Origin of the sequence: Enterobacter cloacae complex sp. IR5459, assembly GCF_049238005.1 — a bacterium.
GTDB lineage: Bacteria > Pseudomonadota > Gammaproteobacteria > Enterobacterales > Enterobacteriaceae > Enterobacter > Enterobacter hormaechei_C.
On the sequence record NZ_JBMKIG010000005.1, the window covers coordinates 344,435 to 400,935 of the forward strand.

55 protein-coding genes (1 of these 55 cut by a window edge) are annotated in these 56,501 nt (G+C 56.1%); 14 read left to right on the top strand and 41 right to left on the bottom strand.

All coding sequences use genetic code 11. The features are described from left to right. Nucleotides 1-62: 62 nt before the first annotated feature. Nucleotides 63-1,382: a murein DD-endopeptidase MepM gene (mepM, locus tag ACOTX4_RS13390; protein WP_003859762.1), complete on the bottom strand. Its 1,320-nt coding sequence runs from the start codon at nt 1,380-1,382 to the stop codon at nt 63-65. A gap of 15 nt (nt 1,383-1,397) precedes the next feature. Beyond that, complete coding sequence (gene znuA, locus ACOTX4_RS13395; protein ID WP_003859760.1) at nt 1,398-2,342, bottom strand: zinc ABC transporter substrate-binding protein ZnuA; 945 nt, start codon at nt 2,340-2,342, stop codon at nt 1,398-1,400. 77 nt (nt 2,343-2,419) lie between these two features. On the opposite strand from znuA, the gene znuC reads away from it, so the two are divergent. Together znuC and znuB are read left to right on the top strand one after the other, a co-directional pair. Beyond that, nucleotides 2,420-3,175, top strand: coding sequence for a zinc ABC transporter ATP-binding protein ZnuC (gene znuC, locus ACOTX4_RS13400; protein ID WP_003859757.1), 756 nt, complete (start codon nt 2,420-2,422; stop codon nt 3,173-3,175). Continuing rightward, a complete protein-coding gene (gene znuB / locus ACOTX4_RS13405) occupies nt 3,172-3,957 on the top strand; it encodes a zinc ABC transporter permease subunit ZnuB (RefSeq protein WP_003859755.1) in 786 nt (261 codons plus the stop codon). Before znuC ends, znuB begins: the two co-directional genes overlap by 4 nt. A 52-nt stretch (nt 3,958-4,009) precedes the next feature. On the opposite strand, the gene ruvB is transcribed toward znuB, so the two are convergent. From ruvB to aspS, 6 genes are all read right to left on the bottom strand, one after another. Further along, entirely contained in the window at nt 4,010-5,020 is a 1,011-nt protein-coding gene (ruvB, locus tag ACOTX4_RS13410) for a Holliday junction branch migration DNA helicase RuvB (protein ID WP_003859753.1), read from the bottom strand. 8 nt (nt 5,021-5,028) lie between these two features. Then, nucleotides 5,029-5,643 carry a Holliday junction branch migration protein RuvA gene (gene ruvA / locus ACOTX4_RS13415; RefSeq protein WP_003859751.1) on the bottom strand — a complete coding sequence of 205 codons (615 nt, stop codon included), beginning with the start codon at nt 5,641-5,643 and terminating at the stop codon, nt 5,029-5,031. An 80-nt stretch (nt 5,644-5,723) separates the two neighbouring features. Next, a complete protein-coding gene (gene ruvC, locus ACOTX4_RS13420) occupies nt 5,724-6,245 on the bottom strand; it encodes a crossover junction endodeoxyribonuclease RuvC (protein WP_063937665.1) in 522 nt (173 codons plus the stop codon). Nucleotides 6,246-6,279: 34 nt separating this feature from the next. Further along, complete coding sequence (locus ACOTX4_RS13425; RefSeq protein ID WP_003859747.1) at nt 6,280-7,020, bottom strand: YebC/PmpR family DNA-binding transcriptional regulator; 741 nt, start codon at nt 7,018-7,020, stop codon at nt 6,280-6,282. A gap of 27 nt (nt 7,021-7,047) precedes the next feature. Further along, the gene (gene nudB / locus ACOTX4_RS13430; RefSeq protein ID WP_003859745.1) at nt 7,048-7,491 is read right to left on the bottom strand and encodes a dihydroneopterin triphosphate diphosphatase; all 444 of its coding nucleotides are present in this window, start codon (nt 7,489-7,491) and stop codon (nt 7,048-7,050) included. A 1-nt stretch (nt 7,492) separates the two neighbouring features. Beyond that, nucleotides 7,493-9,265, bottom strand: coding sequence for an aspartate--tRNA ligase (aspS, locus tag ACOTX4_RS13435; RefSeq protein ID WP_048210293.1), 1,773 nt, complete (start codon nt 9,263-9,265; stop codon nt 7,493-7,495). A 262-nt stretch (nt 9,266-9,527) separates the two neighbouring features. On the opposite strand from aspS, the gene ACOTX4_RS13440 reads away from it, so the two are divergent. From ACOTX4_RS13440 to cmoB, 5 genes are read left to right on the top strand one after another with little or no spacing between them, the layout of a single operon-like run. Further along, on the top strand, nt 9,528-10,094 hold the full coding sequence (locus ACOTX4_RS13440) for a hydrolase (protein ID WP_063937667.1): 567 nt from the start codon (nt 9,528-9,530) through the stop codon (nt 10,092-10,094). Further along, entirely contained in the window at nt 10,091-10,909 is an 819-nt protein-coding gene (locus ACOTX4_RS13445; protein WP_123060428.1) for a DUF72 domain-containing protein, read from the top strand. Before ACOTX4_RS13440 ends, ACOTX4_RS13445 begins: the two co-directional genes overlap by 4 nt. Before the next feature lie 51 nt (nt 10,910-10,960). Then, nucleotides 10,961-11,356 carry an MAPEG family protein gene (locus tag ACOTX4_RS13450; protein ID WP_003859737.1) on the top strand — a complete coding sequence of 132 codons (396 nt, stop codon included), beginning with the start codon at nt 10,961-10,963 and terminating at the stop codon, nt 11,354-11,356. 40 nt (nt 11,357-11,396) lie between these two features. Beyond that, complete coding sequence (gene cmoA / locus ACOTX4_RS13455; RefSeq protein WP_003859735.1) at nt 11,397-12,140, top strand: carboxy-S-adenosyl-L-methionine synthase CmoA; 744 nt, start codon at nt 11,397-11,399, stop codon at nt 12,138-12,140. Continuing rightward, nucleotides 12,137-13,108 (top strand): tRNA 5-methoxyuridine(34)/uridine 5-oxyacetic acid(34) synthase CmoB, encoded by a 972-nt coding sequence (gene cmoB / locus ACOTX4_RS13460; protein ID WP_003859733.1) that lies wholly within the window; start codon nt 12,137-12,139, stop codon nt 13,106-13,108. The genes cmoA and cmoB overlap by 4 nt, the downstream gene beginning before the upstream one ends. A gap of 260 nt (nt 13,109-13,368) precedes the next feature. Here cmoB and cutC read toward each other — a convergent pair whose 3' ends face one another. Further along, entirely contained in the window at nt 13,369-14,112 is a 744-nt protein-coding gene (gene cutC / locus ACOTX4_RS13465) for a copper homeostasis protein CutC (RefSeq protein ID WP_063937712.1), read from the bottom strand. 78 nt (nt 14,113-14,190) lie between these two features. Beyond that, nucleotides 14,191-14,751 carry a VOC family protein gene (locus ACOTX4_RS13470; protein ID WP_032609525.1) on the bottom strand — a complete coding sequence of 187 codons (561 nt, stop codon included), beginning with the start codon at nt 14,749-14,751 and terminating at the stop codon, nt 14,191-14,193. A gap of 238 nt (nt 14,752-14,989) precedes the next feature. On the opposite strand from ACOTX4_RS13470, the gene argS reads away from it, so the two are divergent. Then, nucleotides 14,990-16,723 (top strand): arginine--tRNA ligase, encoded by a 1,734-nt coding sequence (argS, locus tag ACOTX4_RS13475; RefSeq protein ID WP_023314352.1) that lies wholly within the window; start codon nt 14,990-14,992, stop codon nt 16,721-16,723. A 34-nt stretch (nt 16,724-16,757) separates the two neighbouring features. On the opposite strand, the gene ACOTX4_RS13480 is transcribed toward argS, so the two are convergent. The 16 genes from ACOTX4_RS13480 to ACOTX4_RS13555 form a co-directional block, all read right to left on the bottom strand. Beyond that, nucleotides 16,758-17,897 carry a glycoside hydrolase family 88/105 protein gene (locus ACOTX4_RS13480; protein WP_048241825.1) on the bottom strand — a complete coding sequence of 380 codons (1,140 nt, stop codon included), beginning with the start codon at nt 17,895-17,897 and terminating at the stop codon, nt 16,758-16,760. Nucleotides 17,898-17,901: 4 nt separating this feature from the next. Continuing rightward, nucleotides 17,902-19,485 carry an MFS transporter gene (locus ACOTX4_RS13485; RefSeq protein WP_003859727.1) on the bottom strand — a complete coding sequence of 528 codons (1,584 nt, stop codon included), beginning with the start codon at nt 19,483-19,485 and terminating at the stop codon, nt 17,902-17,904. A gap of 261 nt (nt 19,486-19,746) precedes the next feature. Beyond that, a complete protein-coding gene (gene flhE / locus ACOTX4_RS13490; RefSeq protein ID WP_048240552.1) occupies nt 19,747-20,139 on the bottom strand; it encodes a flagellar protein FlhE in 393 nt (130 codons plus the stop codon). Next, nucleotides 20,139-22,217, bottom strand: a complete 2,079-nt coding sequence (flhA, locus tag ACOTX4_RS13495) for a flagellar biosynthesis protein FlhA (protein WP_003859723.1) — start codon at nt 22,215-22,217, stop codon at nt 20,139-20,141. Before flhA ends, flhE begins: the two co-directional genes overlap by 1 nt. After that, nucleotides 22,210-23,358 carry a flagellar biosynthesis protein FlhB gene (gene flhB, locus ACOTX4_RS13500; RefSeq protein ID WP_003859720.1) on the bottom strand — a complete coding sequence of 383 codons (1,149 nt, stop codon included), beginning with the start codon at nt 23,356-23,358 and terminating at the stop codon, nt 22,210-22,212. The genes flhA and flhB overlap by 8 nt, the downstream gene beginning before the upstream one ends. 150 nt (nt 23,359-23,508) lie before the next feature. Next, a complete protein-coding gene (cheZ, locus tag ACOTX4_RS13505) occupies nt 23,509-24,153 on the bottom strand; it encodes a protein phosphatase CheZ (RefSeq protein ID WP_003859718.1) in 645 nt (214 codons plus the stop codon). Nucleotides 24,154-24,163: 10 nt separating this feature from the next. Then, nucleotides 24,164-24,553 (bottom strand): chemotaxis response regulator CheY, encoded by a 390-nt coding sequence (gene cheY, locus ACOTX4_RS13510; RefSeq protein ID WP_000763862.1) that lies wholly within the window; start codon nt 24,551-24,553, stop codon nt 24,164-24,166. A gap of 17 nt (nt 24,554-24,570) precedes the next feature. Beyond that, complete coding sequence (locus tag ACOTX4_RS13515; protein ID WP_014884341.1) at nt 24,571-25,620, bottom strand: protein-glutamate methylesterase/protein-glutamine glutaminase; 1,050 nt, start codon at nt 25,618-25,620, stop codon at nt 24,571-24,573. After that, entirely contained in the window at nt 25,617-26,483 is an 867-nt protein-coding gene (gene cheR / locus ACOTX4_RS13520) for a protein-glutamate O-methyltransferase CheR (protein ID WP_003859714.1), read from the bottom strand. The genes ACOTX4_RS13515 and cheR overlap by 4 nt, the downstream gene beginning before the upstream one ends. A gap of 19 nt (nt 26,484-26,502) precedes the next feature. Then, entirely contained in the window at nt 26,503-28,104 is a 1,602-nt protein-coding gene (tap, locus tag ACOTX4_RS13525; RefSeq protein ID WP_022651450.1) for a methyl-accepting chemotaxis protein IV, read from the bottom strand. Nucleotides 28,105-28,148: 44 nt separating this feature from the next. After that, on the bottom strand, nt 28,149-29,816 hold the full coding sequence (gene tar, locus ACOTX4_RS13530) for a methyl-accepting chemotaxis protein II (RefSeq protein WP_023314355.1): 1,668 nt from the start codon (nt 29,814-29,816) through the stop codon (nt 28,149-28,151). 85 nt (nt 29,817-29,901) lie between these two features. Next, nucleotides 29,902-30,864, bottom strand: coding sequence for a Csu type fimbrial protein (locus tag ACOTX4_RS13535; RefSeq protein WP_045329895.1), 963 nt, complete (start codon nt 30,862-30,864; stop codon nt 29,902-29,904). Continuing rightward, nucleotides 30,861-33,245, bottom strand: coding sequence for a fimbria/pilus outer membrane usher protein (locus ACOTX4_RS13540; RefSeq protein ID WP_063937714.1), 2,385 nt, complete (start codon nt 33,243-33,245; stop codon nt 30,861-30,863). The genes ACOTX4_RS13535 and ACOTX4_RS13540 overlap by 4 nt, the downstream gene beginning before the upstream one ends. Then, nucleotides 33,221-33,982 (bottom strand): fimbrial biogenesis chaperone, encoded by a 762-nt coding sequence (locus ACOTX4_RS13545; RefSeq protein ID WP_063937716.1) that lies wholly within the window; start codon nt 33,980-33,982, stop codon nt 33,221-33,223. The genes ACOTX4_RS13540 and ACOTX4_RS13545 overlap by 25 nt, the downstream gene beginning before the upstream one ends. A gap of 16 nt (nt 33,983-33,998) precedes the next feature. After that, nucleotides 33,999-34,547: a Csu type fimbrial protein gene (locus ACOTX4_RS13550; RefSeq protein ID WP_032609535.1), complete on the bottom strand. Its 549-nt coding sequence runs from the start codon at nt 34,545-34,547 to the stop codon at nt 33,999-34,001. Between the two features lie 7 nt (nt 34,548-34,554). Beyond that, a complete protein-coding gene (locus tag ACOTX4_RS13555) occupies nt 34,555-35,127 on the bottom strand; it encodes a spore coat U domain-containing protein (RefSeq protein ID WP_421635391.1) in 573 nt (190 codons plus the stop codon). A gap of 425 nt (nt 35,128-35,552) precedes the next feature. Here ACOTX4_RS13555 and ACOTX4_RS13560 point away from each other — a divergent pair, with 425 nt between their 5' ends. Beyond that, nucleotides 35,553-36,812 (top strand): dicarboxylate/amino acid:cation symporter, encoded by a 1,260-nt coding sequence (locus ACOTX4_RS13560; protein ID WP_003859700.1) that lies wholly within the window; start codon nt 35,553-35,555, stop codon nt 36,810-36,812. 45 nt (nt 36,813-36,857) lie between these two features. Here the strand turns inward: ACOTX4_RS13560 and cheW are convergent, their stop codons facing one another. From cheW to flhD, 6 genes are all read right to left on the bottom strand, one after another. Next, nucleotides 36,858-37,361 carry a chemotaxis protein CheW gene (gene cheW / locus ACOTX4_RS13565; RefSeq protein WP_003859699.1) on the bottom strand — a complete coding sequence of 168 codons (504 nt, stop codon included), beginning with the start codon at nt 37,359-37,361 and terminating at the stop codon, nt 36,858-36,860. A 19-nt stretch (nt 37,362-37,380) separates the two neighbouring features. Further along, the gene (gene cheA / locus ACOTX4_RS13570) at nt 37,381-39,390 is read right to left on the bottom strand and encodes a chemotaxis protein CheA (RefSeq protein WP_003859698.1); all 2,010 of its coding nucleotides are present in this window, start codon (nt 39,388-39,390) and stop codon (nt 37,381-37,383) included. Between the two features lie 4 nt (nt 39,391-39,394). Further along, nucleotides 39,395-40,324, bottom strand: coding sequence for a flagellar motor protein MotB (motB, locus tag ACOTX4_RS13575; RefSeq protein WP_045342316.1), 930 nt, complete (start codon nt 40,322-40,324; stop codon nt 39,395-39,397). Continuing rightward, nucleotides 40,321-41,208, bottom strand: coding sequence for a flagellar motor stator protein MotA (gene motA, locus ACOTX4_RS13580; protein WP_003859696.1), 888 nt, complete (start codon nt 41,206-41,208; stop codon nt 40,321-40,323). Before motA ends, motB begins: the two co-directional genes overlap by 4 nt. A 123-nt stretch (nt 41,209-41,331) precedes the next feature. Beyond that, nucleotides 41,332-41,910, bottom strand: a complete 579-nt coding sequence (gene flhC, locus ACOTX4_RS13585) for a flagellar transcriptional regulator FlhC (protein WP_003859695.1) — start codon at nt 41,908-41,910, stop codon at nt 41,332-41,334. A 2-nt stretch (nt 41,911-41,912) separates the two neighbouring features. Further along, nucleotides 41,913-42,263 (bottom strand): flagellar transcriptional regulator FlhD, encoded by a 351-nt coding sequence (gene flhD, locus ACOTX4_RS13590; RefSeq protein ID WP_003859693.1) that lies wholly within the window; start codon nt 42,261-42,263, stop codon nt 41,913-41,915. 795 nt (nt 42,264-43,058) lie between these two features. Between flhD and uspC the strand changes: the two genes are divergently transcribed. Next, nucleotides 43,059-43,487, top strand: coding sequence for a universal stress protein UspC (gene uspC, locus ACOTX4_RS13595; RefSeq protein WP_003859692.1), 429 nt, complete (start codon nt 43,059-43,061; stop codon nt 43,485-43,487). A 15-nt stretch (nt 43,488-43,502) separates the two neighbouring features. Here the strand turns inward: uspC and otsA are convergent, their stop codons facing one another. The 6 genes from otsA to ACOTX4_RS13625 form a co-directional block, all read right to left on the bottom strand. Continuing rightward, complete coding sequence (otsA, locus tag ACOTX4_RS13600) at nt 43,503-44,927, bottom strand: alpha,alpha-trehalose-phosphate synthase (RefSeq protein ID WP_003859691.1); 1,425 nt, start codon at nt 44,925-44,927, stop codon at nt 43,503-43,505. After that, nucleotides 44,902-45,705 carry a trehalose-phosphatase gene (otsB, locus tag ACOTX4_RS13605; protein ID WP_003859690.1) on the bottom strand — a complete coding sequence of 268 codons (804 nt, stop codon included), beginning with the start codon at nt 45,703-45,705 and terminating at the stop codon, nt 44,902-44,904. Before otsB ends, otsA begins: the two co-directional genes overlap by 26 nt. Nucleotides 45,706-45,858: 153 nt before the next feature. Then, nucleotides 45,859-46,839, bottom strand: coding sequence for an arabinose ABC transporter permease AraH (araH, locus tag ACOTX4_RS13610; RefSeq protein WP_003859689.1), 981 nt, complete (start codon nt 46,837-46,839; stop codon nt 45,859-45,861). A 14-nt stretch (nt 46,840-46,853) separates the two neighbouring features. After that, complete coding sequence (gene araG / locus ACOTX4_RS13615) at nt 46,854-48,368, bottom strand: L-arabinose ABC transporter ATP-binding protein AraG (RefSeq protein ID WP_063937721.1); 1,515 nt, start codon at nt 48,366-48,368, stop codon at nt 46,854-46,856. Nucleotides 48,369-48,439: 71 nt separating this feature from the next. Continuing rightward, complete coding sequence (araF, locus tag ACOTX4_RS13620; protein WP_003859687.1) at nt 48,440-49,429, bottom strand: arabinose ABC transporter substrate-binding protein AraF; 990 nt, start codon at nt 49,427-49,429, stop codon at nt 48,440-48,442. A gap of 316 nt (nt 49,430-49,745) precedes the next feature. Beyond that, nucleotides 49,746-50,303 carry a DJ-1/PfpI family protein gene (locus ACOTX4_RS13625; RefSeq protein ID WP_063937723.1) on the bottom strand — a complete coding sequence of 186 codons (558 nt, stop codon included), beginning with the start codon at nt 50,301-50,303 and terminating at the stop codon, nt 49,746-49,748. A gap of 502 nt (nt 50,304-50,805) precedes the next feature. On the opposite strand from ACOTX4_RS13625, the gene ACOTX4_RS13630 reads away from it, so the two are divergent. Further along, nucleotides 50,806-51,309: a non-heme ferritin-like protein gene (locus ACOTX4_RS13630; protein ID WP_003859685.1), complete on the top strand. Its 504-nt coding sequence runs from the start codon at nt 50,806-50,808 to the stop codon at nt 51,307-51,309. A gap of 576 nt (nt 51,310-51,885) precedes the next feature. Further along, complete coding sequence (locus ACOTX4_RS13635) at nt 51,886-53,229, top strand: anaerobic C4-dicarboxylate transporter (protein ID WP_045896088.1); 1,344 nt, start codon at nt 51,886-51,888, stop codon at nt 53,227-53,229. 80 nt (nt 53,230-53,309) lie between these two features. On the opposite strand, the gene ACOTX4_RS13640 is transcribed toward ACOTX4_RS13635, so the two are convergent. After that, nucleotides 53,310-53,561 carry a DUF2766 family protein gene (locus ACOTX4_RS13640; RefSeq protein WP_003859683.1) on the bottom strand — a complete coding sequence of 84 codons (252 nt, stop codon included), beginning with the start codon at nt 53,559-53,561 and terminating at the stop codon, nt 53,310-53,312. 106 nt (nt 53,562-53,667) lie between these two features. Then, nucleotides 53,668-53,751: a stress response protein AzuC gene (gene azuC / locus ACOTX4_RS13645; protein WP_003859682.1), complete on the bottom strand. Its 84-nt coding sequence runs from the start codon at nt 53,749-53,751 to the stop codon at nt 53,668-53,670. Between the two features lie 214 nt (nt 53,752-53,965). Here azuC and ACOTX4_RS13650 point away from each other — a divergent pair, with 214 nt between their 5' ends. Continuing rightward, complete coding sequence (locus tag ACOTX4_RS13650) at nt 53,966-55,384, top strand: MFS transporter (protein ID WP_003859681.1); 1,419 nt, start codon at nt 53,966-53,968, stop codon at nt 55,382-55,384. Nucleotides 55,385-55,427: 43 nt separating this feature from the next. Here ACOTX4_RS13650 and ACOTX4_RS13655 read toward each other — a convergent pair whose 3' ends face one another. Next, the gene (locus tag ACOTX4_RS13655) at nt 55,428-56,066 is read right to left on the bottom strand and encodes an RpiB/LacA/LacB family sugar-phosphate isomerase (RefSeq protein ID WP_003859680.1); all 639 of its coding nucleotides are present in this window, start codon (nt 56,064-56,066) and stop codon (nt 55,428-55,430) included. Nucleotides 56,067-56,311: 245 nt separating this feature from the next. Here ACOTX4_RS13655 and yecR point away from each other — a divergent pair, with 245 nt between their 5' ends. Next, nucleotides 56,312-56,501, top strand: partial view of a YecR family lipoprotein gene (yecR, locus tag ACOTX4_RS13660; RefSeq protein WP_045329919.1) — the 5' portion only. Its footprint extends 149 nt past the window's final position; the window shows 190 of its 339 coding nt (coding positions 1-190); the start codon lies at nt 56,312-56,314; its stop codon lies off the right edge, out of view.

Consider the following 56,501-nt stretch of genomic DNA (forward strand, 5'->3'; position numbering starts at 1 on the left):
CCGCCCGCGCACAAAAGAAAAAGCCGGCGCATACTGACGCCGGCTTTTTAAATCAGGAGAGCTTAGTCGAAGCGCAGCTGCGGCATCACCTCTTTCACCTGCGCCAGGTAATCTTTGCGATCTTTTCCGGTCAGCCCTTCGGTGCGCGGCAGTTTCGCCGTCAGCGGGTTAACCGCCTGCTGGTTGATCCACACTTCATAGTGCAGGTGCGGCCCCGTCGACCGGCCGGTGTTACCGGACAGCGCGATGCGATCGCCACGTTTCACCTTTTGGCCCGGTTTGACCAGCAGTTTACGCAGGTGCATGTAGCGGGTGGTGTACGTACGACCGTGACGAATAGCAACGTAATAGCCAGCAGCACCGCTGCGTTTCGCCATGACCACTTCACCATCTCCTACCGCCAGCACTGGCGTGCCCTGCGGCATAGCGAAGTCAACGCCACGGTGCGGCGCTACGCGGCCCGTTACCGGGTTCAGACGACGCGGGTTAAAGTTGGAGGAGACGCGGAACTGTTTCGCCGTTGGGAAACGCAGGAAGCCTTTTGCCAGACCCGTACCGCTGCGGTCATAGAACTTACCGTCTTCCGCGCGAATAGCGTAGTAGTCTTTGCCGTCTGAACGCAGACGAACGCCCACCAGCTGGCTCTGCTCGCGCTTACCGTCCAGCATTTCGCGGGACATCAGGACAGAGAACTGATCGCCTTTTTTCAGTTTGCGGAAATCCATCTGCCACTGCATGGCTTTGATCACCGAGCTGATTTCAGCGCTGGTCAGGCCGGCATCGCGTGCGCTGGAAACAAAGCTGCCGCCGACGGTCCCTTTCATGACGCTGTTAACCCAGTCGCCCTGCTGCAATTCACTGGTCATTTTGAAACCGTTTGCAGTGCGATCGTAGGTGCGGGTTTCGCGACGGGACATCTCCCAGGTCAAACGTTGCAGATCGCCGTCGGGCGTTAAGGTCCAGGAAAGTTGCTGACCAATTTTCAGGTTACGCAGCTCTTTATCGGATGCGGCGAGCTGGCTGATGTTGCCCATGTCGATACCGTACTGGTTCAGGACGCTGCTCAGCGTATCGCCAGTGGATACAACATATTCATGAATGCCAGCTTCATTCTGGATCTTGTCATCCAGCTCATCCTGGGGAATCGCTTCATCTTCCTGAGCGGCCTGATCGATAGGCTCGCTGGCCTCGGGCAGCAGAGAGCGGATCTCGCTCTTCTCCAGTTCGATGGTTTTGATGATTGGGGCGGAACTCGGGTGGTAAACATAGGGCCGCCAGACGGCGACCGCTAATGTGAGAACTGTAAGCGACCCCAGCATAACGCGGTGGGGTCGAGGCAGATTGTTAAATGCCAGGGCGACAGAGCGGGCTATCTGTTGCACGTATTCACTTCCTCGTTAATCTCCTTTCAGGCAGCTCGCATACTGATTCGCCAGTTGGCTGAGGAACTGCGAATAGCTCGCTTTGCTCAACTGGATGTTCGTACCTAGCGGGTCAAGGGTTCCCATGCGCACGGATGTTCCCCTGGCCACGGCTTCTACGACCGCTGGCCTGAACTGTGGCTCAGCAAAAACGCATGTCGCTTTTTGCTCAACCAACTGTGTTCTGATTTCATGTAAACGCTGCGCACCAGGCTGAATTTCAGGGTTGACGGTAAAATGCCCCAGCGGGGTCAGACCGTAATGTTTCTCGTAATACCCGTAGGCATCATGAAAAACGAAGTACCCTTTTCCTTTAAGCGGTGCGAGCTCGTTACCCACCTGTTTGTCGGTTGCGGCTAATTGAGCCTCAAAATCCTTCAGGTTGGCGTCGAGTTTGATTCGACTTTGCGGCATAAGTTCCACTAATTTGTCGTGGATTGCAACCGCTGTAAGCCGCGCTATCTCTGGGGAGAGCCAGAGATGCATGTTGTATTCACCGTGATGGTGATGGTCGTCACCTTTTTCACCATGAGCATGGTCGTGGTCATGCTCATCACCCTCGTCCTCAGCTCCTTTCATGAGTAACGGTTTCACGCCGGACAGCCCGGCAATCGTCACCTGTTTCTCAGCGGGAAGCTGTCTGGCTGACTTCTGCATGAACGCTTCCATCTCAGGACCAATCCAGACGACTAAGTCCGCGTTCTGTAAGCGTTTTACATCAGATGGACGCAGAGAATAATCATGCTCGGAAGCCCCGTCAGGCAGCAGAACCTGTGTCTCAGTGACCCCGTCCGCGATGGCAGAGGCGATAAATCCAAGCGGTTTAAGCGAAGCGACAACAGCGGCGTTAACATCTTGTGCTGTTGTACCCCAAAGAGCAGCGGATAAAGCTGCGAAAAGAAGCGTATTTTTCTGTAACATAATGCGACTAATCATCGTAATGAATGCGTGGAATGTGATATTATAACATTCGATGACTTCTGCAAGCTTAAATTGACATGACGACTTTAGTTTCTCTTGAAAATGTTTCGGTCTCATTCGGCCAGCGCCGCGTCCTTTCTGACGTGTCGCTGAATCTGAAGCCCGGCAAAATACTCACGCTGCTCGGCCCTAACGGTGCAGGCAAATCGACGCTGGTGCGCGTCGTATTAGGCCTGGTAGCCCCTGACGCAGGTGTTATCGTCCGCGAAGACAAATTGCGTATCGGCTATGTGCCGCAAAAATTACATCTTGATGCCACCCTGCCCCTGACGGTGAGCCGCTTCCTGCGCCTCCGTCCCGGTACGCGTAAAGCGGATATCCTCCCGGCGCTGAAACGCGTTCAGGCGGGACATCTTGTTGAGGCGCCCTTGCAAAAGCTGTCGGGCGGTGAAACCCAGCGCGTATTGCTTGCCCGTGCCCTGCTCAGCAGCCCTCAGCTGCTGGTCCTGGACGAGCCGACGCAGGGTGTTGACGTCAACGGTCAGGTTGCGCTGTACGATCTGATTGACCAGCTCCGTCGGGAGCTTAACTGCGCGGTGCTGATGGTCTCCCATGATCTGCATCTGGTGATGGCCAAAACCGACGAAGTACTGTGCCTGAACCATCACATTTGTTGTTCCGGCACGCCGGAAGTGGTGTCAATGCATCCCGAATTTATCTCCATGTTTGGCCATCGTGGCGCCGAACAGCTGGGCATCTATCGCCATAATCACAATCACCGCCATGATTTACAGGGACGAATTGTCCTGCGTCGGGGAAATGGACACTCATGATTGAACTGTTACTGCCCGGCTGGCTGGCCGGGATTATGCTTGCCTGCGCCGCGGGTCCACTCGGCTCGTTTGTCGTCTGGCGCAGAATGTCCTATTTCGGCGATACGCTGGCCCATGCTTCATTGCTGGGTGTCGCGTTTGGTTTATTACTGGACGTGAACCCGTTTTATGCGGTGATTGTCGTCACGCTGCTGCTGGCTGCCGGTCTGGTCTGGCTGGAAAAACGCCCTCACCTGGCAATTGATACCCTGCTCGGCATTATGGCGCACAGCGCCCTGTCGCTGGGCCTGGTGGTAGTGAGCCTGATGTCAAACATCCGCGTAGATCTGATGGCCTACCTGTTTGGCGATCTGCTGGCCGTCACGCCCGAAGATCTCATTTCCATTGCCATTGGCGTGGCGGTGGTGCTCGGGATCCTGCTGTGGCAGTGGCGGAGTTTACTGGCGATGACCGTCAGCCCGGATCTGGCCTTTGTCGACGGCGTGAAGCTTCAGCGCGTGAAGCTGCTGTTGATGCTGGTGACGGCGTTAACCATCGGCGTGGCGATGAAGTTTGTCGGCGCGCTGATCATCACGTCGCTGCTGATAATCCCTGCCGCCACGGCGCGCCGTTTTGCGCGTACGCCGGAGCAAATGGCCGGTATCGCGGTGATTATCGGAATGATTGCGGTGACGGGCGGGTTAACCTTCTCGGCGTTTTATGACACGCCAGCGGGGCCGTCGGTGGTATTGTGCGCGGCGGTGTTGTTTATTTTCAGTATGATGAAAAAGACCGCGCAGTAGTCAGCATGTCCCCGGTGGCGCTTCGCTTACCGGGGCTAGAATTTATCGCTACTTACGGCATCGCGGGCGGCGTAATGCCGAAATGATTCCACGCCCGCACCGTCGCCATACGACCGCGCGGGGTACGCTGCAAGAAGCCTTGCTGGATCAGATACGGCTCCAGCACATCTTCGATAGTCTCACGCTCTTCGCCAATTGCCGCCGCCAGGTTATCCAGCCCTACTGGCCCGCCAAAGAACTTATCCAGCACCGCCAGCAGCAGCTTACGGTCCATATAGTCAAAACCTTCAGCATCGACGTTCAGCATATCCAGCGCCTGGGCGGCGATCTCGGCCGATATAGTGCCGTCGTGCTTCACCTCGGCAAAGTCACGCACCCGGCGCAGCAGGCGGTTGGCGATACGCGGCGTACCGCGGGAGCGCTTCGCCACTTCAAACGCCCCCTCTTCGCTCATATCCAGCCCCATGTAGCGCGCGCTGCGCCCCACAATATGCTGAAGGTCGGGCACCTGATAAAACTCCAGACGCTGCACGATACCAAAACGGTCACGCAGTGGAGAGGTCAGCGAGCCGGCACGGGTCGTGGCGCCAATCAGGGTAAACGGTGGCAGATCGATTTTGATCGAGCGCGCGGCCGGACCTTCACCGATCATGATATCCAGCTGGTAATCCTCCATTGCCGGATAGAGCACTTCCTCCACCACCGGCGACAGGCGATGGATCTCGTCGATAAACAGCACGTCATGCGGTTCGAGGTTGGTCAGCATCGCCGCCAGGTCCCCTGCTTTCTCCAGTACCGGGCCGGAAGTGGTACGCAGGTTAACGCCCATTTCGTTGGCGACGATATTCGCCAGGGTGGTTTTACCTAACCCCGGCGGACCAAAAATCAGCAGGTGATCGAGCGCATCGCCGCGCAGCTTTGCCGCCTGGATGAAAATCTCCATCTGAGAACGAACCTGCGGCTGGCCGATATACTCATCCAGCAGTTTGGGACGGATCGCGCGATCCACCACGTCATCTGGCTGAATGGTGCCTGCCGATACCAGGCGGTCTGCTTCAATCATCCTTTACCTCACAATGCAGCGCGCAGCGCTTCACGAATCAGGGTTTCACTGCTGGCATCCGGTTTAGCAATTTTGCTCACCATCCGGCTGGCCTCCTGAGGTTTATAGCCCAGCGCCACCAGCGCGGCAACCGCTTCCTGCTCGGCATCATCATCCGATGCAGGCGCGCCCGGGGAAGTCAGCACCAGATCGGCTGCCGGCGTGAACAGATCGCCATGCAGACCTTTAAAGCGGTCCTTCATCTCGACAATTAAACGCTCGGCAGTTTTCTTCCCGATGCCCGGAAGTTTAATTAACGCAGCCGGATCTTCACGCTCAACGGCGTTCACAAACTGTGGCGCTGACATACCGGACAGAATCGCAAGCGCCAGCTTCGGCCCGACGCCGTTGGTTTTGATCAATTCGCGGAACAGGGTGCGTTCCTGTTTGTTATTGAATCCGTACAGCAGCTGAGCGTCTTCACGCACCACAAACTGGGTAAAGACAACCGCCTCTTTGCCCGCCTCCGGCAGCTCGTAGAAGCAGGTCATCGGCATATGGACTTCATAGCCCACGCCACCCACTTCCAGCAGCACTAACGGGGGTTGTTTTTCAATGATGATGCCTCTGAGTCTGCCTATCACGTGACGCTCCTGCGTTCTGGAAGAAATTATCTGCCGACATAATAAAAAAAGGCTGGATAAACATCCAGCCTGATTTGTCATTATCGTAACCTGCCTCGCGCCAGATTGAGCCGCGACTCGCTCATTTGCATCGCATTCTGGCTGACGTGACAGTGGGTAATCGCAATGGCCAGCGCATCCGCGGCGTCGGCCTGCGGGTTCGCAGGGAGCTTCAGCAGGGTACGCACCATGTGCTGCACCTGGCTTTTCTCCGCGCTACCAATGCCCACCACCGTCTGCTTAACCTGACGGGCCGCATACTCGAACACCGGCAGATCCTGGTTCACGGCGGCAACAATCGCCACGCCGCGCGCCTGACCGAGCTTTAACGCCGAGTCAGCGTTTTTCGCCATAAAGACCTGCTCTATGGCGAAATAGTCCGGCTGAAACTGAGTGATGATCTCCAACACGCCCGCATAGATGAGCTTCAGGCGCGACGGCAGATCGTCCACTTTGGTGCGAATACACCCACTGCCGAGGTAGGTTAACTGGCGTCCCACCTGACGGATAACGCCATACCCGGTGACGCGTGAGCCTGGGTCAATCCCGAGAATAATCGACATCACGCGTCTCCTGTAACGGATCTACACGCTCTCATCAGAGAGTCGCTGCAACCTCATCAGAGATTTCACCGTTGTGGTACACTTCCTGTACGTCGTCGCAGTCTTCGAGCATGTCGATCAGACGCAGCAGTTTCGGTGCGGTTTCCGCATCCATGTCCGCTTTGGTAGACGGGATCATGGAGACTTCAGCGTTATCCGCCTTCAGGCCAGCCGCTTCCAGCGCATCGCGCACGGCACCCATCTCTTCCCATGCGGTGTAAACATCAATAGCGCCGTCGTCGTAGGTCACCACGTCTTCCGCACCGGCTTCCAGCGCCGCTTCCATGATCGCATCTTCGTCGCCTTTCTCGAAGGAGATGACGCCTTTTTTGCTGAACAGGTACGCTACAGAACCATCAGTGCCCAGGTTGCCGCCGGTTTTGGTGAACGCGTGGCGCACTTCCGCAACGGTACGGTTACGGTTGTCGGACAGACACTCAACCATCACCGCCGTACCGCCAGGACCGTAACCTTCATAAATGATGGTTTCCATGTTCGCGTCTTCATCACCGCCCACGCCACGTGCGATTGCACGGTTCAGGGTGTCACGCGTCATGTTGTTGGACAGGGCTTTATCCACCGCTGCACGCAGACGTGGGTTAGAGGCCGGATCGCCGCCGCCCAGACGCGCCGCTGTCACCAGCTCACGAATGATTTTGGTAAAGATTTTACCGCGTTTGGCATCCTGTGCCGCTTTGCGGTGTTTGGTGTTGGCCCACTTACTATGACCTGCCATAAAAAGTTCTCCAAAAATCGCGCCTTCTCAGGCAGCGTTAATTACAAATTCTTCAATCGCCTGCCGGTTGCTCCACGACTTGGTCAGTGCGGCGGCATCCGCCGCATCCACCCAGCGGTAGGTCAGGTGTTCCGTGAACACGATCTCCCGCTCATGGGGAAGCGCAAGGCAGAACCATGATTCCGTATTGCGCTCAATTCCCGGTGCATAGCGATGACGTAAATGGCTAAAAATTTCAAACTCCACCGTGCGCTGACAGTCCTTCAGGGTCAGTTGCTCGTAAGCAACATCAATGGCGACCTCTTCCTTTACTTCACGCGCGGCGGCCTGCGGTGCGGTCTCCCCCTCTTCCAGGCTGCCGGTAACCGACTGCCAGAAATCCGGATCGTCGCGCCGCTGCAACATCAGCACCCGCTTCGTGTCTTCTGCATAAATGACCACCAGAACCGAAACGGGACGCTTATATGCCATATCAGTTTTTCTCTTCCTTCTTCACCACCTCAATGCCCAGCTCAGCCAGTGCGGCCGGGTTGGCAAAGCTTGGCGCTTCGGTCATCAGACACGCGGCGGCAGTGGTTTTCGGGAAGGCGATCACATCACGGATGTTATCGGTGCCGGTCAGCAGCATGGTCAGACGGTCAAGACCGAAAGCCAGACCCGCGTGCGGAGGCGTACCGTATTTCAGCGCGTCCAGCAGGAAGCCGAACTTCTCGCGCTGCTCCTGTTCGTTGATGCCCAGGATGCCGAACACGGTCTGCTGCATTTCACCGCTGTGAATACGCACGGAACCACCGCCCACTTCGTAGCCGTTGATGACCATATCGTAGGCGTTTGCCACCGCGTCTTCCGGTGCTGCCTTCAGCTCTGCCGCCGTCATGTCTTTTGGCGAGGTGAACGGGTGGTGCATCGCGGTCAGGCCGCCTTCACCGTCGTCTTCAAACATCGGGAAGTCGATCACCCACAGCGGCGCCCATTTACTTTCGTCGGTCAGGTTCAGGTCTTTGCCAAGCTTCAGACGCAGTGCGCCCATCGCATCCGCAACCACTTTCTTGTTGTCTGCGCCGAAGAAGATCATGTCGCCGTCCTGCGCGCCGGTGCGCTCAAGGATCGCTTCCACGATGTCCGCATTCAGGAATTTCGCCACCGGGCTGGTGATGCCTTCCAGACCTTTTGCACGCTCGGTTACTTTAATATAGGCCAGACCTTTCGCGCCGTAGATCTTGATGAAGTTGCCGTAGTCGTCGATCTGCTTACGGCTCAGAGCCGCTCCGCCCGGAACGCGCAGGGCAGCCACGCGGCCTTTCGGATCGTTAGCCGGGCCAGCAAAGACCGCGAACTCAACGGCTTTCACCAGGTCTGCCACGTCCACCAGCTCCATCGGGTTACGCAGGTCTGGTTTGTCGGAGCCGTAGCGACGCTCGGCTTCCGCGAAGGTCATGATTGGAAAATCGCCCAGCTCAACGCCTTTCACGTCATTCCACAGGCTACGCACCAGGGCTTCCATCACTTCACGCACCTGCTCAGCGGTCATGAAGGAGGTTTCCACATCGATCTGGGTAAATTCTGGCTGACGGTCAGCGCGCAGGTCTTCGTCGCGGAAGCATTTCACGATCTGATAGTAGCGATCGAAGCCAGACATCATCAGCAGCTGTTTGAACAGCTGTGGAGACTGCGGCAGCGCATAGAATTTGCCTTTATGGACGCGGGATGGCACCAGGTAATCGCGCGCGCCTTCCGGCGTGGCTTTGGTCAGCATCGGGGTTTCGATATCAAGGAAACCGTGGTCATCCATAAAACGGCGCACCAGGCTGGTGATTTTCGCACGGGTTTTCAGGCGCTGAGCCATTTCCGGACGACGCAGATCCAGGTAGCGGTATTTCAGACGCGCTTCTTCGGTGTTGACGTGGTTGGAGTCCAGCGGCAACGCTTCCGCGCGGTTGATGATCGTCAGATCGGACGCCAGCACTTCGATAGCGCCGGTCGCCATGTCGGCGTTGACGTTTTTCTCGTCACGCGCACGCACGGTGCCCGTCACCTGAATGCAGAACTCATTGCGCAGCTCAGAAGCCAGCTTCAACGCATCAGCGCGATCCGGATCGAAGAACACCTGAACGATACCTTCGCGGTCACGCATATCAATAAAGATAAGGCTACCAAGATCGCGACGACGATTGACCCAACCACACAGGGTGACCTGCTGCCCGACGTGGGACTGACGCAGCTGCCCGCAATATTCTGTACGCATGAGATATCCCTTAATTAGCCGCAGGCTGATTGTCGCCTGTCTCGCAGGCTACGATGTCGCAGCTTTCTGTATGTCACAACTGGATGAAAAAAGGCGGCTATTATACTGGAAATTCTGCCGCACGATAAGAGCGAAGCACGGCCTGACGCGCGTTTGCTGAACTCTTATTGCCTATTCTCACAAAAATTAACAAAATTATCCGACCGATAACAGGCCATCACGTCGTAAGGTGTAGAAAAGCAATCATTTGACGGGAGCGACGATGTTTACACTTGATGCCACCAAAACCGCCCTTGTGGTCATTGATTTACAGGAAGGCATTCTGCCTTTTGCCGGTGGTCCGCACACCGCTGACGATGTGGTCAGCCGCGCTGCGCGCCTGGCAGAAAAATGCCGCGCCAGCGGCTCGCCTGTTGTTATGGTGCGCGTCGGCTGGTCCGCTGATTTCGCCGAAGCGTTAAAACAGCCGGTTGATGCTCAGGCCCCGGCGCAGGCGCTGCCGGACAACTGGTGGACATATCCTGTCTCGCTCGGTAAACGCGACAGCGATATAGAAGTCACCAAACGCCAGTGGGGCGCATTCTACGGCACCGACCTGGAGCTCCAGCTGCGCCGTCGCGGGATCGACACGATTATTCTGTGCGGGATCTCCACCAATATCGGTGTGGAATCCACCGCCCGTAACGCCTGGGAGCTGGGCTTTAACCTGGTGATCGCGGAAGATGCGTGCAGCGCAGCCTCTGCGGATCAGCACCAGTGCAGCATGACCCATATCTTCCCGCGTATCAGTCGCGTGCGCAGCACGGATGAGATCCTCAGCGCGCTATGATGTACGTGGGCCTGCCCCAGTGGTCGCACCCGAAATGGGTGCGCCTGGGTATTACCAGCCTTGAAGAGTATGCCCGACACTTTAACTGCGTGGAGGGCAATACCACGCTGTACGCCCTGCCCCGCGCGGAGATCGTCGAACGCTGGCGTGAGCAAACCACCGACGACTTCCGCTTTTGCTTTAAATTCCCGGCGACCATCTCCCACAACGCCGCGCTGCGCAACTGCGATGATTTAACCCACGAGTTTTTCACCCGGATGTCGCCTCTGGCCAACCGTATTGGCCAGTACTGGCTCCAGCTTCCCGCCGCGTTTGGCCCACGCGACCTGCCCGCCCTCTGGCAGTTTCTCGAGGCCCTGCCACTTGATTTCACCTACGGCGTAGAAGTGAGGCATCCGGAATTCTTTGCCAAAGGCGACGCGGAGAAAGCGCTCAATCGCGGCCTGCATGAACGATCGGTCAACCGCGTGATCCTCGACAGCCGCCCCGTGCACAGCGCAATCCCGCACAGCGAAGCCGTTGTTGATGCCCAGCGCAAAAAACCGAAAGTGCCCGTCCATGCGATCGTAACGGCGCAGAACCCGATGGTCCGGTTTATCGGCAGCGATAACATGCAGCAAAATGAGGAGATGTTCGCCGTCTGGCTGCAAACGCTGGCGAAATGGGAGCACACCACCACGCCGTACCTTTTTTTACATACGCCGGATATCGCAAAGGCGCCTGAACTGGTCGATGCTCTCTGGCAGGCCTTGCAGCAGGCGGTTCCGTCGGTTGGCCCCGCGCCGTCCATCCCACAACAATCTTCTCTTTTCTGAAATCACCCCCTATCATAGAGACGTGCCATCTGCCAAAAACAGGGAGTTAGTATGGTCAGCGCGCTGTATGCGGTGTTAGGTGCATTACTGCTGATTAAGTTTTCATTTGATGTTGTGCGCCTGAGAATGCAGTACCGCGTCTCGTACGGTGACGGGGGCTTTTCTGAGCTGCAAAGCGCAATCCGGATCCACGGCAACGCGGTCGAGTACATTCCCGTCGCGTTAATTTTACTGCTGTTAATGGAGATGGATGGCGCTGAAACCTGGATGGTGCACGTCTGCGGGCTGCTGCTGATAGCAGGGCGTTTGATGCATTATTATGGTTTTCACCACCGCCTGATCCGCTGGCGTCGTTCCGGCATGAGCGCGACCTGGTGCTCGCTTTTGCTGATGGTGCTGGCTAACCTTTGGTATATGCCGTGGGAGTTGGTTTTCTCCTTCCATTAGCGCACAATATGCCCCTTTATTTTTCCCGGATTTTTACGTTATGTCAGATCGCGACACGCTTTTTTCCGCGCCTATCGCCAGCCTGGGCGACTGGACCTTTGATGAACGGGTAGCCGAAGTCTTCCCGGATATGATCCAGCGCTCTGTTCCCGGTTATTCCAATATTATCTCCATGATCGGCATGCTGGCGGAGCGTTTTGTTCAACCCGGCACGCAGGTCTATGACCTGGGCTGTTCGCTGGGAGCGGCAACGCTGTCCATTCGTCGTAACGTTCATCACGAAGGCTGCAAGATTGTGGCTGTCGATAACTCACCGGCCATGGTCGAACGCTGCCGTCGCCACATTGACGCGTATAAAGCCCCTACGCCTGTGGAGGTGGTAGAAGGCGATATCCGCGATATCGACATCCAGAACGCCTCGATGGTGGTTCTGAACTTTACCCTTCAGTTCCTGGTGCCGGACGATCGTCAGCGGTTGCTGGATAAAATTTATCAAGGCCTGAACCCGGGCGGCGCGCTGGTGTTGTCTGAGAAATTCAGCTTTGAAGACGCCAGCGTGGGCGAACTGCTGTTCAACATGCACCATGATTTCAAGCGTGCAAATGGCTACAGCGAGCTGGAGATCAGCCAGAAACGCAGCATGCTTGAAAACGTCATGCTGACGGATTCCGTAGAAACCCACAAAGCGCGCCTGCGCAAAGCCGGATTTGAACACAGCGAACTGTGGTTCCAGTGCTTTAACTTTGGTTCTCTGGTGGCGCTGAAAGCCGGAGACGCAGCATGATCGAGTTCGGTAATTTCTATCAGCTGATTGCCAAAAACCATCTTTCCCACTGGCTGGAAACCCTGCCTGCGCAAATTGCCACCTGGCAGCGCGATCAGCAGCATGGTCTGTTGAAGCAGTGGTCCAACGCCGTGGAGTTTCTGCCTGAACTGACGCCTCATCGTCTGGATTTACTGCACAGCGTGACGGCGGAGAGCGAAGAACCGCTCCCGGCCGGGCAGATCAACCGCATCGAAACGCTGATGCGTAACCTGATGCCGTGGCGCAAAGGGCCGTTTTCACTTTACGGCGTAAACATCAACACCGAGTGGCGCTCTGACTGGAAGTGGGATCGCGTTCTGCCGCATTTATCCGACCTGACCGGGCGCACCATTCTGGACGTGGGCTGCGGTAGCGGCTATCACATGTGGCGCATGATCGGCGCAGGCGCGCATCTGGTCGTCGGTATCGATCCGATGCAGCTGTTCCTGTGCCAGTTTGAAGCGGTGCGTAAGCTGTTGGGTAACGACCAGCGTGCGCACCTGTTGCCGCTGGGTATCGAGCAACTCCCTGCCCTGAAAGCCTTTGATACCGTTTTCTCGATGGGCGTGCTGTACCACCGTCGTTCCCCGCTGGAGCATCTCTGGCAATTGAAAGATCAGCTGGTCAGCGGCGGCGAACTGGTGCTCGAAACGTTGGTTATCGAAGGCGATGAACATGCCGTTCTGGTGCCGGGCGATCGCTATGCGCAGATGCGCAACGTTTACTTCATCCCTTCCGCGCTGGCGCTGAAGAACTGGCTGGAGAAATGTGGGTTTGTCGATGTACGCATCGCCGATGTGTGCGTGACGTCGATTGAAGAACAGCGTCGCACCGACTGGATGATCACCGAATCGCTGGAGCAATTCCTCGACCCGGACGATCACAGTAAAACCATCGAAGGCTATCCGGCCCCGATGCGTGCGGTATTGATTGCGACGAAGCCGTAGTTTGTGCCGGGTGGCGGCTGCGCCTTACCCGGCCTACGCGTCGCACGTTTTCTCCAAAATAGTTCAAGTTGCAGCAAGGCGGCAACGCAGCGAATCCCCGGGAGCTTACATCAGTAAGTGACCGGGGTGAGCGAGGCGGCCAACGCGGCTGCGGCTTGAAATATGAAGGAGAAAAAAAGGCCCCTGTGTAATTTGCAGGGGCCTGGTACAAGCAAGCATCATATTGGGCGACATGATGCGCGGTAAAAATCGGTACGTTGCTACACGTGATGACGTTCAATCAACGATTTCATTACCGCAACCGACTCTCCATCCACACCGTAGCGCGAGTACTCATCCGCTTCAGCATCCGTCGACATTGACAACCCTGTATTGCGATAACGCATGGGTGAAGGTATCCATTTACCCGCTGAGCTGTGCAGCTCTTCCACCCCTGCGTTTAAAAACAGTTCCAGATTGCTGGCGCGTACTCCTGCGCCCGCCATGATTATTGGAACACCGGAATGTGCTTTTAGTTCCGTAATTAATTTCAGTCCTTTTTCAGCCGAGGACTGCTGGCCCGACGTCAGAACGCGCGCCACGCCCAGTTCTGCCAGCGTATCAAAGGCTTGTATCGGATCTTGACACATATCGAACGCACGATGAAAAGTGACCGTCATTCCCCGGGCAACGCGCATAACCTGGCGCATGCGCGGAAGATCGATGTTGCCGTCTTCGTCCAGTACACCGATCACCAGCCCCGGAAAACCTAAATCACGGACGAGGGCGATATCCTCAAGCATGGCACTGAACTCACCCGCCGTATAACAAAAATCACCGCCGCGCGGGCGAATAATCGGGTGCACCGGAATAGTGATGGCCTGACGGGCTGATTTCAGCAAGCCAAAGGACGGGGTTAATCCTCCTTCTTTCGGTGCCGCGCAAAGCTCGATGCGATCGGCCCCGTGCCGTTGCGCAGTGACGGCACACTCCACGCTGTAACAACAAATTTCCAGCAGCGCCATGTCATCCTCCTTAAATTTCACTCAACGTATCATCGTGGCACGTTGCCCGATTGGTGTCTGGATCGACGCTCACAATGCTTACGCTTCGCTGGCGACGATCTGCTCGATAGTCCAGGGATGGAATTTCACCGTCACGTTGCCGTCCGTTACGGCAAGCGTAGGGTTCGGTAAGCGTTCGCGCTCCCCTTTTGGCGAGCTGGTTTTGACGAAAATACCCGGCTGGCTTAACCCCTCGTCGGAAAGCAGCGTCAGCGCACGGGCGTTCAGCGTCTCGGGCTCCCCAGGCAGAACAATTTCGATATGCTCCCAGCCTTCGTGCGGATAACGCTTCTCTCCTGGCCAGGGCAGTTCCACAACGGTGAATTGCCAGTGCGCCACCGTTACCGGCGCATGAAGTTTGAACAGGCAGATCGGGCGACCGTTAATGATATTCTCCGACAGCAGTTCTCCGCACTGTTCAAAGCCACGCCGCCAGCGTTCGGCGGTGGCATTCTGGTGGCAGCGCAAAGAGATGTGATCGGCCTCAAGCGGCGCGATATCCAGCCCGAGACGGGTGGCAAGTTCTGTGAACGCCTGGGTGAAGCGCGGTAAATCTGCGGAAATATCATGCAGTTCGTCAATGGTGTGCCAGTTCGCCATAGGTCAGTCTCGTTTCGTGTCGCAAAGCCGCTAATTTACTCTGTTGCCCTCTGTCGACCAACCGCAGAATCACGGTTTTTTCGACTGCATGATTATGCATACCGTCTTCGCCTGGATTCTGAGCGATCTTCGCCCCCCGCAGGGCTGACGCCCGAAGGCATTTGCAGTATACTCCCGCCCTAAATTCTTAAACTGGCGTGGGTGTTTTTTACCCGCATCAAAAACGTAAGGTATCCAGGTGAATATTCAGGCTCTTCTCTCAGAAAAAGTCAGTCAGGCACTGATTGCCGCAGGTGCGCCTGCGGATTGCGAACCACAGGTTCGTCAGTCAGCGAAAGTACAGTTTGGCGACTATCAGGCTAATGGCGTGATGGCAGTGGCTAAAAAACTGGGCATGCCGCCGCGACAGCTCGCTGAGCAGGTACTGACGCATCTGGATCTCACCGGCATCGCCAGCAAAACCGAAATCGCCGGTCCAGGCTTTATCAACATTTTCCTTGAGCCTGCATTCCTGGCAAGCCACGTTGACGCGGCGCTGAAATCTGACCGTCTGGGCGTGGCTCAGCCAGAAGCGCAGACCGTGGTGGTTGACTACTCCGCGCCAAACGTGGCGAAAGAGATGCACGTCGGTCACCTGCGCTCCACCATCATCGGTGACGCGGCAGTGCGTACCCTGGAGTTCCTTGGTCACAAGGTGATCCGCGCTAACCACGTAGGCGACTGGGGCACGCAGTTCGGCATGCTGATCGCGTATCTGGAAAAACAGCAGCAGGAAAACGCAGGCGAAATGGCGCTGGCAGACCTGGAAGGTTTCTACCGTGAAGCCAAAAAGCACTATGACGAAGACGAAGCCTTCGCCGAGCGCGCGCGCAGCTACGTGGTGAAACTTCAAGGTGGAGACCCGTACTTCCTCGAGATGTGGCGCAAGCTGGTGGACATTACCATGTCCCAGAACCAGCTTACCTATAATCGTCTGAACGTGACCCTGACCCGTGACGACGTGATGGGTGAAAGCCTGTATAACCCGATGCTGCCAGGCATTGTGGCGGACCTGAAAGCTAAAAATCTGGCGGTGGAAAGCGAAGGCGCAACGGTGGTGTTCCTTGATGAGTATAAAAACAAGGAAGGCGAACCGATGGGCGTGATCGTCCAGAAAAAGGATGGCGGCTATCTTTACACCACCACCGACATCGCCTGTGCGAAATACCGTTACGAAACCCTGCATGCGGACCGCGTGCTGTATTACATCGACTCCCGTCAGCATCAGCATCTGATGCAGGCGTGGACTATCGTGCGTAAAGCGGGTTATGTGCCGGATTCCGTGCCGCTGGAACATCACATGTTCGGCATGATGCTGGGTAAAGACGGTAAGCCGTTCAAAACCCGTGCGGGCGGCACCGTGAAGCTTTCCGATCTGCTGGATGAAGCGCTGGAACGCGCGCGTCGCCTGGTGGCCGAGAAGAACCCGGACATGCCTGCTGACGAGCTGGAGAAACTTGCTAACGCGGTGGGAATTGGCGCGGTGAAATACGCGGATCTCTCCAAGAACCGTACCACCGACTATATCTTCGACTGGGACAACATGCTGGCGTTTGAAGGCAACACGGCGCCATACATGCAGTACGCTTACACCCGCGTACTCTCCGTCTTCCGTAAAGCCAATATCGACGAAAGCGTGCTGGCGAATGCTACGGTGTCTATTACCGAAGACCGTGAAGCACAGCTGGCTGCCCGCCTGCTTCAGTTCGAAGAGACGCTCTCCGTGGTCGCGCGTGACGGTACGCCGCACGTTATGTGTGCTTACCTGTACGATCTGGCCGGTCTGTTCTCTGGCTTCTACGAACACTGCCCTATCCTCTCTGCCGAGAGCGAAGTGGTGCGCCACAGCCGCCTGAAGCTCGCGCAGCTGACGGCGAAGACCCTGAAGCTCGGTCTGGATACTCTGGGTATCGAAACCGTAGAGCGTATGTAAAAAATAAACCCGGCAAGCGCCGGGTTTTTTATTATCAGAAATACTTCCGCAAATACTCCGTCAGGCACAGTATCGCCATCGCCTGCCCGTACGGCATCGACGTGAGCGGTATCTGGCGATAAAACTCAAGATCGCTTCCCATCCCGGTCCCGAACGAGGTTTGCAGCAGCTCCCCTTCCGGCGAGATGTTTTTCACGATACCGCGAATCGCTTTCTCCGCCACCTCTGCGTACTCTGCGCCGACATAACGCTTGCGCACGGCTTTCAGAATGCCGTAGGCAAACCCTGCCGTGGCCGACGCCTCCAGATAAGAATCAGGATCGTCCAGCAGCGTATGCCACAATCCGCTCTCGTCCTGACATTTTGCCAGTGCGGCGATCTGCGCGTTCAGTACCTGCACCAGATAGCGACGAACGGCGTTGTTTTCCGGCAGATCTACCAGCTCGAGGAAATCCGGGATCACGATGGTCAGCCAGCTGTTGCCGCGCGCCCAGCGAGCCCGGGCAAAGTTGTGATTGCCGTCGTAATTCCAGCCGTGGAACCACAGCCCGGTCTCCCGATCCATCAGATTCTGTACGTGGAGCAGGAACTGATAGATCGCCTCCTCGACGTACTCCGGCTTGTTCAGCAGCTTGCCGATTTTCGCCAGCGGCAGCACCGTCATCATCAGCGTGTCATCCCACATTTGCTGATGGTTCTCTTCCGCCAGGGTGATGTGCTGCATGCCACCATGTTCGGTGCGCGGCATCTCATTCATCGCCCATTCCGCCCAGCTTTCCAGCCACGGCAGCCAGGCCGGGTTTTTGGTCTCTTCGTAGCGATACGCCAGCGTCAGGAACGGCGACATGGTATTTACGTTTTTGGTGGTTGCGCCTTCAGCGAAACGGTCAGTAAACCAGCTGTCGATAATCTCGCGCATGCCTTCGTCACCGGTCTGGCAGTAATACTGCCAGATACCGTATAAACCGACGCCGTGGGTCCATTCCCATCCGGCCCAGCCTTTGGTGTCGATCACGCGCCCGTCGTCCAGCCGCAGCAAAAACTCACCCGTTTTGTCGTGGATATTGACCAGGTTATGCGTCACCTTTTGAATCAGCGATTTCAGCTCATCCCTGGCGATAAAGCGCTCAGGCTGACGCAGTAACGGGCTATGTTTGACAGGCCAAACTTTCATCATCTTAACCTCTGTTGTATGTCGAATTCAGTACCGCGCGATCCTTCAGCGAAGGGGCCGCCGGCTTATTGCGATTCAGATAACCGATATTGTTGTTGCCCCACAGGGATTCATACGGCATACCGGCCAGCATCTCCACGGTGGCGCGGGCCTGCGGGGTCACCGCCTCTGGCATCGCATGGCCGGACTCGCGCATTTTCGCGGTCTCTTCACGCAGGGTGCTGTGGGTCTGCAAATTGAGTTTGAAGCGCAGGGAGACCAGGAAGCCGCAGAACAGTACCAGAATGGTGCCGACGCTCAGGATCATCAGAATGGTGTGGCTCACTTCCGCAGGCTGCACTTTTTGACCGCTGACAAAGCCCGACATCTGCATCACGATCCCCACCAGCATCACCGCACCGGCCTGAGACGCTTTACGGGTCAGCGTCATGATGCCCGCGAAGATCCCTTCGCGACGCTGACCGGTGATCACTTCGTCCACGTCCGCAATGTAGGTGTAGGTATTCCACGGTACGTAGTTGATCCCCCCGCGACCAAGACCGGCAACCGCAGAGATCAGCAGCAGCAGAGCGTAAACGTCGCTCAGGCCCGCGTAATAAAGCACCGCGTAAGAGAGCGAGGCCAGGCCAAACAGCACGACCACCATGCGGTAAGACGGCGCAGGTCCAAAGCGAATGCACAGCGGGATCATGCCGATCACGGCGAGGAACTGGAAGATGGCCATCGTGCCCAGCAGGTTGGACGCCATTGACGCCTCCTGCATCAGCACAAATACCACGTAATAGGTAAACACGGCATTAAAGACGTCCTGTGCGATGTAGCCGCCAAGGTACATCCCCAGATGCTGGCGGAAAATCTTGATACGCAGCGTCGAACTTAATTCAACAAAAAGGCGATTCAGGCTCTGCCCCAGGGTCAGCTTTTTCTTCTCTTCTTCGGCACGCAGGGCCGCTTCAGACCACTCTTCCCGCGGGCGCTCCCAGGTAAAGAACCAGACGAACGTAAGCATCAGTGCGCAGAGTACGGAGAAGACCAGGCTTGCATAGAAGAAGGAGATCGCGTTGTCTTTGCCGAAATGCGTGAGCAGGATCCCCGGGAGGAAGGAAGCCAGAATAGCGGACATCTGCGCCATAGAGATACGCGCCCCGGAGAATTTGGTTTTCTGTTTGAAATCGTCCGTCATCTCCGGCACCAGCGTTTCGTATGGCACCAGGATCATGGTGTAGACGATATCAAAGATCAGATAGGTCAGCAGGTAGTACCAGAAACTCATGTCCCCTACCCACATCAGCGAGTAGCTGAAAACGCAGGGAATACCGAGCAGGATGAAGAACTTACGACGGCCAAAACGCTTGCCCAGCCAGGTGGTGCCAAAGTTATCGGTTAAAAAGCCCATTAACGGGCTGACAACCGCATCCAGCACCCTTGCGGCGGCGAAGATAAAGGTTGCTTCAATCGGTGTGAGTCCACAGAAGGTGGTATAAAAATACAAAAGCCAGGCGGCCGTCAGGGCGGTGGTTCCCGCCCCGAGGAAGTCCCCTGACCCGTAAGCAAGATAATTTGCGAGTCCAATTTTACGTGTTTTCATTGCCGTCAACCCTAATCAGTTTTGGGAGACTCCCTGTAAGCAAACCTCGTCCGGGAGTTTTTACACGGCTACAGTAAAAGTATCGACCTGTTGATACCTTTTTGTTTCTGCCATCACAAAGGGGTGAATGGCAAAAATGCAAAGAGTGTCAATACGCGTGTCACTGATTTATAAAACGGCGTTTCTTTTGTATCAAAAGGGAAGGTCAATTTTGCGAGCCAGCCTTCAGAAATGCCTGAAGACTGGTGAAAAGGCAGGCAGTTAGCGGTAGTTGACGAGCACCTCGTTGCGCTGAACTTTCAGCGCCGGGATCAGACGTCCACCGCCTGGCACTTCCCAGATAAAGCGTAAAGGCTCCTGAGCAGACACCCCGTTGAAGGCCTGGGTGGTGCCACTTTGTCCCTCGATTTCCGCGCAGCGGGTCAGCGAGCACAGCCGCACCCGCAACCCGGCCGGTGTGGGTCCCGTCAGGGTGTAATTCCAGGCCACCAGCGTCATCTGCCCGGACACGGGCTCAGAGGCGGACAACGGACGGGAGGAGATCGACTCCCCGCGATGGTTGAGCGTTAAGCCTATACTGCTGGCCTGCCATGCCCCCTCGCCTGCGGCCTGCGCCGCCAGCGGGAAAAGTAAGATCCCCAGCCACTTCCGCATTATTTCCCTCCTATGGTCGCCGTCATGCGAATATTGCGGTTATCGGACAGCTCCATATTCGACAGCACCACCAGCTGGTTCAGGCTCCGGCGCAGGAAGCGCGACAGCAGCGGACGCAGCGCATGATTCACCAGCAGCACCGGCGGCGCGCCCAGCATCTCCTGACGCGCCAGCGCCTCCTGGGTTTGCGCCAGTAATCTGTCCGCCAGACCCGGCTCCAGCCCGCCACCGCCCTGCAACGCCTGAAGCAGCAGCCGTTCCAGCGGCGTATCCAGGCCAATGACCTGCACTTCGCCGGTTCCCGGGAACCATTGCTGGGTAATGGCGCGTCCGAGCGCCACGCGTACCACCGCCGTCAGTTCGTGCGGATCGCTTTGCAGCGGCGCATGTTCGGCCAGCGTCTCAAGGATGGTACGCATATCGCGAATGGGCACCTTCTCGTCGAGCAGGTTTTGCAGCACTTTATGCAGGGTGGTTAAGGTCAGCACGCCCGGCACTAAATCTTCGGTCAGTTTCGGCATCTCCTGCGTTACGCGGTCGAGCAGCTGCTGCGCCTCCTGACGACCAAACAGTTCCGCAGAGAACTGGCCAATCAGATGGTTGAGGTGCGTCGCCACCACGGTACTGGCCTCAACAACCGTGTAACCCTGGATCTGCGCCTGCTCTTTCAGAGCGCTCTCAATCCAGATTGCCGCCAGACCAAAGGCCGGGTCGGTCGTCTGCTCACCCGGCAACGTGCCTGCGGCCGTGCCCGGGTTAATTGCCAGCCAGCGGCCGGGGTACGCATCACCGCTGCCGATTTCTACCCCTTTCATCAGGATGCGATAGCGCGCGGGCGGGAGATCCATGTTGTCCCGGATGTGGACCACCGGCGGCAGGAAGCCCATATCCTGGGCGAATTTTTTACGAATGCTGCGGATACGGCCAAGCAGTTCACCATCCTGCTGGAAATCCACCATCGGGATCAGGCGGTACCCCACTTCCATCCCCAGCGAATCTTCGAGCTGAACGTCGTTCCAGGTGGCCTCCACCGCCTGGGTGTTCTCAGGCATTTTGACCGGCGCTGGCTCTGCCTTAGGCTGCGTTTCACGGCCACGCATCCACCAGGCAAGGCCCAGCAGCGCGGCAGTAAACAGCAGGAATACCAGGTTTGGCATGCCAGGCACCATACCGAGCAGGCCCAGTACCGCCGCGGAGAGCAGCATAACGCGCGGGTTGCTGAACAACTGCCCCACCATCTGCTCGCCTACATCCTGATCGGTGCTGACGCGGGTCACAATCACACCCGCCGCGGTGGAGATCACCAGCGCCGGGATCTGCGCCACCAGACCATCACCAATGGTCAGCAGCGTATAGCTTTCCGCTGCGTGGCCCATGTCCATGCCGTGTTGCAGCACGCCGACGAGCAGGCCGCCGACGACGTTAATCACCATGATCAGAATGCCCGCGATGGCGTCACCGCGCACAAACTTACTCGCACCGTCCATGGAGCCGTAGAAATCTGCCTCCTGGGTCACTTCGGCACGGCGTTTTTTTGCTTCATCTTCCGCGATCAGCCCGGCATTCAGGTCGGCGTCGATGGCCATCTGCTTACCCGGCATACCGTCGAGCACGAAGCGCGCACCCACTTCTGCGATACGCCCCGCCCCTTTAGTGATAACCATGAAGTTGATAATCACCAGAATGACGAACACCACGATACCGATGGCGAAGTTGCCGCCCACCAGGAAGTGACCGAAGGCTTCGACCACCTTGCCCGCCGCCGCCGCGCCGGTGTGCCCTTCCATCAGGATGATACGCGTGGAGGCAACGTTCAGCGCCAGACGCAGCAGCGTGGTGAACAGCAGGATTGTTGGAAACGCGGCGAACTCCAGCGTGCGCTGGGTGAACATCGCCACCAGCAACACCATGATGGACAACGCAATGTTGAAGGTGAAAAGCAGGTCGAGAATAAAAGCCGGTAACGGCAGCACCATCATCGACAGAATTAGCAGGATCAGAATCGGTCCGGCAAGGATCTGCCATTGCGTCGATTTCAGGTTGCCGGGCAGGCGCAACATTGCCACCAGATTAGCCATCAGTGTCCTTCTCGTTCAAAAAATCCAGTGCTTCAGGCACCGGAAGGTTCTCAGGTTTTACAGGTCGTTGACCGCCCGCTAAACGCCAGCGTTTCAGTTGCCACACCCAGGCCAGCACCTCTGCGACAGCGGCGTAGAGCTGGCCCGGGATCTGTTGTCCAATTTCCGCGTGGCGATACAGCGCACGGGCCAGCGGCGGTGCTTCCAGGATCGGTACGCGGTTTTCCGTCGCGATTTCACGAATGCGCAGCGCAATCAGTCCGGCCCCTTTCGCCACCACTTTCGGCGCGCTCATTTTGTTTTCGTCGTACTGAAGCGCCACGGAGTAGTGGGTCGGGTTGGTGACGATGACGTCGGCTTTCGGCACATCTTCCATCATGCGCCGACGCGCGGCGGCACGCTGCATCTGCCGGATACGGCCCTTCACGTGGGGGTCGCCTTCCATCTGTTTATATTCATCGCGGATGTCCTGACGCGACATTCGCAGCTTTTTGATATGGGAATAGATCTGGAAGATAACGTCGAACGCCACCATCGGAATAATGCTGAGTACCACCAGCAGCGAGCATAACCCGACCAGGTTCAGGGCATTTTTCATCGCCGTCATCGGGGACTCGCTGATCAAGCGCATCATCTCCGGCCAGTGGTGCCACAGAAAAAACCCGGCTGTACTGCCCATAAGAAGCGATTTCAGGATCGCTTTAAGAAGCTCAGCCCCGGTTTGCGCGGAGAACATTTTCGCAATACCGGGTAGCGGGTTGAGCTTGGAGAATTTCGGTTGCAGCGATTTACCGCTGAACACCAGGCCACCGAGCATGACCGGCGAAACAAGGGCCACGATGACCACGCCCGCGATCAGCGGCAGCAAGGCGATCATCGCGCTTTTCACAAGGTTGATGATTTGAATGAGGATCAGATTGGGGTCATTGACCATGCTGTGATCAAAACGTAAGCCAGCAGAGAGCATTCCCGCCAGTCTGCGGGCGAGCATCTCCCCGCCCCACCAGATTATGCAGACGCCCACCACCAGGATCAGCAGGGATGTCAGCTCTCGGGATCGGGGGATCTGCCCATCCTCACGGGCTTTTTCAAGTCGGTGGGGTGTGGGGGCTTCTGTTTTGTCGTCGTTCTCTTCTGCCACTGTGCCTGCTCGCAGCCCATTAATTCACGGGTATCATGCCAGCGCAGAGAAAATCCAATGGCGGGAAAAGCCCGTTTATTCGGGCTCTTTTCGCTGTTTTTGTTCTGAGCCGCCTCAGGCCGCGTTAACGACCTGAGGCAGAACGGGCAATCAGAAACCAAGGCTATCCAGCAGATCGTCCACCTGATCCTGGCTTGCCACCACGCCCGCTTTGCTGGTGTCAAGCTGTGGACCATTGAGCAGGCTTTCGTTCTCGCGTTTCGGACGGGCAGCCGGTTCCGGAATGTTCTCCAGCAGCACCATCAGCAGCTGACGTTCAATCTCCTGAATCACATCCATCATGCGCTTGATCACCTGGCCGGTAAGGTCCTGGAAATCCTGCGCCATCATGATGTCCAGCAGCTGGGCGTTAGTGAAGCTGGTGTGGCCCGGCACGTCACCCAGGTACTGACGGGTATCCGTTACCAGTTCGCGGGCATCCGCCAGCTCAATAGGGTTCTCAAACCACTCATCCCAGCGTTTGCTCAGCGCTTTCGCACCCTTTTCCATGGCATCCTGGTGCGGCTGCGAGGCTTCAACGCTGTTCAGCGCACGCTCGGCCGCCTGCGCGGTCATCTGCACGACGTAGTCCAGACGGTCGCGCGCGTCAGGGATGGCTTCCGCCGCTTCGGCGATCGCCTGGTCCAGCCCCAGCTCACGCAGGCTGTCGCGCAGCATGCGGGTCAGGCTACCAATGCGGGCAATAATGTCGCTCGGCGAATGTTCTTCAACGGGTTTCATAGCAGGTTGCAACATATCCATCACCTCACATGCCGAGTTTCTCGAAGATCTTCCCGAGCTTCTCTTCCAGAGTCGCCGCGGTGAATGGCTTCACCACGTAGCCGCTTGCGCCCGCCTGTGCAGCGGCAATAATGTTCTCTTTCTTCGCTTCTGCGGTCACCATCAGTACCGGCAGAGAGGCCATACCTGCATCCGCGCGGATGGTTTTCAGCAGTTCGAGACCGTCCATGTTCGGCATGTTCCAGTCGGAAATCACAAAACCAAACCCGCCAGCCTGGAGCTTGTTCAGCGCATCCACCCCGTCTTCTGCTTCTTCAACATTGTTGAAGCCCAGCTCTTTCAGCAGGTTGCGCACAATGCGACGCATGGTGGAAAAGTCATCCACAACCAAAAACTTAAGCTCTTTATCCGCCATAAAATAATACTCCTGAGTCAAATACGTATTGCCTGTCCGGCACTGATTTTCGCCAGCATCTGCTGGCTTACCTGGCTAAGATCGACCACTTCGCTTACGCCACCCATATTGATGGCCTCGCGCGGCATGCCGAACACCACACAACTTGCTTCATTCTGCGCAATCGTCCAGGCGCCAGCCTGGTGCATCGCAAGCATTCCGGCGGCGCCGTCGTTACCCATCCCCGTCAGGATCACCCCAACGGCGTTGCGCCCCGCATGTTTCGCCACCGAATGAAACAGCACATCCACCGACGGACGGTGCCGGTTAACCGGCGGCCCGTCATGAATTTTGATTTGATAGTTCGCCCCGCTGCGCGCCAGCTCCATGTGCTTGTCACCCGGGGCGATATAGGCGTGACCCGGCAGCACGCGCTCGCCGTCTTCCGCCTCTTTCACGCTGATCTGGCACAGCTTATTCAGGCGCTCCGCGAACGAGCGGGTAAAGCCCGGCGGCATATGTTGCGTAATCAGAATACCCGGGCTTGAGAGCGGCAATGGCTGGAGTACATGGCGAATTGCCTCTGTTCCTCCGGTTGACGCGCCAATCACCAGCAACTTTTCCGAGCTGAGTAACGGCCCCGCCTTCAGGGTTGCCGGGGCTGCCATCGGTTTATGCGCGGCAAGCTTCGCCCGGGACGCGGTGCGGATCTTCTCGGCGATCATCTCGCTGTACGCCAGCATCCCCTCGCGAATGCCGAGCTGCGGCTTGGTGACAAAATCCACCGCCCCCAGCTCCAGCGCGCGCAGGGTGATTTCTGAACCCTTACCGGTCAGAGATGACACCATCACCACCGGCATCGGGCGCAGGCGCATTAATTTTTCCAGGAAATCGATGCCATCCATGCGCGGCATTTCAACATCCAGCGTCAGCACGTCGGGGTTATATTTTTTGATTAAATCCCGCGCGACCAGCGGATCGGGCGCTGTCGCCACCATCTCCATATCGCTGTGGCTATTGATGATTTCGGTCATGATCTGACGCATCAGCGCCGAATCATCGACAGACAATACCCTGATTTTACTCATGCTTTTTCCTTACTCAGCGCATATACCGTTTGCCCACGCAGGCTAAACTCACGCACGAGGTTGCTGAAGTTTTCCGAGTGCCCGGCAAACAGTAAACCGTCAGGCTTGAGCAACGGAACAAAGCGACGCAAAATGTCCTGCTGCGTCGTTTTATCAAAATAGATCATCACGTTACGACAAAAAATGGCGTCGAATGGCCCCGGCACGTTGTACTGCTTATCCAGTAAATTAACGGGGGCAAATTCCACGCAGTTCGCCAGCTCCTGGCGTACGCGCACCAGTCCTTCATGCGGGCCGGTACCGCGCATGAAGTAACGCTGTAGCTGCTGGGGAGACAGCGTTTTCAGCTCATCCTGGCGATAAACGCCGTTACGGGCTTTTTCCAGCACTTCCGTGTCGATGTCGCTGGCGTACACTTTCCAGCGACCCGGCGCCATGCCCAGGGTGTCCGCCAGGGTGATGGCCAGCGAGTACGGCTCTTCCCCGGTAGAGGCCGCCGCGCTCCAGACGCGATACTCTCCGCCACGGCGGCGGGCGTGTTCCGCCAGCACCGGGAAGTGATGCGCCTCGCGGAAAAACGCGGTCAGGTTGGTGGTTAATGAGTTGATAAATGCCTGCCATTCGGCGCTGTTCTGGTTCGCTTCGAGCATGCTCAGATAGCGGCCAAAATCGTCCAGCCCCAGCGTGCGCAAGCGCCGCACCAGCCGGTTGTAGACCATGTCTCGCTTATGGTCCGCAAGCACGATCCCCGCACGCTGGTAGATTAACTGACATATCCGACGAAAATGCGCGTCGGACAGCGCGAGGCGCTGTGTCATCTGCAACAATAATGACGTTTGCCCTGAGGGCATGGGTGATGTCATAGCGCCTTCTCAATCACATTCAGGATACAACGGGCACGGCCTGTGACCGTCCGACTTCTGTTACTGCTTCAACGTGCTCTTTCACATTAAATACGGCGACTAACCCGGTAAGGTGATCCGCCTGGTTTGCCAGCTGATCGGTCGCAGCCGCCGCCTCTTCCACCAGTGAGGCGTTCTGCTGTGTAACCTGATCCATCTGTGTAACGGCCTGCGCCACCTGCTCAATACCACGGCGTTGTTCATCAGACGCCGAGGCAATCTCGCCCATAATGTCGTTAACCCGCGTCACGGAGGTGACTATCTCGTGCATGGTCTGCGCGGCGGTATCCACCAGCGCGGAGCCCTGCTGAACGCGGGAGACCGACTCTTCTATCAGCCCTTTGATCTCTTTCGCCGCATTGGCGCTGCGGCTGGCGAGGTTTCGGACTTCACCGGCAACCACCGCGAACCCGCGCCCCTGCTCGCCGGCACGCGCCGCTTCCACCGCCGCGTTCAGCGCCAGAATATTGGTCTGGAACGCGATACCGTCGATAACGCTGATAATGTCGCCAATTTTCTGCGAGCTGGCGGCAATCTCCTGCATCGTGCTGGCAACGTGAGAAGCCTGATCGCCCCCACGTTTCGCCGTCATCGCTGCCTGTTTTGACAAGTCGGACGCCTGACGCGCGTTATCGGCGTTCTGGCTTACCGTCGCGGTCAGCTGCTCCATGCTGGCCGCCGTCTGCGCCAGCGATGCCGCCTGCTGTTCAGTGCGGGAAGAGAGGTCGTTATTGCCTGCCGCAATCTCGGAGATCCCGGTATGCATGGCGTAACTGCCCTGGCGAACGTTGCTTACCGTTTCCCGCAGCGAACTCTGCATCGCCTTCAGGCTGGCGAAAATCGCTGATATTTCATTCCTGCCATACACGGCCACCGGACGCGCCAGGTCGCCCTTCGCAATACTGTCGAAGTGACTGCTGACGATGGCCAGCGGCTGGACGATCATTTTGCGCGACCACCACAGCGAGCCGCCGGTCAGCAGGGCCGCCAGGATTACCATAGTCAGGAATATCACCCCTGACATGCGGTAACTGGTACGGCTGTCCGCACCGGCACGCGCCACAAACTGGTTAATATCCTGCTGCCATGCGTTAAAGCTGTCGTCAAACGCCGCCTGAGACGCCTGCACCGGCGCGGTCAGGAAGTCAGAAAGCTGGTTGTTCTCCAGCCACGTCGCCTGATGGTCGAGATCGCCGTACCACACATCAAAGGTCTTTTTCATGGCGACTTTGAGCGCTTTCTCTTTCTCACTGACCGCCTCCTGCGCCGTAAAAGCCTTAAACTGCGCGTCGGCCTGCTTCAGGCTGCTGCGGGCCACAACCATCAGCGCCTTAATATCCTCCGGCGGATAGCTCAGCGCGGTTAACGTCCCTGCTTTGTTCAGCGCAGTGCTTGCCTGCAACAGCACGGCACGCGTTTGTGCCAGTGCGGAGCGCTGCTGATTACTCGTCTCAACTTCCTGCAAATTCTGATAGCCATCGCGAAACGCCCAGAAAGACAACCCGTTACTGCCAACCTGCAAAACCCCACACAGGATCAGAATCAAAAACAGTGTGGTCGAGATACGAATACGATTTAACATCCACGCTCCCATCAAGCGGCAAGCAGCCGCGGTTTAATTGTCAGTCAAAATGTTTCCCAGTTTTCATCTTGTCCGGTCACCGCTGCGCGCGTACGTGCTGTCACGGGCGCCGGGGCTGCTTCGCCGTACACCGACCGCGAGCTGACCGTATTTGTTGTTTTTGAAGTAAGACGGAACGCCGAGACGGCCATTTTCAGGCGGCTCGCCTGGTCCTCCAGCGCAGCGGCCGCGGCAGCGGACTCCTGCACCAGGGCGGCGTTTTGCTGCGTCACACGATCCATTTCCGATACCGCCAGGGCGACCTGGTCAATACCACGACTCTGCTCATCCGATGCAGAGGCGATTTCACCCATGATGTCCGTCACGCGCGTCACGGCATTCACGATGTCATTCATGGTTTCACCCGCACTTTCCACCAGCACCGAGCCGGTATCCACGCGTGAAACAGAGTCTTCAATCAGGGCTTTGATCTCTTTCGCCGCATTGGCGCTGCGGCTGGCGAGGTTACGCACTTCGCCGGCGACCACGGCAAACCCGCGCCCCTGCTCGCCCGCACGCGCCGCTTCAACGGCCGCGTTCAGCGCCAGGATATTGGTCTGGAAGGCGATACCGTCGATTACGCTGATGATGTCGGCGATTTTCTTCGAGCTGTCGGCAATGTCATGCATGGTTTTCACCACGCCGTCGACCACCCGACCGCCGCGCTGGGCGGTGTCGGACGCGCTTTCTGCAAGCTGCGACGCCTGGCGGGCATTGTCGGCATTCTGCTTCACGGTCGCGGTGAGCTGCTCCATGCTGGCCGCCGTCTCTTCCAGTGCGGATGCCTGCTGTTCGGTACGGGACGAGAGATCGTTGTTGCCCATCGCGATTTCACTCGTGCCGGTATAGATGGCATCCGCCCCCTCGCGCACGTTGGCGACGGTATCAATCAGCGAACGCTGCATATGGTCGACGCTTGTTGCCAGCTCGGTGATCTCATTGCGGCCAGAAACGGTCAGCGTTTTCGTGAGATCGCCCCGGCCAATATCACGGATATGGGCAATGACGCGGCCAAGCGGGTTAAGAAGGATATGACGAATGCCGTACCACACGGCCACCAGCACGATGACCAGCGCGAGGGCGAGAACCGCCATCTGCCATTTAGCGAAACGGTAGTCGTTCTGGCTTTGCGTGAACGCGGAGTGATAAAGCTCGCCGCTGGCTTTAGCGTACTCGCCGAGCGCCGCGCCGAGGGCGTTCTGCATTCCCTGGGTCGGCTGCGCGAAATAGGCGTCCATATTGCCCTTCTCCAGGAACTGCACCAGCTCCGTGAGGCCGGCGAAGTAGGCCTGATATTTTTCATCTATGTTCGCGCTCGCCTGCGCCATTGCCGGCTGAGGGGCGATTTTTTTGAAGGCGTCGTAATGTTTCGCCGCGTCTGCCAGCGTGGCGCGCGCATTCTTCAGCAGTTCCGTTTTTGCGCTGCTCTGCTGGTTATTTGGGTCCATCATCATGCGGGCAGACGAGCGGCTCAGGTTGATACGCGTCTGCAACATCAGATCCCAGGTCGTGGTCAGTTCGCTTTGCTGCATTCGCAAATCGTTCGAGGCCGCGAAGCTGTCCTGGTTCTGTTTTAACGACGAGAAAAAGAGGCCGCCAGAAGTAAGCTGAAGAAGTGCGAAAATGACCAGCACCATCATAAGCATTGTGACAACGCGGATACGGTTCAACATACAACACCTTCTCATAGATTTATTAACGGTGTTATCGGCACAGGCCACAGGAACTTTACATTTGCGAAAGGGAAAAGCGCGGGAGTCAGAATGCGACGTCGACAATCAGCGTGTCGGTGTAGGTTCCGGCAGGCGGCGTGGCCTGGCTGGTCAGAACTTTGGCGGTGTAGTTGTAGGTACGTAAAAGCCCGTCCGTACTGACCTGCGATGAGCTGGCGCTGGCCCAGCGCTCGCTGCCGCTGCCGCCCCAGCGGTTGCTGGTCGCCTCTTTGTAGATGTCGTAACTCATGAAGTTGCTGCCGCTGACCATACGACGCACGTTGTTCAGGGCATTTGCCCCATTATTAATGCCTATGGTGTAGGTGCTACCTTTGGTACAGGTGACGGCAACCGACTGTGAAACGGTGGGAAAATTTTGCACCAGCGGCGCGCTGTTAAAATTCACGTCCGGCGTGGTCATGGTGCTGCAATCGTTGGTGACGGTCATGTTGACGAGAATGGAGGTGGTTGCCGTGCCGGTTTGCGGGGTCAGGCACGCACCGACCGCGCCAACAGCGCACACGTTGTAGTTGATGCTGAACGTTAACAACACCTGGTACGGCCCGGCAGTGACGTTCTGCCCCATTACGGTCCGGAAATAAAGGGGAATGTTGTAGCGCCTTGAACCCAGCAGCCCGAGCAGCGTGTTTCCACTCCAGGTATAGGCTTTGCTGATTTGTACTTCACTGTTTCCGCCGCAGCCGGACGCCCCGCACAGGCGCGTAGGAATGACATCGGTAATAGCCGCGTTGTCCGTACGCTTCATGGTCGCCCGGCTATTCGCAAAGACGGATGCCGAAGTGTAAGTCAGCGTCACCGAGTCGTTGGTTAACAGGTTGAGAACGGTATCGCAGGTCACCACCAGCGTGCCCGTCGTTTCCACTTCCCCGGTGCCGCTGAGTGCGAACGAGGTGACGCTGCCAAACGAGGCATTCACCGTACTGACGGTACAGGCCGCCCAGCTGCCGCCGGAGCACAGCAGCAGAAGCGCGATTAACAGGCGTCTCACGGCGCCTCCCGACAGGTCAGCGGACCGTAGGTTTGCAGCTTATGCTCAGGGTTTGCGCCAACGGTCAGCGTTGCCGTACAGCGTTTACCCTCCGGGGTGATGACCTCAAGCGGATTCACATCGTTGAGGTTTTCCAGCCAGGCGAGGCCGTCATAGCCGACAACCGCGCTGCTGCGGGATGCGCGTCTAACCTGGCTTCCCACCGGGATCGCATTGCCCTGCGCATCGTGCAGAATGACGCTGGCAACCCGCTCCTGCTCCATCGGGAAATCCACCAGATAACCGTTATGCCGACGAATCGCCACCCGACGCTCGGTCTCTTTCAGCCGGGTATCCGCAGGTAAGTTCAGGGTATCAATGCGGTAGCTTGCCGGGTAATAGGCGGAAACGCCGCTGACCAACAGATAACCTTTGTTATTGGTTTTACCAACCGGCTGGTTTTCGTAGCTGACGGGTACGTCCGGATGTCCGTCGGTGCTGATCACCACAAACGCATCGTTGATTTTGTTCGCCGCAAACAGCTCACCGTCCATCAGCACAACAGAACCCATCGCCTCGCCCCACCAGGTCATCATGCCCTTCTCACCGTAGCCGCCGCCCTGTAGCTCCACATTGTTATTCCGCCAGCCGAGCGTAGCCTGCTGATAGTTACTCGACCGCGACTGGTTGGCCCAGGCCATGTTCCAGCTAAAGCCGCCGTCTGAAGGCATCGAGTGGTTGTAGTTAATGCGTTGAGTGCTGCCTGCGTCAGGGGTGTTTTCAAAGGTGACGGCGGCGCTGTCACGTTCGCCGAGGGGAACCTGCAACGACAGCGCAACCGTCCAGTCGCCCCGCTGCTGGTCACGGCTGGCAGCCAGATAAATACTGCTTGAGCCCCACAAATTACGGCTCCAGGAGAGGTTGAGCAGCTCAGTTTTTTTGCTGTCAAAACTTTCAACCCCGATCCACGCCGCGCCGATATTGCCGTAACCGCCGAGGTTAAAGGTTAAGGAATACTGGTCGGTATTGCGGCTCAGGCTGGCAACGGGGTTATCATTTTCATCATAAACGGTGGGCTGATCGTACAGGGCGAGGTTGCCGAAGCCACGGTCGCGCCGGGTATGCTGGGTCGCTACGCTAAACTCGCTGGTGTTGTACTGATAGCCCCAGTTTATCTGGCCGCCGCTATCGCCGCGCATGCGGCTTTGGGTCCACGAGGTATTTACCACGCCAAAACGCCCGAGCTTCAGCACCGTGCCCGCTCCGCCGAGCGCCAGCGACTCCGCCCCTTCCGCATGCCCCTCCAGCGTCAGCCAGTCGGTCACCCCGTAGCGATACGATCCGCTGCCCGCCGCCGGGCCATAGTCAAAATTCTCAATACCGTAGTTACGCCGCAGGCTGCCCAGCGTCACGGCGCCGTCGCTTAACCCCTGCTTAAGCAGATCGCTGCTGACATAAAACGGCAGCGTGGTACTCACCTGACGACCCAGCGCATCAGTGGTAACCAGCACCGCATCCCCGGCACCGTTGATATACGGCAGATTGGTGAGGGTAAACGGCCCCGGCTGAAGGCGGGTGGAGCCGGAACGGTAGCCATTAATAAAGAGATCGACCGAGGTCGGGACAGCCGCCTCGCCGGAAAACGCCGGCAGCGGCCAGGTCACCAGATCAGGACGCAGGGAGAAGTCGCGCCCGTAGCTGATCCCGCCCATGCGCACGCTGGTGCTCCAGCTCAGCGCATCGCTGATGACGTCCCCGACGGTCCAGGTGGTGGCATCTTCCTCGTTGGTGATCAGAAACGTTGAGTCGTAGCGCACGTACCCTTCCTGCTGCCCGCTGTTACCGGTGAAATTCTGCCGGGCGTAACCCGTCGATGAAAACGAATAATCCTCATTGAAATAGCGGAACTCGTGCCAGACCGACGCCTGGCCGCCCGTGTGCTCGGAATGGTTGGTATAAACGTCGTAATTGAGCAACGCGCCGCGGCCATAGTGCGGCTTGCTATGCGTGTTCTCTTCGCTGAACGGCGTGATCCGCGCGGCGACCCAGTCCCGGGGGACCGTCAGCAACAGACGCTGGGCCGTGCTGTCGTACTCTGCGCGTACCGACGTAAGCGTCGAGAGATTCACCTCTCCGGCAGGCACATGCGCGGGCGGCAGCCCGGCGCGGAGCAAATCCGCGCCCGAAATAAACCAGGCACCCTCGCGCTGCGTCACCGGCACCACCAGACCCGTGTCATAGTGGTTCAGCACCAGGGCGAGCTGGAATACTGCTTCGCCGTTCATCGTCCGTGCATCCGGCGGCGGCGGTAAACTGTCGTCACCGGTTTCGGCAAAGGCGCTGGTACTGACGCAAAGCAGGATCATCATCGCCGGTTTCAGTTGACGGGCGTCGATTGCCATTGCGTATCCCTGGCATTAATTTGCGCGCTCATCCGGTTCGGCTGATAAATCCCTGCCGGAAGCGGCCAGCTTCGGGTGCTGCCTGGCAGCACATAACCCAGCAGCCCCTCGGCAACCGTGCGTTTTTGCCCGCCCTGCTCAACCGCAACCTGGCTGAGCCGGACGTGAACATCCCCCTGATTACGGACCTGAAGCGCGGGTTTCCCCCCCTCCTGAACGACCCGCCAGCTCAGCTGTTGGGTGTTCGCCAGCGCGTGGTGTGCCCCTTCGTTGAGGGTGGGGATCCCCTGCCCATAAACAAATAAAGGAATCGAATAGCGCATTTGCAGTTTGAGGCCCATGGACGGTTCCGCTTTGGCATCCGGCAGGGGAATTTCATCCACAATAATGCGGTAGGCCTGCTCAACCCCCGACGGGATCGTCCCCTGCTTGATCAGGCGAATAAGCTGTTTACTGCCTTTAGCGATAGTCACGATCGGCGGGCTGGCGACCACATCCTGCTGGGCGGTGTAACGCTCATATCCGCCCTCCTGTTTCCAGCGCACAATGCGTATCTGCATTGTCGTGGCGCTGTTACCCTGATTCTGGATCCACAATTCAGTTGCTCTGGCCTCTGCCGAAAGCCACGGATCGATGGGCCACAAAAGAATGGTTGCCGCTGCCTGCGCCTGGCCCGCTGCCAGAGCCGTTGCCCCCAACAGACCCACCAGGCCTGATCGCCTGAAAAATGGCTTCATCGATGTTCTCCCTTTCCTACCATGACAAGGTCACGGTGAGTTGATCTGAATATGTTCCCGGCAGGCTAAACCCCGTCAGGAGCGCGACGCCAAAAAGAGGCAGCGCGATGTTATTGCTGTTGGTATAGGTAATCGGTATGGCCTGGTTAACGCCAATTTCACTGTTCGCGGCCAGTGAGCTGCTGCTGTAGAGCCGGTAACCGACCACCTCTGTCCCGCCTGAACGCGTCATCCGCCTCACAGAGCTATAATTCTGACCGCCGTTAATGCTCATACTTAGCGCCACACCCGGTGTGCAGGCGATGGACAACGCGCCGTCGGCGACAAAGCTGGTGCTGACCGGCGTGTTGTCCACGCCATTGCGGGTTCCAAAATCCAGCGTCCCAAAGCGCCCGCCCGTGCCGGTACTCACCGAGCATCCTGGTACTACCGTCGCGCTCACCCTGAAGGACTGGGATGTCACCGCCCTGGCGTCGCAGATCATCATCAGCCCGACGATCAGGGCCAAAAAAGGGTGCACGACGCCCTCTGCGCTTTCGCGCAGACATAAACACAATGCCTTCATGGCTGAATCAGTAGGTGACGCTGACGTTAATCGTGTCGGTATAGGTTCCCGGTACAACCGTTACGCTATTGCCGCCGCCTGTTATGCGCCCGTAGAGGGTATAGCTGTTCACCCCGCCCGCTGTGGAAGCTACGGGCAACGCGGCGTTGTTAGCAATCACGTTGTTGTACCCGCTGTCGCTATAGAGGCTGTATGCCACGCCCTGTGCCGCATTGGCGGTGTTCACCAGATATCGGGCGGGTGTGCCGGGGGTGCCGACAACGGTTCCGGGTGCGGTCGCGTTGGTGTTGCCGGTGATCGCCACCGTGTAACTGGCAGTGGTACATTGAATGGTAAAGGTATTTCCGCCGCTGGCCCCGGTTAACTGGGTTGTCAGGGTGGAGAATGTCGCAGGATGGGTCCCGAAATCGAGTGTCCCGAAGTTAATGCCGTTTTGCGTTGGCGAGCCGTTGATCAAACAACCGTTCGTCAACGTCAGCGTCGCCCCGATAGTACCGCTACTGGTGACTGCCAGCGCCTGACCGACAGTCGCCGCCGTCAGCAGTGTACCCGCGCAGATAAAAAGAAGTTTTCCTTTCATTTACCACCCTCCAGAAGAAATAATGGTCCGCTTGCCATATTTTATTCATACTGTTCAGTATGTTAGCCCCGCTTAAACATTCCCCGGCGCGGTTACTGAGAATTTAGTTTATGGTTCACGCTTCAACCACTTTCAACGAAGGTGAGACACCCGCCCCCAATTAACAGACTATTAACAAACATTACAAAGAGTTAGCAAAATAAAACGGGCATTATTCTTGCTTAATCTGAGGATATATCGCGTGTAATGTGATCTGCATCACAATATATCGTTATGATAAAAACAACGAATTTCATAAAAATTAAAAACAAGTTGTAACTCACGCAGCTTTACTTCAATTTATGCCTCGAATATTTTCCTGCGCTTAAATAAAAATTTTGTATGCATCGACGCAGGAAACTCTTTTAGCGCATAGAGGATTTTTTGTGGCAAGTGCAAACAAACTCACGCTCTTCATCGTGATTTTCATGCTGGCGGGTATTCTTTCAGGTGCGGCGATCCATGAGTATGCTTCGTCCGACGCGATACAGGCCTGGTCGGAGAACATTACGCTACTGACCGATATTTTCCTGCGGCTGATTAAGATGGTGATTGCCCCGCTGGTGTTCAGCACCCTGACGGTGGGCATTATGAAGCTGGGTGAAACGTCGACGATTGGGCGCGTCGGGGGTAAAGCGATGGTGTGGTTTATCAGCTCATCCGTGCTTTCCATTCTGGTGGGGCTGTTTATTGTTACCCTTGAACAACCCGGCAGCGGTCTGAACCTGAGCATACCCACAGAGACAGTTGATACCGGCCTGGCCGTTAGTGGGATGTCGCTGAAAGCCTTCCTGTCACACACCATTCCAACCAGCATTGCCGGCGCGATGGCGAACAATGAGATCCTGCAAATTGTGGTCTTCTCGATGTTCTTCGGCATTGGCGGCGCGTCACTGGGCCAAAAATTCAACGCCCCGCTGGTCGCGGCGCTGGATGTGGTCTCCCACATTATGCTGAAGGTGACGGGCTACGTGATGTACGTTGCGCCGCTGGCCATTTTTGCCGCAATTTCGTCCGTCATTGCCACCCAGGGGCTGGGCATTTTGCTGAACTATGCCTCGTTTATTGGCGGTTACTATGTGGCGATCCTTCTGACCTGTCTGGTATTGCTGGCGGTAGGTTACATGGTGCTGAAAAAAGAGATTTTTCGTCTGGTGGCGATGCTGAAAGATCCGGTGCTGGTCGCGTTTACCACCAGCAGCTCTGAAGCGGCATACCCGAAAACGCTGGAGCAGTTAGCGCGCTTCGGCTGTTCACGGAATATCGCCTCTTTCGTCCTGCCGATCGGCTACTCGTTTAACCTGGTCGGCTCCATGGTGTACTGCTCGTTCGCCTCAATGTTTATCGCCCAGGCGTACAACATTCACCTGAGTTTCACCGAGGTGACGGTGCTGATGTTAACGCTGATGCTGGCCTCAAAAGGCATTGCGGGTGTACCGCGCTCGTCGCTGGTGGTGCTGGCGGCAACCATTCCGAGCTTTAATATTCCGGTGGCCGGGATCCTGCTGCTGATGGGGATTGATCATTTCCTGGATATGGGACGGTCCGCCATTAACGTGCTGGGGAACGGGATTGCGACGGCGATGCTGTCGCAGAATGAAGGGGCGCGGGAAGCGGAGGCAGAGCTGGTGGAGCAGGAGGCGTAAGGATACAAAAGAGCCGGGTGGCGCTGACGCTTACCCGGCTTCATTTTATGCTACATGATTCGCCGCAATATCCAGCAGCGCCATCTCTTCACTGTTCAGCAGCTTCTCAATATTCACCAGAATTAGCATACGCTCGCCGAGCGCACCCAACCCCGTCAGGTATTCCGTCGACAGCGTGACCGCAAACTCCGGCGCAGGACGGATTTGATCTGCGGTCAGCGACAGTACATCAGACACGCCATCCACCACGATCCCCACCACGCGCTGCCCCAGATTCAGGACGATCACCACCGTGTTATCGTTGTACTCCACATCGCCCTGGCTGAACTTCACGCGCAGGTCCACGATAGGCACAATCACACCGCGCAGGTTGGTCACACCCTTGATAAACGCTGGCGTGTTCGCAATGCGCGTTACCTGGTCGTAACCACGAATTTCCTGCACTTTCAGGATGTCGATACCGTACTCTTCATCACCTAAAGTGAAAACCAGGAATTCCTGCCCCGATGGCTCGCCCGCCAGTTTCGTTACGTTACTCATACCGGTCATGTTATTACCTTTTACTTAATCAGGCGGCTGTGTTCGCCACACGTTGTTCACGATTTAATCCCTGAAGTGCCGATACATCGACGATCAGCGCGACGCTACCATCACCCAGGATGGTGGCAGCAGAGATCCCCGGCACTTTGCGGTAGTTACTTTCCAGGTTCTTAACCACCACCTGATGCTGACCAATCAGCTGATCAACCAGCAGCGCGTAGCGGCGTCCGGCGCTTTGCAGGATCACAACGATACCCTGCGTGGCCTCGGTTTTTGCCCCGTCCACTTCGAACACTTTCCACAGTTCCACCAGCGGCAGATACTCGCCGCGTACTTCGAGCACGCGCTCCCCGCCCGCCAGCGGATGCAGATCTTCTTCACGCGGCTGGAGGGACTCCATCACCGCGTTCAGCGGCAGAATAAAGACTTCGTCCGCCACTTTAACGGACATGCCGTCAAGAATGGCCAGCGTCAGCGGCAGCAGGATACGAATCGTGGTGCCTGCACCCTGCTTAGACTGGATCTCAACGTGACCGCCCATCTCCTGAATGTTACGTTTCACCACGTCCATGCCCACGCCACGGCCGGAAACGTCGGTGACCTGCTCTGCGGTTGAGAAGCCCGGGGCAAAAATCAGCATGCCCACTTCTTCGTCCGTCATGTTTTCGTTGACCGCCATTCCCTGCGAGATCGCCTTCGCCAGAATGCGCTCGCGGTTCAGGCCTGCGCCGTCATCGGTCACTTCGATGCAGATGTTGCCGCCCTGATGTTCCGCTGACAGGATCAGGTTGCCCACGGGCGATTTTCCGGCTGCCACGCGATTTTCCGGCAGCTCGATGCCGTGGTCGAGGCTGTTACGCACCAGGTGCGTTAACGGGTCGATAATGCGTTCGATCAGGCTCTTGTCCAGCTCGGTGGAGCTGCCCATCAGCGTGAGTTCGATCTGTTTGTTGAGCTTGCCGGCCAGGTCGCGCACCAGGCGCGGGAAGCGGCTGAAGACATATTCCATCGGCATCATGCGGATGGACATCACCGATTCCTGCAAATCGCGGGCGTTACGTTGTAACTGGCCCATGCTGGTGATGAGATCGCCGTGAGTCACCGGGTCCAGCTCGTTGGAACGCTGGGCCAGCATCGACTGGGTGATCACCAGTTCACCCACCAGGTTGATTAGCTGATCCACTTTCTCCACCGCCACGCGAATGCTCGTGGACTCGCTGGAACGCGCCGCCGGTTTTTCACCGCGGGCCGGGGCAGCCGTCTCTTTTGGCACGGCTTTCAGTGCCGGGGCAGCGGCAACTACCGCAGGGGTATTCTCTGCCGGAGCTGGCGCTTCAACGGCCGCCGCCTCGGTTTCAAACGCAATCTGATCCGCTTCAATGACGAAGCAGAGCACTGCCACGATGTCATCCTGACCGATCCCGCCGTCAAGCGTCGCGGCCAGGCTGTCTTTGCCCTTCACCACGTTGCTGAGCGTCGCCAGGTTCCCCAGCTCCTCTTCCAGCAGGTTGACCTCGTTCTCCTTCAGACGTGACAGCACCACGCGCAGTTTTCCTGCGGGCGCGTCAGGCGCCGTAGCGGGTTCGGCCACGGCGTCAACAACGCTCAGTTTTGCCGCAGGGACAGCGGGCGCAGACGCCTCACCTTTGGCTTCCAGCGCTAACTGACGCAGCGCGTTGCAGATGTATTCAAAGCTGGCGGCATCAGGCTCTGCCGAACTTTTATAGGCGTCGAGCTGTTCCTGCATAATATCTTTCGTTTCCAAAAACAGGTTGATAATGTCGGTATTGAGCTGCATCTCACCGCGTCGTGCTTCATCCAGCAGGTTTTCCATTAAATGGGTGGTTTCCTGCAAAATGGTAAATCCAAACGTTCCGGCTCCGCCTTTAATGGAATGCGCCGCACGGAAGATGGCATTGAGCTGTTCTGAGTCCGGCGCCTCGGGCACCAGATCCAGCAAATGTTGCTCCATATCGGCCAACAATTCGTCGGCTTCATCAAAAAATGTCTGGTAAAAATCGGTAATATCCATGCTCACGCTATCACCTCGGATTGGCTGGTGGCGATGTTGGAACGGCAGCCGAAGGGACGGCCCCAGGCTGTTTTAAATCGTCCAGTGACTCATTCTGACTTTCGGCGTTTTCATGCAGGATGGCCTGCTCCGCCTGCTGGTTCAGCACTAAAAGACTGATACGACGGTTGATGGCGTCATCCGGTCCGCGGTCGGTAAGGCGCATGGTTGCAGCCATGCCGACCACGCGCAGGACCTTGCCATCATCAAGCCCACCCGCCACCAGCTCGCGACGCGAGGCGTTGGCGCGATCGGCAGAAAGCTCCCAGTTGCTGTATCCTTTCTCTCCCGTGGCGTACGGGAAATCATCCGTGTGTCCGGACAGGCTAATGCGGTTAGGAATACCGTTCAGTACCGGTGCAATCGCACGCAGAATATCGCGCATGTAGGGCTCGACTTCGGCGCTGCCGGTTTTAAACATCGGCCGGTTCTGGCTGTCGATGATCTGAATACGCAGCCCTTCCTGTACCAGGTCAATTTTCAGATGCGGACGCAGCGCGCGCAGCTTGGGGTCCGCTTCAATCAGCTGATCCAGGTCACCGCGCAGTTTTTTCAGGCGCGCCTGCTCCATCCGTTTTTTCAGCTCGTCGATGTTAGGCTGTTTTTTCACTTCGCCCTGCTGCTGGGTGTAATCGTCACCGCCGCCGGGGATCGGGCTGTCGCTGTTCGAAATGCGCGGCCCGCCGGTGACCGCCGTCGCCAGCGGCGTCCTGAAATATTCCGCAATCTGGATAAGCTCTTTCGGGCTGGAGATGGAGATCAGCCACATCACCAGGAAGAACGCCATCATGGCGGTCATAAAGTCGGCGTACGCGATCTTCCAGGAGCCGTGAGAACCGTGCCCGTGCCCCTTATGCTTGCGCTTTTTTACGATGACGATCGGATGGGACTGGTTTTTCATGCGTCCTCAGTTGTCGTCTGTTGGTTGGGGTTTTTCACCGCGCGCACGTGCTCTTCCAGTTCGATAAACGACGGACGTTCGCTGGAGTAGAGCGTCTTACGACCAAATTCGACGGCGATCGGCGGGGCATAACCGTTGAGGTTTGAGAGCAGCGTAATTTTCACGCACTGCATCATTTTGGTGGTTTCGGCGCTCTTCTGGCGCAGCACGCTCGCCAGCGGGGAGATAAAGCCGTAGGCCAGTAAAATACCGAGGAACGTCCCCACCATCGCGTGGGCAATCAGCGCGCCCAGCTCAGCCGCCGGGCGATCCGCCGAGGCCAGAGCATGTACCACGCCCATTACCGCCGCCACGATGCCAAACGCCGGAAGCGAGTCGCCCACCAGCGCCAGGCTGTTGGCCGGCACTTCGGATTCGCTCTCATGGGTTTCAATCTCTTCGTCCATCAGGGCTTCAATTTCGAAGGTGTTCATGTTGCCGCTGATGATCAGGCGCAGGTAATCGACGATAAAATCGAGCATCATCGCGTCGGCCAGAATACGCGGGTAGCTGGCGAAAATTTCGCTCTCTTTCGGATTTTCGATGTCCCGCTCCAGCGAGAACATCCCCTGCTGACGTGACTTCGCCATCAGGCGATAGAGCAGCGCCAGCAGATCCATATACATGCTTTTGGTGTATTTCGAGCGACGAAACAGCAGCGGAATCGCCTTCAGCGTGCCCTTGATCGATTTACCGTTGTTACCAACGATAAAAGCCCCTACCCCTGCACCGCCGATGATGACAAGTTCAGCCGGTTGATAGAGTGCTCCAAGGTGCCCGCCGGTCATCATGTAACCGCCGAAAACTGTACCGAGAACTACCAGGTAACCTAATAAGATAAGCACGACATCATCCTTCCGCTAGTGACTATGGCAGGACGTTCATTTCGAGCGCGAGACCTGAACGCAGGGTAAAAAAAAGCAGCGGTAATCGCTTACCGCTGCTGGAATCTTGCCCACAGGTTCGGGTTAAACAGCGTGTTCGATCTGTTCATCCAGCAGTTGTGGAATAATATCGGCAGCATCCCGGGAAAGTTTACGTCTTTTTACGGCTCGGGATGGAGGCTGGCACAAACTACAGGCGAAGCTGCCCGCAGGCTGATGCGCGTGGGTAATAAAATTGCCGTCACAGCAGTTGCAGCGCGACAATTCAAGCATGCCGCTTTCAACAAAACGCACCAGCGTCCAGGCGCGGGTCAGCGCCAGCAGAGGTCCCTCTTCCTGCTGCGGGCATTGCTCAAGGTAAAGTTTGTAGGCTTTGATCACGGCATCAACGCCGCTGCATAAGCCCGTTTTAAGCAGGTACTGCCAGGCGTTACAGAACATGGAAGCATGAATGTTCTGCTCCCAGGTCATGAACCAGTCAGTGGAAAAAGGCAGCATGCCTTTTGGCGGCGGGCTACCACGCAGTTCTTTGTACAGCTTGATCAGACGACCACGGCTCAACTGCGTCTCGCTTTCCAGCATTTGTAAACGCGCGCCCAGCGTGATGAGTTCCATTGCCAGCTGGATATCACGGGCTTCCTGAACAATGCTTTTTTCGCTCATTGTTAAGCCCTTTTCTTCCGGGCTACGTCATCAGGCTGGCTGATTTCGTTGAGCAGACGGGTGGAGAGAAGAATACCGGTGTGGATTTGTTGCAGATCGTCCACGCGAGATTCCTGAGTCAGACGCGTAATGGTCTGCGGGTTATCAAAACGGAACTGGCAGACAAGTTGATTGGTTTCAGCCAGCTTGACCATTTGCGGGAGGGTTAATCCACCCAGCATGGTTGCCATCTCTTCGTTAACACCCAGACGAAACATCGCTGACGGTTTGTCCTGACTAATCAAACGCTGCGCGAGCAATAAATACGACAAATTGATGTCATAAATATGTTTTAGCAACTCGGATGTATGCATTTTTCCCATCCCGAATAACCAACTATTATTTTTATGCGGAAAGACCGCACCCCGTGATGTCGCCGGGAAATCACCCGGTATAAAAAGAAAAGGCCAAATGCATAGTTGAATTTAGGTTTGTACGTCGTAAAGCGCGTGACCGGTTAACATGGCCAAAATGTCGGTTACACATTTTATCTTTTCTTACAAATAACTAAGATTTTTCCTAATTCGACGCAAACTCTACTCGTCAGTTTTGACACATACAATGCAGCCCCCCCTGGAATTTAAAAAAATGTGATCTTCGTCACATAATTTACGCGAATGTAACCCATAAATCCATCAGCGCGACTTGTAATTTGACTATTTATTGAGCAACCGAAGCTTGGTTATATTCTTATGGAACGAATACTCATGCAGAGGGATGGGTGGATCGGGTATGAAAATTGCTATGTCGGAGAAGCGCTGCCCTTCCGCGTCTGAACGGGCGCGAACGTCAGGGAACAGCCAGAGTTAATTAAGTAAAAACAGCAGGTTAAGCTTTCAATTCGAGACAGGAGCTTCCAGGGGTCAGCATCACGCTTGCGTTGACGATCGGTTAACGCGATTTAACAGCACGGAAGGCTAAATGTGTGATTTACGTTAAGTTGTTAATTACTTTCATTTAGCGCCGCCATTTCGTTATTCTTCTTATAAGAATAATTAATGAATAATTATGATAAGGTTCACACTATTGTCGCATGTACCTCTTGCAGAAGCGGCAGATTCGCGGTAAAGCTTGAGAAACGTGTCATTCTGACATAAAAGGAGTGTGTGATGAGTTACTCCCATCTTCTTGTTTCTGTTGCGGTTTCCCCAGAAAGTCATCAACTCGTCGCCCGTGCCGTTTCCATTGCCCGCCCGAACAACGCCCGCATAAGTCTGATCACCCTGGCAGCTGAACCCGAAATGTATAACCAACTGGCAGCGCCTATGCTGGAAGATATTCGTGAGGTTCTTCAGGAAGAAACGCAGCAATTTCTGCGCGAGCTGGTTGAGCGGGCAAACTATCCTGTCCATCAGACGGTGATTGCCACCGGGGAATTAAGTGAACATATTCTCGACATTTGTCGGAAACAGAATATTGATTTGGTCATTTGCGGAAATCATAACCAGAGCTTTTTTTCCCGGGCGGCATGCTCGGCAAAATCCATCGTTTCGTCAAGCCAGGTGGATGTCCTGCTGGTGCCTCTCGGGGGCAATTAATGCCCCCGAAGGAAATCAGGCGAGTTTAGGGAAGGTCGCGATCTTTTTTTGCAGATCACCTTCCTGACTTTGCGGCTGGATCGCGCGTAAATCGTCAATAAAACGCGCCTGCCAGCGGTTGATATCATTCTTGACGATGGTCTCCATCATTTCCGAATGACGTGAAATGCGTTCCGCAAGCGGCATGGTTAACGCGCGATTCAGGGCATTTGCCACGTCATCGCGATCGTAAGGGTTCACAATCAGCGCTGAGGTTAACTCGTTTGCCGCACCGGCAAATTGGGACAGCACCAGCACGCCCGGGTCAGCAGGATCTTGTGCTGCGACATACTCTTTTGCCACCAGATTCATCCCGTCGCGCAGCGGCGTGACCAACCCGACGTCCGCATAGCGGAACACTTTCATCAGGATTTTGCGCTCAAAATGCTGATTCAGATAGAAAAGTGGAGTCCAGCCGAGCTGGCCATAGCGCCCGTTGATGCGCCCTGCTTCGGTCTCAAGCTGGTGACGAATATCCTGGTAGGCCTGAACCTCACCGCGCGAGGTCGGCGCTATCTGGGTGTAGCGGATCTTGCCATGATGCTGCGGGAATTTATCCAGCAGGGTTTCATAGGCGAGGAATCGCTCCGGCAACCCTTTGGAATAATCCAGTCGTTCAACCGAAAAGATATTCTTAACGTGCTTGAGTTCGTCCTTGAGCTGGGCAAGCTTCGGCGGCAGCGGACCGGAGGCCTGCTCGGCAATTTCGTCTGGCTCAATACCGATCGGGTAGACTTCGGTATGGAAATTTCGTCCCCACGCGGTATGAGATTTACCGCCGTGAGTGACCAGCCGGGTTTTGCCCGACACGCTGTCGAGGAAGGCCAGCCTGTCATTTTCCGTCTGGAAACCGAGCAGGTCGTAATCTGACAGCGCCTCCAGGATCTCCTCGTGCTGCGGCAGCGCCGTAAAGATCTCCGGGGTCGGGAACGGAATATGCAGGAAGAAACCGATTCGGTTATTCACACCCCGTTTCCGCAACTCCCTGGCGAAAGGCAGCAGATGATAATCGTGGATCCATAAAATATCGTCTTCTTCGATCAGCGGCAGTAGTTTATCTGCCAGCAGCGCGTTGACGCGCATGTAGCCTTCATAGGATTCACGCTGGAATTTCACCAGATCCAGACGATAGTGAAACGCTGGCCACAGCACGGCGTTTGAGAACTCGGAATAATATTCATCATAGTCCTTCTCGCTAAGGGCGAAGGAGGCCCACGTGATATTGCCCCGTGACACCTTTTTTAGCGGTTTCTCTTCATTACTGATTTCCCCGCTCCAGCCAAACCAGAGACCACCCGCGGCTTTGAGGGCACCTAATACCCCGACCGCCAGGCCACCGGCACTGGCTTTTTTATCATCCGGCGGTGCGATGCGATTAGAGACGACGACTAAGCGACCCATAATGATTTCTCCCGTTGTTTTGCGCTATTTGTTGTTGTTGCTGGTTAGCGACGTCAGATATCCACTGCCAGACGCTGGCGACATTATCCAGCCGCCATCCGGCAATGGTTTCACCAGATCCAACCTTGACAGACATGCCCTGGGCCTGGTTTACCACCCTGAACCCGGCCTCGTCGGTCAGGTCATCCCCAAAAAAGACTGGCGTACGCCCTTTGAACGGCGCTTCCGCCATAAACGCTGCAATGGCAGCGCCTTTGTTAATTCCTGCCGGTTTAATCTCGACCACACATTTACCCGGCTGTAACGCCAGCTCCGGATGGGCTTCGGCCACGCTTCTTGCTATCGAAAATATCGCCGCCTCATGATGGGGCGCCTGACGGTAGTGCAGCGCAAAAGCCATGCCTTTGGCTTCCAGTTCCGTACCGGGAAGCATTTCCAGAGCCGAAGAGAGTTGCGCATGCAGCGCCTGAATCAGCGTGTCGGGGAGTGAAACTATATGCAGTTGATCATGGATATCGCGGCGCTCCGCTCCGTGCACACCGGCCAGCGGAAAGTGATAAGGACTGGCGAGCACGTCCAGCTCGGCCATTGAGCGCCCTGAAATCAATGCCAGTGCCCCCTCGTTCTGTCGGGAGAGCTGCTGCAAATTCTCTAACACCGTGTCCGGTACAACAACGTCATCCGGATGCGGTTCAATCCCGGCGAGCGTCCCGTCGAGGTCAAAAAAGAAAGCAAATTTTCCGGGCAGTACAGGCGGTGCGGTTAACAAGTCAGCCACCCTAATCCTCCTTACAGTGAACAAAACAGCCATGTAAGTATAGACAGTGTGACGGTGCTCGCCATTTAGCAACCGGCCCGTCAACAAAACTGGCGGGCCGGTCAGGGGGTCAACTATGGTTAATAGTTGAGCAGGTTAGTGGCTAAAAATAAATCAGACGGTACGCTTCGCTTTTTGCTTGTAACGGTCGAAGATCACCGCTGCCAGCAGGATCAGGCCGCGTACGACGTACTGAGAGAACGGAGAAATATTGAGCAGGTTCATGGCGTTCTCCACGGTCCCCAGAATCAGGATCCCCGCCACCACATATGAGATTTTTCCGATGCCGCCCTTGAGGGAAACGCCCCCTAAAACGCAGGCTGAGATAACGATCAGCTCATAACCAATGGAGGTCATAGGCTGGCCGCTGGTCATGCGCGACGCCAGAATAATCCCCGCCGCCGCCGATACCAGCCCGGAAAGCACGAAGATAATGATCTTGGTCCGTACGACCGGGACACCCGCCAGACGCGCCGCCTCTTCATTGCCGCCAATCGCCAGGGTATTTCGGCCAAAGGTGGTGCGGTTGAGCAGGAAACCGAACAGGATCAAACAGCCTACCGTCAGCCAGATTGGCGCAGGCAGCCCCAGCCAGTTGGCATAGCCCAGCGTGAAGAAACGCTCGTCTTCAATCCCCACGGCTTTCCCGTCGGAGATGATATAGGCCAGACCGCGCACGATTTGCATGGTCGCCAGCGTCGTAATCAGGGCGTTAATCTTCAGGCGCGCAATGACAAACCCGTTCACCAGGCCGCTCAACACGCCGAGCAGCAGCCCGGCCAGCACGCCGATCCACAGGCTTTCGGTCATGTTGATCACCACGGCAGTGGTGACGCCTGCACAGGCAATCACCGAGGCGACCGACAGGTCAAAATCACCGGACGCCAGGCAGAACAGCATTCCGCAGGCCACCATGCCGGACATGGAGATAGCCAGCCCCAGCCCCTTCATATTGATGAACGTGGCGAAGTTCGGCACAAAAATCGCGCAGGCGACGAAGAGGGCAGCAAAGACCACCAGCATGCCGTACTGGTCCCAGATGCGGCCAAAACTGAAAGCCGACTTCGGCGCTCCGGATGTAGTAACAGAGGACATCATTGACTCCTTACTCAGGCGACAGCCTGGCTAACTTTAGGCATGGCGAGACTCAACGCCTGTTGTTCATTCGCCTGTTCATGCAGCAATTCACCGGCAATTTCGCCTTCACGCATCACTACAATGCGGTCGGCGACGCCCAGCACCTCGGGCAGATCGCTGGAGGCGAACAGGACCGCCACACCACGTTTTGCCAGTTCATAGATGACGTTATAGATTTCGTGTTTCGCCCCCACGTCAATACCGCGCGTTGGTTCATCCAGCAAAATGACCTTCATATCTTCCGATAGCCAGCGCCCCAGAATGGCTTTTTGCTGGTTACCGCCGGACAGGTTCATGATCAGCTGTTCAGCGCCGGGGGTTTTAATGTTCAGCGAACGGATATGGTGATCCGCGTTGCTCGCCTCCCAGCCGTCGTTAATCAGACATCCCGCGCGGATAAACTTGCGCCGGGCAGAGATGTTGATGTTGTCGCGCACCGAGTGCACCGGAATAATGCCCTCCGCCTTTCGATCCTCCGGGCAGAGCATAATCCCCGCGTTAATCGCCTGCGCAGGCTTCTGAATATCGACCTTTTTCCCGTCGACGAAAACCTGGCCCTGGGTTATGCGCGTCCCGCCAAACAGCCCTTTCATCAGCTCGCTGCGCCCTGCCCCCACAAGGCCAAACAGCCCGACGATTTCGCCGCTGCGCACCGAGAGTGAAATGGGCGTGCGCACGCCTGGGGCTTTGACGTTATCCAGACGCAGACGCTCCGGGCCATACTCGCGCGGTTTCCAGTGGTAAATGTCCCCCAGATCGCGTCCGACCATCGCCTGCACCAGCTGATCGTGATTAACCTGCTGCATATCGGTGAAGGTGCGCACGTAGCGTCCATCTTTAAACACGGTGATGGCATCGCTTAAGGCAAAAATCTCTTCCATACGGTGAGAAACGTACAGAATGATGCGGCCCTCTTTGCGCAGCTCGCGGATCACGCGAAAGAGATTTTCTATTTCACGCGCCGAGAGCGAGCTGGTTGGCTCATCGAAGGCGATAATTTTGGCGTTACGCGCCAGCGCTTTGGCAATTTCCACCATCTGCCACTGGCCGATGGAGAGATACTTAAGGGGCGTTTGCGGATCGACATCCAGCCCAAGGTGCTTGAGCTGCAAGCCCGCTTCATAATTGAGCAGCGAGCGGTTGACCACGCCGCTTTTATGCGGAAGCTGGCCCAGATAGATGTTCTCCGCCACGGTCATTTCAGGAATGAGATGCAGCTCCTGATAGATGATGGCGACGCCCGCATTTAACGCTGCCGTGGTGTCGGCAAAGGCCACCACTTCGCCGCGAATAGCCAGCGTGCCGGTGGTGGGCGTGTAGTTGCCGCTGAGAATTTTTAGCAGCGTGGATTTTCCCGCGCCATTCTCCCCCATCAGGGCGTGAACCTGGCCGGCATAGCAGTCGAAGCTGATATCGGTCAGCGCGTTTACACCGGGGAACGTTTTACCGATGCCGCGGAAAGAGAGATACGGATCAGACTGTTGCATAACGACTCCGTGATTCCTGTAGTGTGTACGTCTGGCCCCTCACGGTGAGGGAGGGGCGCAATCACAGCGTATTACTTACCGCCCAGTCCTTTTTTCGCCAGCTCCTCTTTGAAGTTATCGCGGGTGATCAGCACCACATCGGTCACTTCAGTGAATTTCGGCGGTTCAGCCCCTTTGGTCACCCAGTTGTAGAGCATTTCGCTGGATTTATAGCCGTGGACATCCGGGCTTGGCAGCAGTGAGCCATAGAAGCCGGTCGCCTGCGCTTTAGACAGTTCGCTCACGGCGTCAACGCCGTTAATGCCGATCCCGATCACGTCCGGTGCTTTAAAGCCCTGGCCTTCCGTTGCACGCACGCCACCCAGTACGGTGTTGTCGTTCATCCCCACCACCAGCCAGTGCTTCACTTCCGGATGCTGGACGAGCATGGAGTTCGCCGCATCAAAGGCGCCCGGAATATCGTTGGATTTGGTCGGGACTTTGTAGATCTGTTTTTCAGGGAAGCCAGCCGCTTTCAGGGCGTCCATGGACCCGGTGGTACGACGACGGGCGGTGTCCAGCTCGTCTGCGGTAATAGCCATCACGGCGGTCTCTTTGACATCCCAGCCGCGTTTTTGCATCTCTTTATAGAGCTCCTGGCCCTGACGCTCACCGATTTTAGTGGCCGCCATCATTACCAGCGGAACGGTATCCATCGGTTTGCCTTTGGCATTCACGAACTGATCGTCCACCGCAATCACTTTCATGTCGTAACCGCGCGCTTTCGCGGCAATCGCTGACCCCAGTTTTGGATCCGGCGTACAGATAACGAAACCTTTCGCACCGCTGGCCGCCAGGCTATCAATGGCGTTCAACGTTTTCTCACCGTCAGGTACAGCGATTTTAATTACCTCAAATCCCAAATCTTTTCCGGCTTTATCAGCAAATTTCCATTCGGTCTGGAACCACGGTTCTTCAGGCTGTTTAACCAGAAAACCGAGCTTTAAATTTTCAGCGATAGCGGATTGTGACATAACGGCAGCCAGGCCGATGGCCGCCAGCGCTTTAGTAAATTTGTGCATGGTAAACTCCAGCTTAAGCATTCTTATCTGTAGGGAATAATGGCGAACAACTTATTTAATCGGACTTAAAACAAGGCATTAGCGCTTACCTTGTTATAAGCGTTATTGCTGGAGATAGTTTTAGCGGGAAATTAATCATCCATAAGAGAGCGACATCACACCGCAGAATTACAGTAATTGCGTACATAAATTCAGCGAAAAATGACATAAAAAAGGACGTAATTGTCCTACAAATGGAAAGGAGTTAAGCAGGATTATCCATAAGGTCAGCTAAGAAATCCCTGTAAGCCGGACGCCTTAGCGTCCGGCAGAAAATTTACCAGCGGTAATAGATGTGTTCAGCATGATCGCGCACGGGGGCGTCGACACCCAACAAACGAGCAGAGAGCGTCAGCGCAAAGTCAAAAGCGTGCCCCAGCCCCTTGCCGCTGATGAGGTTATTATCCTCCACGACCGGCGCATCTACATATACTCCATCATCAACGCTCTGCCACAGATCGCCGGAACAGACGTAGCGGCGCCCCTTCAGTAGCCCGTTACCGCCCAGCACCCGCGCGGCCGCAGAGCAGATCGGGCAGATAAGTTTGCCGTGCTCGTCATGCGCGGAAACAAAGCGGATCACCTCCTGGTTAGCAGCAAGATTGACGCTCCCCTGCGGCCCACCGGGCAATACGACCGCGTCATACAGCTTATTAATGCGCTCCGTTAACGTACTGTCAGCCACCATGGGGATATTATGGTAACTCACTACCGCACGGGACTCCGCGCAGGCCAGCGTCTCCACCTCAATCTGTAAACGCCGCAGAATATCAATAGTGATAATCGCTTCTGCTTCTTCAAAACCAGGTGCCAGCAGCACCGCAACGTTAGCCATCATAAACCTCAAATAATGAAACAATGTAAAACATCGTTTCATTTTCTCGCTTTATCAGATCACAATCTTGCGCCGCGATCACAGAACCGTATATTGAGTGAAAATTGATTTAGCTCAAATTTGATACGACAGGATATATTTGCAAATATTATTTCTGATTTATCACTTTTACAGAATTTCCCGCCAAAGAACGTTTCCTGAAACGATAAAAATGAGCAAAATTGATTTTACACCCTTTTAAATCAACATGTTATATAATTACCAATCTCGTAACCTTCTTTCTATTCTGGGCTATATTTAAATTTGTAATCTATGGTAAACACAGCCCAATTAAGAGTTTTCTTAAGTCGAAGAGAAGCGTATGCTTATTTAAATCGAACACAGGAAGTGAATTTTCGAGTTTTTACCTTGCAGAAATCAATTTCCGCCATTCAATCGTGAATACCTGCCGGGTCAGGTTAAGTAGCGGACATCAAGTCCCACAGTCAATAAGGATATGAGAATGACTACCCAAACGATGATGCAAAAACTGAATGCCCAGATGAACCTGGAGTTTTATGCTTCAAATCTGCATCTGCATTTGAGCGCGTGGTGTTCCAGAAAAAGCCTCAACGGCACTGCCACCTTCTTTCGTACTCAGGCGCAAAGTAACGTCACGCACATGATGCGTGTCTTTAACTTTTTGAAAGCTGTCGGGGCAAACCCTACCGTCAAAGAGCTTGAAACGATTGAAGATAATTACACTTCTCTGGAAGAACTGTTTCAGAAAACGCTCGAAGAGTACGAGCAACGCTGTGCGAAGCTGAGCAAACTGGCTGATGAAGCCAAAGCGCAACAGGACATCATTACCCTCACGTTTTTACGCGATATGGACAGAGAGCAGCAGCAGGATGGCATGCTGCTGAAGACGCTCGCAGATGAAATCCGCAACGCGAAACGTGCGGGGATTTGTCTGGAGCAGACGGACCGCCATCTTCTCGACATTGCTACCGTGCAACACCACTAAGTCCTTCACCCGCTCCCGTCAGGGCTGAGAGTTCCCCACAAAATAATGCCTGCACAGACGGCCCCCTCTCCCTTGAGGGAGAGGGCTGGGGTGAGGGGGAACATACGGCTCTGGTGGTCATTCCGTTCACTTTATGTTCCTTGCTACTCTGTCACGGCATAACCGGTGAACGTGCCAGGGTGGCTCAGTCGCCACCACCCTGGCGACCCGGGCTTCCGGCGGAAAATCGCCGCTTCGCGGTACCTTCGGCTTATTCCTTCCGGCTTATCGGGGACGGGCGGAGGTAACATCCCTGTAAAGCCCGCCCTCTCGGCGCATCCCTGCGCCTCGCCCCGGCCTACAGGAAACGCCTCAGCGATTTACAGCCGGACCGAGGCATCGCTGAAAGCCTTCAGTTATTCTGAAGGCAACGTTATCGCTTTTGCTTTCAAATTACTGGGGATCCCTCAGCCCGTCAGGGAGTGGGTACCAACTCCCTGCTTTTGCTGACATTTAACAAATCAGATCTTGCTCCCAATGAATAACCATACATCGTGTAATGATTTGTTTAATTACATTCATTAACGAGGGAGCATCATGATCACCATTGAGTTTATTGTCATTATTCTCTGCCTGCTGATAGGCACCCGCTTCGGCGGGATGGGCCTGGGGCTGATAAGCGGTATCGGCCTGTTTATTTTAAGTTTTGTCTTTGGTCTGCAACCCGGTAAACCACCGGTTGACGTGATGCTCACAATCCTCGCCGTCATCGGCTGTGCGGCCACGCTACAGACGGCCGGTGGCCTGAATGTAATGATGCAATTCGCAGAGCGCCTGCTGCGTAAACATCCCCAGCACATCACCCTTCTCGCACCGTTTACCACCTGGATGTTGACCTTCCTCTGCGGGACCGGTCACGTCGTCTACACCATGTTTCCCATTATCGCGGATATCGCCCTGAAAAAAGGCATTCGCCCGGAACGGCCGATGGCGGTGGCCTCGGTGGCCTCTCAGATGGCGATCACCGCCTCCCCCGTTTCCGTGGCCGTCGTTTCGCTGGTCTCGATTCTGGGTGCGCAGCACGGCATCGGTCACGCGTGGGGGATCCTCGAAATCCTCGCCGTTTCCGTACCGGCCTCACTGTCTGGCGTTGCCATTGCGGCACTGTGGAGCCTGCGCCGGGGGAAAAACCTCGCAGACGATACTGAATTTCAGGAAAAGCTGAAAGATCCGAAACAGCGGGAGTTTATCTATGGAGGAACGGAGACGTTGATGGATCAGCGTTTCCCGAAACAGGCCTACTGGTCAACGTGGATCTTCTTCGCCGGGATTGCCGTTGTGGTCCTGCTGGGTGCGCTGCCCGAGCTGCGTCCGGCGTTTGAGATCAAAGGCAAAATGACAGCCCTGTCGATGAACCTTGTCATTCAAATGATGATGCTGATCGCCGGGGCCATCATGCTGATGACCTGCAAGGTAAATGCGTCGGCCATTTCAAACGGGGCGGTATTTAAGGCGGGGATGGTCGCGATTTTCTCGGTGTTTGGAGTGGCGTGGATGAGCGATACCTTTTTTCAGGCGCATCTCGACGAGCTGAAAATGGCGCTGGAGGGGGTGGTGAAGAGTCATCCCTGGACGTATGCCATCGTGCTGTTCCTGGTATCAAAACTGGTCAACAGCCAGGCTGCGGCCTTGACCGCGGTCGCCCCGATGGGGTTGATGCTGGGCATCGAGCCGAAAATGCTGGTGGCCTTCTTCCCGGCATCCTACGGCTACTTTGTGCTGCCGACCTATCCGAGCGATCTGGCCTGTATCGGATTCGATCGCTCCGGTACCACCCGCATCGGTAAATTCATCATCAACCACAGCTTTATTCTGCCGGGGCTGATTGGCGTCAGCTGTGCCTGCGTGGTGAGCTATCTGCTGGTGCAGACGTTCTTCTGATCCTTCTGCGGGCGACAGGCTTTGTCGCCCTTCGACGTAAAAGCAGAAAAGGGTTTCTAATTTTAAAACATCGGTTTATTTTAGTGTGACTCACCCTGCGGTGTGAAGCGGAGTTCAATCAGCGCAATCGCTTTCTGGATCGCGCGGAGCGTAACCGGGTCCGCCGCAGCAGGATGGTTGGTGAAATCGATGTTTTTCAGTTGGGTCGACATCTTTTCGCGTACCTCAACCGGCGCGATAACGTCAATCACATCAAGGATTTGTTTGATAACCAGCTGGCAGGCGACGACGTCAGATACCAGTTCCTGATCGGCGCTCAGGTTTTGTGACATGGGGTTCTCCTTATTCAAAGGCCGCCATAGTAGCAAAACAGACGCCCTTCCATCTCCCTCTCGTCGTCCGCAGACATAAAAAAACCTGCCGAAGCAGGTTTTTTTATCAGAACATCGCACCCGGTGGGACGTCTTTAAACGTTGTGCAGTAGTTTGCCCACATGCTTTTCAGGATTTTGCGCAGTTTCATTATGTTGCTCCAGTAACGTGTTATGCAGGTGTTATTGTCAATACGCTTATAATATGACCACCATCACAAAAATCAACCATTTTGTGACCTGCATCACGGTTATTAAACCCTCAGTGCTGCTGGTTTGTTAAAAAAAGCCATGATAAATCTGCACGTTACAGTCTTATAAATTCCAGTAAATGTTTATAAAATTTTTTGAGCGGGCAGGAAGAGAATGAGTGAAAACGTATCCGGCAAAGAGAGCCGTGGATTATCGCCTGCGGCGCTGCTGGTGGCCGGTGCTTTCTTTATGGAGTTTCTGGACGGGACGGTGATTGCCACCGCGCTGCCGGACATGGCAAAAAGCTTCGGTGTACAGGCCGTGGATCTGAATATCGGCATCAGCGCCTACCTGATCACCCTGGCCGTGCTGATCCCCGCCAGCGGCTGGATCGCCGACCGCTTCGGCGCGCGAAAAGTGTTTGCCCTCGCGCTGGCAATCTTCACGCTGGCCTCGGTATTTTGCGGCCTGTCCACCACGCTCGATCAGTTCGTCGCGATGCGCGTCCTTCAGGGCATGGGTGGCGCGCTGATGGTGCCCGTGGGTCGCCTGGCCGTGCTACGCACCACGCCAAAACATCAGCTCATCACGGCAATCGCCACCCTGACGTGGCCTGCGCTGGTCGCGCCGATCATCGGCCCGCCGCTGGGTGGGTTCATTACCAGCTATGCCGACTGGCGCTGGATCTTCTTTATTAACGTGCCGCTGGGGATAATCGCCATTTTGCTGGCACTGCGCATCATTCCAGACCTGCATGAAGATACGCGCCGACCGTTTGATTTACCGGGTTTTGTTGTCACCACCCTTGCCATGGTGAGCCTGGTTTATGCGATGGAGTTGATGGGCGCAGAGCCTCTGCGAACAGGATTAACCGCCACGCTGTTTATCGTCGGTATCGTCGCGTTAAGTCTGGCACTGCGTCACTTTAAGCGGACAACCTGGCCGATGATCAGACTCGATGCGATGCAGGTGCCGACGTTTCGCGTCACCCTGTATGGCGGATCGCTGTTTCGCGCCTCCATCAGCGCGGTTCCGTTCCTGTTACCGCTGATGTTCCAGGTCGGCTTTGGCATGGACGCGTTCCATTCGGGCCTGCTGGTGCTGGCGGTTTTCGTTGGCAATCTCACCATTAAACCGGCGACGACGCCGCTTATCCGCAGCCTGGGGTTTAAGCGGCTGTTGCTGATTAACGGTGCGTTGAATGTCCTGGCGTTGCTGGCCTGCGCGTTTCTGACGCCGCAGACGCCCGCGTGGCTCGTCATGCTGATCCTCTATCTGGGCGGCGTTTTCCGTTCGATTCAGTTTACAGCCATCAGTACGCTGGCTTTTGCGGATGTGCCATCGGTGCAGATGAGCTATGCCAATACTCTGTTTTCAACCGCAACGCAGCTTGCCGTGGGGCTTGGGATCACGCTCGGGGCGATTGGTATTCGTATCGGGGAAAAAGTCAGTGAGGCGATGGGGATTGCCGGCATGCCGGGAATGAGCTTCCGGCTGGCATTTGTGGCGATCGCACTAATCTGCCTGGTGGGAATGGTTGACACGCTGCGTCTGACCAAAGATGCAGGCAGCGCGGTCTCATCGAAAAAGTAACGCTATCTGCCGGGCAGGCAACGCACCGCCCGGCAAAACGGAATCAGCCAACAATACCGCGCACGAAGGCTTCGATCTCTTTGTCCTGGCAGTTCTCGAAGAAGCACTGCTGGAAGCGCTGGCCTGAGACGGCGGTTTTAACCAGCTCAGGATCGATTGCTCGCAGGGTATCCAGATAGTTTTCTTTCACCACCGCCGCTTTCACCTGGTTCAGGATCCCGGCGTTACGCACCTGCGGCTCTTTACGCTCTGGTGGATAACCTTCGCCATTGCGTCCGGTAAACGCTTTCTCAAAGATAAAGCGTACGTTCAGTTCTGCCCCCCAGCCGAAGCCCTTCGCAAAAGGCAGAGAAAGCGCGTTACCGTTGTTGATTTGCGCAAACAGGAAGGCATCCGCAGGATCGATGCAGTAACCGCAAATCACACCCGGATGGATGTTCAGGGACATCAACGCGCCCTGCCCGGTACCGCAGCCGGTGACAACAAAATCGACAGCTTTAGCGTTAAGCAGAATGCTCGCCATGATGCCCAGGTGAATATAGGTGAGATGATGATCGTTCTCATCACTCATACCGACGTTATAGACCGGGAAACCTTTCTCATCAGCAACGGCTTTCAGCTCATTAAGGATGATGGGATTTTTAGCGGCCTGGCTGTTTTCCATCATCAGTGCAATTTTCATCTTGTCTCTCCTGAATGCATGGCGGGCGATCCCGCTGTGGATACTTTTTCCACTTAACCTTACTATCAAACAAACACACTTTCAAATTAAGTGAAAACTTGTTTTAAAAAACAAAGATGCGCTCACAATTTCGCGCGGTGGCCCGGCTCGTTGCACAGTGAGAGGGCAGATCCTCCGGCTATTCCGGCCATTGCGTCACATCGCGTTGGTTACAATGGCGTATTTCCCGTCACGCAGAGTGAACCATGAAACGTGTAATCATAGCCGGAACGATCCTGTTGCTCGCCGGGTGCAGTATCAACCGTCAGGCAGAAATCAGCAGTACGGATGCCCCAAACGGAATTGTGCGCCTCGACTATGGCCAGGCCATGCTGCAAAACGCCTGGTCTGATGAGTATGTTAATAACGGTACGGCAACCAAAGCCTGTCAACATA

What these genes read in the sequence shown, in the direction of transcription:
- znuA (WP_003859760.1), bottom strand. Translation starts at nt 2,342, where the DNA reads ATGTTACAGAAAAATACGCTTCTTTTCGCAGCTTTATCCGCTGCTCTT.
- znuC (WP_003859757.1), top strand. Translation starts at nt 2,420, where the DNA reads ATGACGACTTTAGTTTCTCTTGAAAATGTTTCGGTCTCATTCGGCCAG.
- znuB (WP_003859755.1), top strand. Translation starts at nt 3,172, where the DNA reads ATGATTGAACTGTTACTGCCCGGCTGGCTGGCCGGGATTATGCTTGCC.
- ruvB (WP_003859753.1), bottom strand. Translation starts at nt 5,020, where the DNA reads ATGATTGAAGCAGACCGCCTGGTATCGGCAGGCACCATTCAGCCAGAT.
- ruvC (WP_063937665.1), bottom strand. Translation starts at nt 6,245, where the DNA reads ATGTCGATTATTCTCGGGATTGACCCAGGCTCACGCGTCACCGGGTAT.
- ACOTX4_RS13425 (WP_003859747.1), bottom strand. Translation starts at nt 7,020, where the DNA reads ATGGCAGGTCATAGTAAGTGGGCCAACACCAAACACCGCAAAGCGGCA.
- nudB (WP_003859745.1), bottom strand. Translation starts at nt 7,491, where the DNA reads ATGGCATATAAGCGTCCCGTTTCGGTTCTGGTGGTCATTTATGCAGAA.
- aspS (WP_048210293.1), bottom strand. Translation starts at nt 9,265, where the DNA reads ATGCGTACAGAATATTGCGGGCAGCTGCGTCAGTCCCACGTCGGGCAG.
- ACOTX4_RS13440 (WP_063937667.1), top strand. Translation starts at nt 9,528, where the DNA reads ATGTTTACACTTGATGCCACCAAAACCGCCCTTGTGGTCATTGATTTA.
- ACOTX4_RS13445 (WP_123060428.1), top strand. Translation starts at nt 10,091, where the DNA reads ATGATGTACGTGGGCCTGCCCCAGTGGTCGCACCCGAAATGGGTGCGC.
- ACOTX4_RS13450 (WP_003859737.1), top strand. Translation starts at nt 10,961, where the DNA reads ATGGTCAGCGCGCTGTATGCGGTGTTAGGTGCATTACTGCTGATTAAG.
- cmoA (WP_003859735.1), top strand. Translation starts at nt 11,397, where the DNA reads ATGTCAGATCGCGACACGCTTTTTTCCGCGCCTATCGCCAGCCTGGGC.
- cmoB (WP_003859733.1), top strand. Translation starts at nt 12,137, where the DNA reads ATGATCGAGTTCGGTAATTTCTATCAGCTGATTGCCAAAAACCATCTT.
- cutC (WP_063937712.1), bottom strand. Translation starts at nt 14,112, where the DNA reads ATGGCGCTGCTGGAAATTTGTTGTTACAGCGTGGAGTGTGCCGTCACT.
- ACOTX4_RS13470 (WP_032609525.1), bottom strand. Translation starts at nt 14,751, where the DNA reads ATGGCGAACTGGCACACCATTGACGAACTGCATGATATTTCCGCAGAT.
- ACOTX4_RS13480 (WP_048241825.1), bottom strand. Translation starts at nt 17,897, where the DNA reads ATGAAAGTTTGGCCTGTCAAACATAGCCCGTTACTGCGTCAGCCTGAG.
- ACOTX4_RS13485 (WP_003859727.1), bottom strand. Translation starts at nt 19,485, where the DNA reads ATGAAAACACGTAAAATTGGACTCGCAAATTATCTTGCTTACGGGTCA.
- flhE (WP_048240552.1), bottom strand. Translation starts at nt 20,139, where the DNA reads ATGCGGAAGTGGCTGGGGATCTTACTTTTCCCGCTGGCGGCGCAGGCC.
- flhA (WP_003859723.1), bottom strand. Translation starts at nt 22,217, where the DNA reads ATGGCTAATCTGGTGGCAATGTTGCGCCTGCCCGGCAACCTGAAATCG.
- cheZ (WP_003859718.1), bottom strand. Translation starts at nt 24,153, where the DNA reads ATGTTGCAACCTGCTATGAAACCCGTTGAAGAACATTCGCCGAGCGAC.
- cheY (WP_000763862.1), bottom strand. Translation starts at nt 24,553, where the DNA reads ATGGCGGATAAAGAGCTTAAGTTTTTGGTTGTGGATGACTTTTCCACC.
- ACOTX4_RS13515 (WP_014884341.1), bottom strand. Translation starts at nt 25,620, where the DNA reads ATGAGTAAAATCAGGGTATTGTCTGTCGATGATTCGGCGCTGATGCGT.
- cheR (WP_003859714.1), bottom strand. Translation starts at nt 26,483, where the DNA reads ATGACATCACCCATGCCCTCAGGGCAAACGTCATTATTGTTGCAGATG.
- tap (WP_022651450.1), bottom strand. Translation starts at nt 28,104, where the DNA reads ATGTTAAATCGTATTCGTATCTCGACCACACTGTTTTTGATTCTGATC.
- tar (WP_023314355.1), bottom strand. Translation starts at nt 29,816, where the DNA reads ATGTTGAACCGTATCCGCGTTGTCACAATGCTTATGATGGTGCTGGTC.
- ACOTX4_RS13540 (WP_063937714.1), bottom strand. Translation starts at nt 33,245, where the DNA reads ATGGCAATCGACGCCCGTCAACTGAAACCGGCGATGATGATCCTGCTT.
- ACOTX4_RS13545 (WP_063937716.1), bottom strand. Translation starts at nt 33,982, where the DNA reads ATGAAGCCATTTTTCAGGCGATCAGGCCTGGTGGGTCTGTTGGGGGCA.
- ACOTX4_RS13550 (WP_032609535.1), bottom strand. Translation starts at nt 34,547, where the DNA reads ATGAAGGCATTGTGTTTATGTCTGCGCGAAAGCGCAGAGGGCGTCGTG.
- ACOTX4_RS13555 (WP_421635391.1), bottom strand. Translation starts at nt 35,127, where the DNA reads ATGAAAGGAAAACTTCTTTTTATCTGCGCGGGTACACTGCTGACGGCG.
- cheW (WP_003859699.1), bottom strand. Translation starts at nt 37,361, where the DNA reads ATGACCGGTATGAGTAACGTAACGAAACTGGCGGGCGAGCCATCGGGG.
- motB (WP_045342316.1), bottom strand. Translation starts at nt 40,324, where the DNA reads ATGAAAAACCAGTCCCATCCGATCGTCATCGTAAAAAAGCGCAAGCAT.
- flhC (WP_003859695.1), bottom strand. Translation starts at nt 41,910, where the DNA reads ATGAGCGAAAAAAGCATTGTTCAGGAAGCCCGTGATATCCAGCTGGCA.
- flhD (WP_003859693.1), bottom strand. Translation starts at nt 42,263, where the DNA reads ATGCATACATCCGAGTTGCTAAAACATATTTATGACATCAATTTGTCG.
- uspC (WP_003859692.1), top strand. Translation starts at nt 43,059, where the DNA reads ATGAGTTACTCCCATCTTCTTGTTTCTGTTGCGGTTTCCCCAGAAAGT.
- otsA (WP_003859691.1), bottom strand. Translation starts at nt 44,927, where the DNA reads ATGGGTCGCTTAGTCGTCGTCTCTAATCGCATCGCACCGCCGGATGAT.
- araH (WP_003859689.1), bottom strand. Translation starts at nt 46,839, where the DNA reads ATGTCCTCTGTTACTACATCCGGAGCGCCGAAGTCGGCTTTCAGTTTT.
- araG (WP_063937721.1), bottom strand. Translation starts at nt 48,368, where the DNA reads ATGCAACAGTCTGATCCGTATCTCTCTTTCCGCGGCATCGGTAAAACG.
- araF (WP_003859687.1), bottom strand. Translation starts at nt 49,429, where the DNA reads ATGCACAAATTTACTAAAGCGCTGGCGGCCATCGGCCTGGCTGCCGTT.
- ACOTX4_RS13625 (WP_063937723.1), bottom strand. Translation starts at nt 50,303, where the DNA reads ATGGCTAACGTTGCGGTGCTGCTGGCACCTGGTTTTGAAGAAGCAGAA.
- ACOTX4_RS13630 (WP_003859685.1), top strand. Translation starts at nt 50,806, where the DNA reads ATGACTACCCAAACGATGATGCAAAAACTGAATGCCCAGATGAACCTG.
- ACOTX4_RS13635 (WP_045896088.1), top strand. Translation starts at nt 51,886, where the DNA reads ATGATCACCATTGAGTTTATTGTCATTATTCTCTGCCTGCTGATAGGC.
- ACOTX4_RS13640 (WP_003859683.1), bottom strand. Translation starts at nt 53,561, where the DNA reads ATGTCACAAAACCTGAGCGCCGATCAGGAACTGGTATCTGACGTCGTC.
- azuC (WP_003859682.1), bottom strand. Translation starts at nt 53,751, where the DNA reads ATGAAACTGCGCAAAATCCTGAAAAGCATGTGGGCAAACTACTGCACA.
- ACOTX4_RS13650 (WP_003859681.1), top strand. Translation starts at nt 53,966, where the DNA reads ATGAGTGAAAACGTATCCGGCAAAGAGAGCCGTGGATTATCGCCTGCG.
- ACOTX4_RS13655 (WP_003859680.1), bottom strand. Translation starts at nt 56,066, where the DNA reads ATGAAAATTGCACTGATGATGGAAAACAGCCAGGCCGCTAAAAATCCC.